Origin of the sequence: Rickettsiella endosymbiont of Dermanyssus gallinae (assembly GCF_019285595.1) — a bacterium.
In the GTDB taxonomy this organism is placed as follows: domain Bacteria; phylum Pseudomonadota; class Gammaproteobacteria; order Diplorickettsiales; family Diplorickettsiaceae; genus Rickettsiella_B.
Genome location: NZ_CP079094.1, coordinates 1,841,862 through 1,888,715, shown reverse-complemented (window position 1 = coordinate 1,888,715; position 46,854 = coordinate 1,841,862). Strand labels below are relative to the sequence as shown.

At 39.5% G+C, this 46,854-nt stretch carries 51 protein-coding genes and 2 pseudogenes (1 of these 53 cut by a window edge); 37 read left to right on the top strand and 16 right to left on the bottom strand.

Going from position 1 to position 46,854, the window contains the following annotated elements:
• Positions 1-864 precede the first annotated feature (864 nt).
• Genes rpmH through mnmE form a run of 5 tightly spaced genes read left to right on the top strand, consistent with a single transcriptional unit; the run spans position 865 to position 4,621 of the window.
• Positions 865-999 carry a 50S ribosomal protein L34 gene (rpmH, locus tag KX723_RS09630; protein ID WP_126323453.1) on the top strand — a complete coding sequence of 45 codons (135 nt, stop codon included), beginning with the start codon at positions 865-867 and terminating at the stop codon, positions 997-999.
• Positions 1,000-1,020: 21 nt separating this feature from the next.
• Positions 1,021-1,380, top strand: a complete 360-nt coding sequence (rnpA, locus tag KX723_RS09915; RefSeq protein ID WP_218814109.1) for a ribonuclease P protein component — start codon at positions 1,021-1,023, stop codon at positions 1,378-1,380.
• Positions 1,344-1,604, top strand: a complete 261-nt coding sequence (yidD, locus tag KX723_RS09620) for a membrane protein insertion efficiency factor YidD (RefSeq protein ID WP_218814108.1) — start codon at positions 1,344-1,346, stop codon at positions 1,602-1,604. The genes rnpA and yidD overlap by 37 nt, the downstream gene beginning before the upstream one ends.
• Positions 1,605-1,607: 3 nt before the next feature.
• The gene (yidC, locus tag KX723_RS09615) at positions 1,608-3,230 is read left to right on the top strand and encodes a membrane protein insertase YidC (protein WP_218814107.1); all 1,623 of its coding nucleotides are present in this window, start codon (positions 1,608-1,610) and stop codon (positions 3,228-3,230) included.
• A gap of 2 nt (positions 3,231-3,232) precedes the next feature.
• On the top strand, positions 3,233-4,621 hold the full coding sequence (mnmE, locus tag KX723_RS09610) for a tRNA uridine-5-carboxymethylaminomethyl(34) synthesis GTPase MnmE (RefSeq protein WP_218814106.1): 1,389 nt from the start codon (positions 3,233-3,235) through the stop codon (positions 4,619-4,621).
• A gap of 4 nt (positions 4,622-4,625) precedes the next feature.
• Here mnmE and KX723_RS09605 read toward each other — a convergent pair whose 3' ends face one another.
• From KX723_RS09605 to KX723_RS09595, 3 genes are read right to left on the bottom strand one after another with little or no spacing between them, the layout of a single operon-like run.
• On the bottom strand, positions 4,626-4,940 hold the full coding sequence (locus KX723_RS09605) for a hypothetical protein (protein ID WP_218814105.1): 315 nt from the start codon (positions 4,938-4,940) through the stop codon (positions 4,626-4,628).
• A gap of 4 nt (positions 4,941-4,944) precedes the next feature.
• Complete coding sequence (gene waaF, locus KX723_RS09600) at positions 4,945-6,048, bottom strand: lipopolysaccharide heptosyltransferase II (protein ID WP_246562459.1); 1,104 nt, start codon at positions 6,046-6,048, stop codon at positions 4,945-4,947.
• Between the two features lie 27 nt (positions 6,049-6,075).
• Positions 6,076-6,273, bottom strand: a complete 198-nt coding sequence (locus KX723_RS09595; RefSeq protein ID WP_218814104.1) for a zinc-finger domain-containing protein — start codon at positions 6,271-6,273, stop codon at positions 6,076-6,078.
• Positions 6,274-6,514: 241 nt separating this feature from the next.
• Between KX723_RS09595 and KX723_RS09590 the strand changes: the two genes are divergently transcribed.
• Both KX723_RS09590 and KX723_RS09585 read left to right on the top strand, forming a co-directional pair.
• On the top strand, positions 6,515-7,768 hold the full coding sequence (locus KX723_RS09590; protein ID WP_218814103.1) for a TraI domain-containing protein: 1,254 nt from the start codon (positions 6,515-6,517) through the stop codon (positions 7,766-7,768).
• Between the two features lie 8 nt (positions 7,769-7,776).
• Positions 7,777-8,574 (top strand): symmetrical bis(5'-nucleosyl)-tetraphosphatase, encoded by a 798-nt coding sequence (locus KX723_RS09585; RefSeq protein WP_218814102.1) that lies wholly within the window; start codon positions 7,777-7,779, stop codon positions 8,572-8,574.
• Positions 8,575-8,650: 76 nt separating this feature from the next.
• On the opposite strand, the gene KX723_RS09580 is transcribed toward KX723_RS09585, so the two are convergent.
• From KX723_RS09580 to lipB, 4 genes are all read right to left on the bottom strand, one after another.
• Positions 8,651-9,418 (bottom strand): hypothetical protein, encoded by a 768-nt coding sequence (locus tag KX723_RS09580; RefSeq protein ID WP_218814101.1) that lies wholly within the window; start codon positions 9,416-9,418, stop codon positions 8,651-8,653.
• A gap of 223 nt (positions 9,419-9,641) precedes the next feature.
• Positions 9,642-11,660, bottom strand: a complete 2,019-nt coding sequence (locus KX723_RS09575) for a bifunctional DedA family/phosphatase PAP2 family protein (protein ID WP_218814100.1) — start codon at positions 11,658-11,660, stop codon at positions 9,642-9,644.
• A complete protein-coding gene (gene lipA, locus KX723_RS09570) occupies positions 11,660-12,604 on the bottom strand; it encodes a lipoyl synthase (RefSeq protein WP_218814099.1) in 945 nt (314 codons plus the stop codon). Before lipA ends, KX723_RS09575 begins: the two co-directional genes overlap by 1 nt.
• A gap of 139 nt (positions 12,605-12,743) precedes the next feature.
• Positions 12,744-13,382 (bottom strand): lipoyl(octanoyl) transferase LipB, encoded by a 639-nt coding sequence (lipB, locus tag KX723_RS09565; RefSeq protein WP_218814098.1) that lies wholly within the window; start codon positions 13,380-13,382, stop codon positions 12,744-12,746.
• 102 nt (positions 13,383-13,484) lie between these two features.
• Between lipB and KX723_RS09560 the strand changes: the two genes are divergently transcribed.
• The 8 genes from KX723_RS09560 to KX723_RS09525 all read left to right on the top strand — a co-directional run bounded on the left by KX723_RS09560 (position 13,485) and on the right by KX723_RS09525 (position 18,425).
• Positions 13,485-13,727: a putative hemolysin gene (locus KX723_RS09560; protein ID WP_218814097.1), complete on the top strand. Its 243-nt coding sequence runs from the start codon at positions 13,485-13,487 to the stop codon at positions 13,725-13,727.
• A 21-nt stretch (positions 13,728-13,748) separates the two neighbouring features.
• Positions 13,749-14,450 (top strand): uracil-DNA glycosylase, encoded by a 702-nt coding sequence (locus KX723_RS09555; protein ID WP_218814096.1) that lies wholly within the window; start codon positions 13,749-13,751, stop codon positions 14,448-14,450.
• Complete coding sequence (locus KX723_RS09550) at positions 14,417-14,977, top strand: GspH/FimT family protein (RefSeq protein ID WP_218814095.1); 561 nt, start codon at positions 14,417-14,419, stop codon at positions 14,975-14,977. Before KX723_RS09555 ends, KX723_RS09550 begins: the two co-directional genes overlap by 34 nt.
• Before the next feature lie 75 nt (positions 14,978-15,052).
• A complete protein-coding gene (locus KX723_RS09545) occupies positions 15,053-15,364 on the top strand; it encodes a hypothetical protein (RefSeq protein ID WP_218814094.1) in 312 nt (103 codons plus the stop codon).
• On the top strand, positions 15,365-16,120 hold the full coding sequence (gene surE, locus KX723_RS09540) for a 5'/3'-nucleotidase SurE (RefSeq protein WP_218814093.1): 756 nt from the start codon (positions 15,365-15,367) through the stop codon (positions 16,118-16,120).
• A 42-nt stretch (positions 16,121-16,162) separates the two neighbouring features.
• The gene (locus tag KX723_RS09535; protein ID WP_218814092.1) at positions 16,163-16,747 is read left to right on the top strand and encodes a YqaA family protein; all 585 of its coding nucleotides are present in this window, start codon (positions 16,163-16,165) and stop codon (positions 16,745-16,747) included.
• Positions 16,748-16,857: 110 nt separating this feature from the next.
• The gene (rpoS, locus tag KX723_RS09530; RefSeq protein WP_218814091.1) at positions 16,858-17,868 is read left to right on the top strand and encodes an RNA polymerase sigma factor RpoS; all 1,011 of its coding nucleotides are present in this window, start codon (positions 16,858-16,860) and stop codon (positions 17,866-17,868) included.
• 20 nt (positions 17,869-17,888) lie between these two features.
• Positions 17,889-18,425, top strand: a complete 537-nt coding sequence (locus KX723_RS09525) for a hypothetical protein (protein WP_246562458.1) — start codon at positions 17,889-17,891, stop codon at positions 18,423-18,425.
• Here KX723_RS09525 and bioA read toward each other — a convergent pair.
• The gene (bioA, locus tag KX723_RS09520) at positions 18,411-19,736 is read right to left on the bottom strand and encodes an adenosylmethionine--8-amino-7-oxononanoate transaminase (protein ID WP_218814090.1); all 1,326 of its coding nucleotides are present in this window, start codon (positions 19,734-19,736) and stop codon (positions 18,411-18,413) included. The genes KX723_RS09525 and bioA overlap by 15 nt on opposite strands.
• A gap of 98 nt (positions 19,737-19,834) precedes the next feature.
• On the opposite strand from bioA, the gene KX723_RS09515 reads away from it, so the two are divergent.
• Positions 19,835-20,746 (top strand): UbiA family prenyltransferase, encoded by a 912-nt coding sequence (locus tag KX723_RS09515; protein ID WP_218814089.1) that lies wholly within the window; start codon positions 19,835-19,837, stop codon positions 20,744-20,746.
• Positions 20,747-20,955: 209 nt separating this feature from the next.
• Here KX723_RS09515 and KX723_RS09510 read toward each other — a convergent pair whose 3' ends face one another.
• Complete coding sequence (locus KX723_RS09510; RefSeq protein WP_218813323.1) at positions 20,956-21,126, bottom strand: hypothetical protein; 171 nt, start codon at positions 21,124-21,126, stop codon at positions 20,956-20,958.
• A gap of 2 nt (positions 21,127-21,128) precedes the next feature.
• On the opposite strand from KX723_RS09510, the gene KX723_RS09910 reads away from it, so the two are divergent.
• Positions 21,129-21,356 (top strand): transposase, encoded by a 228-nt coding sequence (locus tag KX723_RS09910; RefSeq protein ID WP_425516581.1) that lies wholly within the window; start codon positions 21,129-21,131, stop codon positions 21,354-21,356.
• A 116-nt stretch (positions 21,357-21,472) separates the two neighbouring features.
• On the opposite strand, the gene KX723_RS09500 is transcribed toward KX723_RS09910, so the two are convergent.
• On the bottom strand, positions 21,473-21,754 hold the full coding sequence (locus tag KX723_RS09500) for a hypothetical protein (protein ID WP_218814088.1): 282 nt from the start codon (positions 21,752-21,754) through the stop codon (positions 21,473-21,475).
• Positions 21,755-21,983: 229 nt separating this feature from the next.
• Between KX723_RS09500 and bioB the strand changes: the two genes are divergently transcribed.
• The 12 genes and pseudogenes from bioB (at position 21,984) to KX723_RS09435 (ending at position 32,797) form a co-directional block, all read left to right on the top strand.
• Positions 21,984-22,973 carry a biotin synthase BioB gene (bioB, locus tag KX723_RS09495; RefSeq protein WP_218814087.1) on the top strand — a complete coding sequence of 330 codons (990 nt, stop codon included), beginning with the start codon at positions 21,984-21,986 and terminating at the stop codon, positions 22,971-22,973.
• Positions 22,974-23,078: 105 nt separating this feature from the next.
• The gene (bioF, locus tag KX723_RS09490; protein ID WP_218814086.1) at positions 23,079-24,230 is read left to right on the top strand and encodes an 8-amino-7-oxononanoate synthase; all 1,152 of its coding nucleotides are present in this window, start codon (positions 23,079-23,081) and stop codon (positions 24,228-24,230) included.
• 12 nt (positions 24,231-24,242) lie between these two features.
• A complete protein-coding gene (gene bioC / locus KX723_RS09485) occupies positions 24,243-25,142 on the top strand; it encodes a malonyl-ACP O-methyltransferase BioC (RefSeq protein ID WP_218814085.1) in 900 nt (299 codons plus the stop codon).
• Positions 25,143-25,160: 18 nt separating this feature from the next.
• Positions 25,161-25,868 (top strand): dethiobiotin synthase, encoded by a 708-nt coding sequence (gene bioD / locus KX723_RS09480; RefSeq protein WP_218814084.1) that lies wholly within the window; start codon positions 25,161-25,163, stop codon positions 25,866-25,868.
• 75 nt (positions 25,869-25,943) lie between these two features.
• On the top strand, positions 25,944-26,570 hold the full coding sequence (gene lolA / locus KX723_RS09475; protein WP_218814083.1) for an outer membrane lipoprotein periplasmic chaperone LolA: 627 nt from the start codon (positions 25,944-25,946) through the stop codon (positions 26,568-26,570).
• 4 nt (positions 26,571-26,574) lie between these two features.
• Positions 26,575-27,480 carry a cation diffusion facilitator family transporter gene (locus KX723_RS09470; RefSeq protein ID WP_218814082.1) on the top strand — a complete coding sequence of 302 codons (906 nt, stop codon included), beginning with the start codon at positions 26,575-26,577 and terminating at the stop codon, positions 27,478-27,480.
• 54 nt (positions 27,481-27,534) lie between these two features.
• A pseudogene (locus tag KX723_RS09465) lies at positions 27,535-28,271 on the top strand (sulfite exporter TauE/SafE family protein).
• A gap of 11 nt (positions 28,272-28,282) precedes the next feature.
• On the top strand, positions 28,283-29,095 hold the full coding sequence (gene murI / locus KX723_RS09455) for a glutamate racemase (protein WP_218814079.1): 813 nt from the start codon (positions 28,283-28,285) through the stop codon (positions 29,093-29,095).
• Positions 29,096-29,182: 87 nt separating this feature from the next.
• Positions 29,183-29,857 carry a Bax inhibitor-1/YccA family protein gene (locus tag KX723_RS09450; protein WP_218814078.1) on the top strand — a complete coding sequence of 225 codons (675 nt, stop codon included), beginning with the start codon at positions 29,183-29,185 and terminating at the stop codon, positions 29,855-29,857.
• A gap of 257 nt (positions 29,858-30,114) precedes the next feature.
• Positions 30,115-30,447 (top strand): TusE/DsrC/DsvC family sulfur relay protein, encoded by a 333-nt coding sequence (locus KX723_RS09445; protein WP_218814077.1) that lies wholly within the window; start codon positions 30,115-30,117, stop codon positions 30,445-30,447.
• 99 nt (positions 30,448-30,546) lie between these two features.
• Positions 30,547-32,679 carry a hypothetical protein gene (locus KX723_RS09440; protein WP_218814076.1) on the top strand — a complete coding sequence of 711 codons (2,133 nt, stop codon included), beginning with the start codon at positions 30,547-30,549 and terminating at the stop codon, positions 32,677-32,679.
• Positions 32,627-32,797, top strand: coding sequence for a hypothetical protein (locus KX723_RS09435; protein WP_218813323.1), 171 nt, complete (start codon positions 32,627-32,629; stop codon positions 32,795-32,797). Before KX723_RS09440 ends, KX723_RS09435 begins: the two co-directional genes overlap by 53 nt.
• A gap of 101 nt (positions 32,798-32,898) precedes the next feature.
• On the opposite strand, the gene KX723_RS09430 is transcribed toward KX723_RS09435, so the two are convergent.
• Positions 32,899-33,456: a thioredoxin family protein gene (locus tag KX723_RS09430; protein WP_218814075.1), complete on the bottom strand. Its 558-nt coding sequence runs from the start codon at positions 33,454-33,456 to the stop codon at positions 32,899-32,901.
• Positions 33,457-33,539: 83 nt separating this feature from the next.
• Between KX723_RS09430 and KX723_RS09425 the strand changes: the two genes are divergently transcribed.
• From KX723_RS09425 to ahcY, 6 genes are all read left to right on the top strand, one after another.
• Entirely contained in the window at positions 33,540-34,145 is a 606-nt protein-coding gene (locus KX723_RS09425; protein ID WP_218814074.1) for a thymidine kinase, read from the top strand.
• A gap of 146 nt (positions 34,146-34,291) precedes the next feature.
• A complete protein-coding gene (locus KX723_RS09420) occupies positions 34,292-35,593 on the top strand; it encodes an MFS transporter (protein WP_218814073.1) in 1,302 nt (433 codons plus the stop codon).
• Positions 35,590-36,882 carry an MFS transporter gene (locus KX723_RS09415; RefSeq protein WP_218814072.1) on the top strand — a complete coding sequence of 431 codons (1,293 nt, stop codon included), beginning with the start codon at positions 35,590-35,592 and terminating at the stop codon, positions 36,880-36,882. Before KX723_RS09420 ends, KX723_RS09415 begins: the two co-directional genes overlap by 4 nt.
• Before the next feature lie 47 nt (positions 36,883-36,929).
• A complete protein-coding gene (locus KX723_RS09410) occupies positions 36,930-37,100 on the top strand; it encodes a hypothetical protein (protein ID WP_218813323.1) in 171 nt (56 codons plus the stop codon).
• 248 nt (positions 37,101-37,348) lie between these two features.
• Complete coding sequence (metK, locus tag KX723_RS09405) at positions 37,349-38,512, top strand: methionine adenosyltransferase (RefSeq protein ID WP_218814071.1); 1,164 nt, start codon at positions 37,349-37,351, stop codon at positions 38,510-38,512.
• Positions 38,509-39,828, top strand: a complete 1,320-nt coding sequence (ahcY, locus tag KX723_RS09400; protein WP_425516585.1) for an adenosylhomocysteinase — start codon at positions 38,509-38,511, stop codon at positions 39,826-39,828. Before metK ends, ahcY begins: the two co-directional genes overlap by 4 nt.
• Positions 39,829-39,954: 126 nt before the next feature.
• Here ahcY and KX723_RS09695 read toward each other — a convergent pair.
• The 5 genes and pseudogenes from KX723_RS09695 to typA form a co-directional block, all read right to left on the bottom strand.
• Positions 39,955-40,658: pseudogene (locus tag KX723_RS09695) on the bottom strand (IS256 family transposase).
• Positions 40,659-40,855: 197 nt separating this feature from the next.
• Entirely contained in the window at positions 40,856-41,410 is a 555-nt protein-coding gene (locus KX723_RS09375; RefSeq protein ID WP_218814069.1) for a hypothetical protein, read from the bottom strand.
• A gap of 318 nt (positions 41,411-41,728) precedes the next feature.
• A complete protein-coding gene (locus KX723_RS09370; protein WP_218814068.1) occupies positions 41,729-43,105 on the bottom strand; it encodes an amidase in 1,377 nt (458 codons plus the stop codon).
• 18 nt (positions 43,106-43,123) lie between these two features.
• Positions 43,124-43,624: a superoxide dismutase family protein gene (locus tag KX723_RS09365; protein ID WP_218814067.1), complete on the bottom strand. Its 501-nt coding sequence runs from the start codon at positions 43,622-43,624 to the stop codon at positions 43,124-43,126.
• 113 nt (positions 43,625-43,737) lie between these two features.
• Positions 43,738-45,552, bottom strand: coding sequence for a translational GTPase TypA (gene typA / locus KX723_RS09360; RefSeq protein ID WP_218814066.1), 1,815 nt, complete (start codon positions 45,550-45,552; stop codon positions 43,738-43,740).
• A 146-nt stretch (positions 45,553-45,698) separates the two neighbouring features.
• On the opposite strand from typA, the gene KX723_RS09355 reads away from it, so the two are divergent.
• Together KX723_RS09355 and KX723_RS09350 are read left to right on the top strand one after the other, a co-directional pair.
• Positions 45,699-46,283: a hypothetical protein gene (locus KX723_RS09355; protein WP_246562456.1), complete on the top strand. Its 585-nt coding sequence runs from the start codon at positions 45,699-45,701 to the stop codon at positions 46,281-46,283.
• Between the two features lie 48 nt (positions 46,284-46,331).
• A protein-coding gene (locus tag KX723_RS09350) for a hypothetical protein (RefSeq protein WP_218814065.1) crosses the window boundary here: on the top strand, positions 46,332-46,854 show its 5' portion. Its footprint extends 245 nt past the window's final position; the window shows 523 of its 768 coding nt (coding positions 1-523); the start codon lies at positions 46,332-46,334; its stop codon lies off the right edge, out of view.

Genomic DNA, 46,854 nt, shown 5'->3' with positions numbered 1-46,854 from the left:
AATACGATCTTTAGAAGCTAGTATGAAGCATAGGAATTAAATTACTTGTATCACATCCGGTGTTTATTTGAATTTCAAACAGAGCTATCGCCTCAAAGAGGCCAACGTTACAAGCTGAATAAGCAATCACCCAGAATATTAACTGCCGACTTAAAGATAAGCGTGGGGTAAATCAATTAAAAAGAAAAGCTACTAACCCAATGTTTATTTTCGAGACTAATAATATCCTTCTTGAGTATTTTATACAAAGGGCTGTGCTACACCTAATTAAAAATATCAATTGTAAAAAGAATACACATTTATCATCAGCAACGCGTAATAAATATCTCCTTAGTACAGGTAGTGAACTACTTATCCCTTATCCACTCGGATCTCACGCCCAATAAATACTTCATTCTTGTAAGGCTGCCAAGCTTGTGAATATCACGTATCAAATCTGTGCATAGAATGACTGAAAATACACGAGTATAAAAAATAAACGACATTGCCACTTAACCATCAACTGCTACGCGCAGCTTATGCAGGGCTATTTTTTCTCTTAACTCCATGAAAAAAATAGCAAATAGTGGGTTATCCACAGAATTTGTCCTTGCTTACTATCACTACTATCTTTCTAAATAAATATATTAATAATAAATAATGTGATCAACACTCATAGGGAGATTTGTTGTTTATTTGGATTCAGTAGGAATTTGTCTGATTTTCGCTTACCTGGCCCTATTATTGCTTTTCATGCATGGAAGCCCCCCCTTAGCCTACTTTTAACCCTAAATAGCTATCAGATGAATTGACAATCTAAAGTGGGTCACCTAAGATACTGCCTCTTAAACGGTAACAGTTTCCAAAGACGGTACGGTCAGAATTATGAAAAGAACATATCAACCCAGTAACCTAAAGCGAAAAAGAACGCACGGATTTAGAGCTAGAATGGCTACCAAAAACGGTCGTCTAATACTTAAGCGACGACGCGCTAAAGGCCGTTTGCGCTTAACAGCCTAGATTTTAGGTATTTTTTTAAATTTGATAACAAATAACCGGCTTTTCAAGGCTAGAAGGCTAGGTAATTCAGAAGATTTTAAGCAGGCTTTCCAATTGGGTAAAAAGCTTCGGCAAGGTTGTTTAACGACCTATACGAAGCCTAATGACCATGGATATGCGCGCTTAGGGTTGGCTATTGCGAAAAAAGTAGTTTCTACTGCAAGCGCTAGGAATTGGGTTAAACGAACCATTCGCGAGAGCTTTAGACTGAACCAGGGGTCCTTACCTCATTTAGATATCGTTATAACCGTCACAAGCCAGTGCCTCACTAATAAACAGATTTTGCAGTGTGATTTAGATAAACAATGGTCAAGGTTAATGATTTATTACAAAAAAGCCTGATCTTTTTATTGCAGGTTTATCGTTATTTAATCAGCCCATTATTAGGGCATTCCTGTCGTTTTTATCCAAGCTGTTCTAACTATGCACAATTAGCAATCCAGCAGTACGGTAGTTATGTAGGTCTAAGGATGACAATAAAACGATTACTATGTTGTCATCCATGGCATCCGGGCGGTTATGATCCTGTCCCACAATCCTTAAAATCACCCACAATAAAGAGTTAACTTATGGAACTGGCTCGTGTTTTCTTATTAGGCGCCTTATTTCTAATCGCATTTATGCTGTGGAATGCCTGGCAAAATGAATACCCTAATACTCAGGCACTAAAAGCGCCAACGCCAGTGGTAGAAAAGCACGTTGCGGCGGAGATGAGGAAACTACCTGACGCTCAAGTAGATGAAGGGCAAACGACGGGCCAGGGGCAACGTTTTATACACGTTAAAACCGATGCTTTAGATGTTGTCATCGATACTCAGGGAGGAAACATCGTTCAAGCGAACCTTTTAAACTACCCAGAGCATGCCAACGAGGCAAATTCTCAGCCTTTTCAATTACTCAGTAATAATCCAGATAGCTACTATGTTGCACAAAGTGGGATAGCAGGCTCTGATAAACCGACGCTTCAGTATAAAAGCGCGCAAATAAATTACAATTTAAGCGCTGATCAATCTGAACTAGATGTTAATTTACTCTGTACTAGCTGCGGGAATGTCGCTATTCAGAAACAGTTTGTTTTCAAGCGAGGTGATTATCTCGTTCCTATTAATTACCAGATAAATAATCATAGCAATACCCTGTGGAAAGGGCAGCTCTATACACAGTTTCAGCAAAAAAAACGTGTTCCTGCCCATAGCCTGTTTAATATTAGTTCTTATATAGGCGGAGCAATTTCTACCCAGGAAAAACCCTATCAAAAAGTTAGCTTTGATAAAATGGGTGATGGGATTTCTATGGCGACAGAAAACGGCTGGGTCGCTATGTTGCAGCATTATTTCATTAGTGCTTGGGTTCCACCGGCGGGGCTATACCATTTTTATAGTTATGGAAAGGATAATAATTATACCTTGGGTATGTTAGGCAATCCTTTTCAGGTTGAGCCGGGGGCGCAATATACCGCTCAAGCTAAACTTTATTTGGGTCCAGAAAGCATGGACCGCCTAAAAGCAGTTGCCCCTCATCTCGATTTAACCGTTGATTATGGCATTTTATGGTTTATTTCAATGGCTCTCTTTTGGCTATTGAAGCATATCCACCGGGTGGTGGGTAATTGGGGTTGGTCCATTGTTATTGTGACGGTGCTTATAAAATTAGCGTTTTATCATTTGTCGGCTAAGAGCTATCGTTCTATGGCGGCAATGCGCAACCTACAGCCTCGTTTAAATGCACTTAAGGAACGCTATGCAGACGATAGACAGAAGCTAACCCAAGCGACAATGGAGCTCTATAAGGCTGAGAAAGTGAACCCTCTAGGAGGCTGTTTGCCTATCTTAGTGCAGATCCCTGTCTTTATTGCGCTCTATTGGATGCTTTTAGAAAGCGTTGAATTACGCCAAGCACCGTTTATTTTATGGATACATGATCTATCAACCAAAGACCCCTATTATATTTTACCTATTTTGATGGGTATCACGATGTTTGTGCAGCAGCGTTTAAATCCGCCACCACCGGACCCTACGCAAGCAAAAGTAATGCAGTTTTTACCTATTCTCTTTACAGCCTTGTTTTTAAATTTCCCAGCCGGGCTGGTGTTGTATTGGGTCGTCAATAATACGCTTTCAATATTGCAGCAATGGTACATTACGCGCAGAATGGAACTACAATTTAATCAAAAAAATCTAAAAAAGCGTTAACATTGAGTCAATTATCCAATTTTGAAGAAAAAGGTCTAGATACCATCGCTGCCATTGCTACCCCTTCAGGACGAGGGGGAATTGGGGTTGTTCGTCTTTCTGGACCCGATACACCCACGATTGCAGCCGCTTTACTGGGTCACTTACCTAAACCTCGGTATGCCGAATATCTGAGCTTTCTGGAAGCCGATGGAACGGCTATAGATGAAGGTCTTGCGCTTCATTTTCCAGCCCCTCATTCCTTTACGGGAGAGCATGTTTTAGAACTACAAGGGCATGGAGGTCCCATTATCCTGGATTGCTTACTGAAGCGAGTTTTAAAATTAGGAGCACGGTTAGCACGGCCCGGCGAATTTTCAGAACGTGCATTTTTAAATAATAAATTAGATCTGATTCAAGCAGAAGCGATTGCTGATTTAATTGATGCAGAGTCAGAGCAATCAGCGCGGGCTGCCGTACGTTCTCTACAAGGGGAATTTTCCAAACTTATTAATGGGATGGTAGAGACCCTCATTGCTTTGCGCATGTATTTAGAAGCAGCTATTGATTTTTCGGATGAAACCATTGATTTTTTAAATGACTCGGATGTACATAAAAAATTAAATACAATTTTATTAGAGATTAGAAAAATAAAGCAGGCGGCTAAACAGGGGGCGTTGTTACAAGAAGGCATGCAACTTGCTATTGTCGGCCCACCTAATGCCGGTAAATCGAGTTTATTGAATAAACTAAGCGGTCAAGGTTCCGCTATTGTTACTTCGGTTGCGGGAACAACACGGGATGTTATTCGAGAAAAAATAGTTATTGATGGTCTCTCAATACAACTTGTAGATACAGCAGGGTTAAGGAAAACAGAGGATGAAATTGAACAGGAAGGTATAAAAAGAAGTTTATCTGAAATAAAAAAAGCGGATCGTGTTTTATATGTTGTTGATAGCACGTTGATGTCGCTCGACGATCTGGAATCATTATATCAAATAGATTTTTTAAAAAATTTATCACTTAAGAAGCGTTTGACGGTGATACGGAATAAAATAGACCTCTGTGGCGAAAAGGCGAATTTACGGCAAGAAGCCGATTTTGACGTGATCAGTTTATCGATAAAAACGGGTGAAGGTTTGTCACTGCTGAAGGATTATCTTAAAGTAAGTGTAGGCTATCATGGTGCATTACAAGGTAACTTTAGTGCAAGACGTCGACATTTACAGGCACTCGATAATGCTGAAAAGGCACTTTCTGATGGGCTGCAGAAATTAGTGACGTATCAATATCCAGAGTTATTGGCCGAAGATCTTGTTATTGCACAAAATCACTTAAATGAAATTACAGGAAAATTTACGGCAGAAGATCTATTAGGAAAAATTTTTTCTAGTTTTTGTATTGGAAAATAACAATTTATTTATCGAAATAATAGATTAATTTATAATAAATAAAATTTATTAATGAGTTATAGTTGTTAATTAAAATAAAAAAGTTTAAATTATTATCTGAATAATTAATAACAGAGTTATTTATGAAAACAGCTAAATTTTTTAAGAAGACAGGTAAAATTGTAGGTGAGACAGCGGTTGGTGCTGTTGCTGTTGGTGCCGTGACTGCTGCTTTTCCTCCTGCTGTAATTCCAGGTATTGCTGTCGGTGCTGTTCTTGGAGGGGTAGTGGGATTTTCTGGAGCGACTTGTTGCCTTAGTCTTACTAGAAACGCCTGCAATACCTCATTTACATGTTAACTCCTTGATAGCCGCTAATACTTGTTTAGGTTTTAATTGTTTTAAACAATTAAAATGGACTAGTGGGCATTCTCGCTGAAAACAAGGACTACAGGAAAGATTGAGCAATAATATACGTTTGCAGTTTGTTAACGGTGGCGTGAACTCCGGACTGCTAGAACCGTATAAAGCAATCAATGGTCTGTTTAATGCCGCTGCACAGTGCATTAAGCCAGAATCATTGCTGATGACTACATTAGCCAGTGACAAAATATCAATGGCTTGTGTTAATGAAGTTTTACCAATGAGATCAATACATCTATTTTCAGTTAATTTTTGTATAGATTGAGCAGCCGATTGATCACTCTTCGAACCTAATAGACAAACTTGCCAACCTTCTTTGTGTTTTGTATTAGCTACTTCAGCAAAATGTTCAGTAGGCCAGCGCTTGGCAGGCCCATAAGCGGCACCAGGACAGAGTACAAGAAGTGGTTTTTCTGAAAGCGATAGAGATAGATTGGTTAAGGTATTTTTTACTTGTGTTGTATTCGTTTGTAAATGAGGCTTATAAGGTTCCCAGGGAATTATTTCATTAGTAAAGGGAGATATTCCCCCTAATGCCAGAAAGCGTTGCACCATTAACGGGAATTTTTTTTTATTTAATACTTGCCAATCATTTAATAAGCCAAAACGCATTTCTCCTCGCCAGCCTGTTCGTAAGGGGATACGTGCAGCAAAAGGAATAATGGCTGATTTCCAAGAATTAGGTAGAACAATCGCCTGATCGTAGGATTCATTTCTGAGTGATTTTCCAATTTGCCAACGTCGTTTCAGTTGAAATTGGGAATGGCCTAGCGGCATATCCATTATTTTATTGATTTCTGGCATTGCCGAAAGTAAGCCATGGCTCCAGTGCGGGGCTATAATATCGAGTGTTTTTTCAGGGTCTTGTTGTTTTAGGTATTTAAATAAAGCTTGTGCAATGATAATATCGCCAATCCATGCGGGACTGATAATAAGGATCTTTTTAGAATTAACCGTGCTTGAAAAGTTGATCATATTCCCTGAATCTTGGTCTTTGTCATGACGACAAAAACCCAGTTTTTGCATAAATTCAGCAAGAAATCGCATGAATTATTAATTTACTTTGTCCTGTAAAAAGTACTCCGTACCACAATAGGGGCAAGTCACATGACCCGTTTTTGTGATGGGTAGATATACCCTGGGGTGTGCATCCCACAATCGATTGCTTGGTAAGGGGCAAGAAAGGGGTAGTGTTTTTGGGGTAATTTCATAGTAGTGTTTGGTGCTACTACGTGATAATGGCTTAGACATGATAAAACCTTAAAAATACTTCATTATTATTCTGCCAGTTTCATGCTAGACTGTATAGGTATTTACGTTTATTTTATAGTATAAATAGACCCATTTTAATAATGGCCTAATGGCGTTTCCACTTATCATAAGTCTTAAAATTGAGGATTAAAGCTTTCCTAAAGGCGTAGGAATTTTAAAAAATTTTTCCTTAGCTATAACTTATTTTTCTGCAAAAGAAAAATTTATTGAGAAGTTAGTAATGGTAGTATTCCAAGACCTAAAGCGTCATATAAAAAATATCAATAATAAAAGCGAACCTTCAGGTATTTATCCTATAAAGTCAGCTGCTGAGTTGTTAGATACAAAAGACAATCAGGTATTTCTTCGAACTATCAAATTATTAATTAAACCCTCACGACGATTCGATGATTTTTATTTACCCGTTATCGAAAAATTTGCTGAGTTTGTGCAAACAATTCCTGAAAACGAACGTAGCTTTTTTGGTCAACAAACCGATTTTTTATCTCATGGTTTGGAGCGAGTTTCAAGAGTACTGTCTTTATGTTTAGCACATTTTTTTCCTAAACAGGCAGATTTTTCTGCGATTTCTAAATACGATGCATTGTGGATTTATGCGACTTTTACGGCGGCATTATTCTTGGATATAGGAAAAATCGCTGTAAAATATACCGTTATGCTTTACCACGAAAAGGCCTACCCACTTAAAAAATGGGATCCTTACACAAGCGCTATGTTAGGCCAAGGAAGTTATTATAAATTTGATTATATTAAAGAAAATTTTAATAACCTACGCCATTTTATAACACCTATTCTCGCACGTCAGATATTGGATAGTGTGGGATCGTCTTCAGAGAAAGGATTTAATTGGATAGCGAGTGATCCCGAAGTACTAGAAGTTTGGTTTGCTTTATTGGCGGGAGAAGAAGAGCGTATCCCAATGACCTCTTTTATGTCTGTGATTCCTCAGGCTGAGATAGGAATAATAGAAAACTATAGAAAAAAAGCGAATATGTCGCTGACAGACCCAGCAGGCGAAGCATTTTTGGAGTGGCTACGTAAAGAAATTAAGGAAGGACGAATTGATATTAATTCAATGGATGATAAGTTACGTGTAAAAGAAAAAGAAATTATTTTATCGAGTGTTCTTTTTCAACAATTTGCGAATGCTAATGCTACCCATAAGCATCCAGAAATTATAGAAAGACAATTTATTGATATTGCTAAACTTTATCAAATACCTATTAGTGAATTAGATCAGCGTAGCAGAGCACATGGGGGAATATCTGGAATCAGTGATTTTTCTAAAAGATATAGAACGATGGGTGGTATAGCGGCTATTCAGGATAATGTAAAAACATCGCATCGTTTTTTAAAAGGAGGGATTGGATTGCTTGCACTGATTACTTCATCGCCATTACATAAAGTAACGCCCTCAGGATTAACTGAAAAAAATATAATAAAACCGCCCATCTCCCCTAACCCAACCACTTAATTTTCTAAATGGCAACCTACGTTATTGGTGATATTCAGGGTTGTTTTGATCCGTTTATTCGTTTGTTAGAAAAAATTAACTTTAATTCCAATCAAGATTGTTTGTGGTTAACAGGCGATTTGGTTAATCGGGGTCCTGCTTCTTTAGAAGTACTTCGTTTTGTTAAATCGTTAAAACATAGCCAAGTTGTTTTAGGTAATCATGATTTACATTTTTTATCAGTGCTTTACCGTAAAGCAAGTTTGGACCGACAAGATACCTTAGCACCTATTTTGACTGCATTGGATAAAGAAGACTTAGGTACTTGGTTGCGCCATAGACCCTTGTTGCACCATGATGCAAGCTTAGGGGTTATCTTGGTACATGCGGGGTTACCGCCGCAATGGGATCTTAATAAAGCACTACAATGTGCACATGAACTTGAGGAGGTGCTGAGAAATGAGCATTATCTTGAGTTTTTTGCCAATATGTATGGCGATGTACCCAGCCGATGGAGTGATGTGCTGGAAGGTTGGGATAGACTGCGTGTGATCACGAATTGTTTTACGCGGTTACGCTTTTGTGATGTAGAAGGAAATTTAGATCTAGCTAATAAAGGGAACATAGCAAAAGAAAATTATTTTCCTTGGTTTAAAGTACCGCATCGGCGTAGTAAAAATTTAAAAATAATATTTGGGCATTGGGCGGCATTAGCTGGAAAAACGGATGATCCAAATATCATTGCATTAGATACGGGCTGCGTATGGGGAAATTGTCTAACGGCAATGTGCTTAGAGGATGGCAGGAAATTTTCTGTCAGTTGTTAAACTAATAAAAATAACTCTATTTTCTAAAAATAACGTCAATTCAAAAAATAGAGTTACGGTAGTCTAGTAAATGAAATTAGCTATTAGAACTACGGGGCGTATCATAATCATTTCCTTTTTCATAAAAATTAGAATTACTAGGCGATAAAGGCTTATAAAATGGATGGTGATTTCCATTTGTTTTTTTGCTTATATCATCCTTTGAGCTTTTAAATAACATAAAATTAGCGAGTTGTTTTTGTTCGGGTGTTTTCAAGGTGGAACTTGCAATTGGTAATAAACCTTTTTCTGTTTCATCTAGGTTGTCTACTGATTCCGCGTGGTTATAACTATTTGCGCTTTCTTTGTTGTTTGTTTTTCGGAAGCAACAGTTCCCTATTGTGAGTATTAGAGCGATAGCCAGTGTACCCATTAGTCCAGCAGCCGCGTATAAGAAGGAAGTTGGTATTGCGCTTGCGGTAGAAACCGAGTTGTCAAATTGTTCACTCGGTAACGCTGGAAGCGTTGTATTGTACATACTGCCCATATCACTTGTTAACAATTTTCCGCTTTCGTTGATTGATTGGCTGATTAGTGACGTTACTGTTGATGTAATAGCAGTTAAACCCGCAGCGATCTGGGTAGCATTTAGTGAAGCATTTGAGCTCGGGGTAGAGAATGGCTGCTTAGACATTTCAGTGGATTGTGTTGAAACTGTAGGCAGGTTACGAGGCAAGTTACGTTTTATTGGCTCAGAATTATATATGGGAATAGGTAGTCCAGGCATCCAACGTTTGACTCGATTTCCTAAATTTCTAGTTACTTTTGTAGAATTTTTTTTTGGATATTTATTTGAATTAGGCATAATTTCCTTTTTTTTATTTTTTTTAATATAGCTAACTTAATATTTTATAATATCAAGAGCGGATGGATTATAGGTTTTTAATCTTAAGAAGGCACGAAAAAAATCTTTTGTTTTATAAATTAAATAATTAATTAACGTATTAATTTGTTATTTAAATGTAGATGATTTATAAGATTTTAAATAAAAAATTAGCCAGTTAATTATTAATTAAAGCAATGTCGTTTTAATCAGAACAATGTTTAGAGGAAGTTATAAAAAGAGTTCCTGAGCTGGAATTAGGATAAAAAACATTTTTTACGTGGTAGTTTTCTAAGTCTCTCTGTAATAAGTTATTAGCAGGGATTGCGTAATTAGAATGTGATTTTTTTAGTGGTTCAAACTGTAAATGCCATGTTTTTTGATATTGAACGAGACCTAACCATAGCGTAAGGCCATTGTTAAAGCGATGTGTTTTCCATAGCTTTAAAACTAACAAATGATGTGTTGCCGGAAAATATTTACTCATTATTAAATCGGGTTTTTTTCCTGCATTGGATGAAATAAATAAGGGAACTTCCGGATCATGCTGACGCAGACTTAAGTGGTAAATAGTTGTCAGCAGTCTTTTTTCAGGTAGTGTGCGCCAACCATGTTTTTCTAAGCTATGTTGAATGCTAGCGTGTTTATCTGCCCATTGAATGTTTAAAATTTCTATTGATCTGCCAAAACGATTCATTAAATAAGTAGGTTTTTCTTGTTTAGCTTGTTTCCACCAGGTTTTTACATCCAATAGATTAGTAGGTGGCGAATAAAGTTGATAATTCTTTAATTGCTTGTGGTATTCATGAAAGAGATTAGCGGGCCATAAAATAAATAGAGTTACTAAGCCAATGATGCCTAGTTTAACAATAGAAATGGCATTCTCTTGTTTTTTTCGCCGGTAAGACAATGTTAATGCGGTAATAATACTAAGGCCTAGTAAAACTCCGCCTAAAACATCGCTTAACCAATGAGCGGTTAAATAAACACGTGAAAATATGATTAAAGAAATAACTAAGGTAGCTACCCCATAAATTAAGAGTCGAAGCCATTTTTTTGGATGTTCTAATGCCGTTAAGATCGCAAAAAAACCTAATAGTGAAACGCTACTTAAAGTGTGCCCACTTGGAAATGACGCGCCGGAAGGGGTGTGCATTAATCCAGTAGGACGCGGTATATGCAGCGCATATTTAAACAAATCGCCTAATCCATAACTTAAAAGTCCAACAAGGCCCCAGTGTAACGCGGTCCAAAAATTACGTTTTATTAGAAGTACCGCTAAAATAATTGCCCAGAAGCCTAATAATATACGAGGACTAAGCTCTGTCATGGCAACCAGAAACTTATCAAGCGTAGGTTGGCGAAGGCTATGCATGAAATAGTAAATGGGCTCATTAAAGTAAGTTGCTATGCCGTGATGAGCAACGCTAAAGGCTAGTAATAGAAAGCCGACAAAAGACAAAATGCAAATCAAAGCAAGCGTTAATTGTGTATGTGCTTGTGGTGTTCGTGGATCCATTAAGAATGAAGCGAGCGACCTAAGCCGCGCATGATGGCGCGTGAAATGCCACAAATGGGCCAATTGTTTATCGAGTAAACGGCTAAACCAGGCATAAGAGGATTTAATAAAAGAATATAACAACCAGAAAAATAACAGCAGTAAAACGACAAATAAGATGAGTTTAGTGGCCACTTCGGGTGGTAATTGTTGTGATGCTTGTCCTAGCAGGATACCAGGCAGCATATAGACCGGCGCCCAGGCAATCGCTGAGATAATATCCGCTGTGAGGAATTGGCGGTAAGTCATGTGGACCATTCCCGCAATAAATGGTAGGACAGCACGAATAGGGCCTATAAAGCGTCCAATAAAAATGCTTTTCCCGCCGTGTCTATCAAAAAAAGCTTCGCCTTTTTGTAGAAGTTTTGGATAACGCCGAAATAACCAGAATGTGGCGGTATGTTCATGATAATGACGCCCTGCCCAAAAGCTTAAAACATCACCTGTAATAGCGCCTGCAATGGCCCATAAAGTGATGCTTGTAAATGGCAAAACGCCAATACCAATTAAAGTCCCAATGGCTGTCATAAAGACGGTTCCAGGGATTAAAAGACCTAGAAACATCAGACATTCAAAAAGTGTAATAAAATAGGTAATGAAGCCAGCTAAAACCGGGTGAAGTTGTAGCCCGTCAAAAAAAGGTTTGATGCTCTCTAGGAGGGTCATTAGGCTACGTTTTCTCCTGCCGCTTGTTTATCGGCGTGATAGGAGGATCGCACTAAGGGTCCGCTTGCAACGCGTGTAAAGCCCATTTCTTTTGCTAGCTCACCCAGCGCTTTGAATTCTTGTGGCGTGACGTAACGTGCTACGGGGAAATGATGCCGACTGGGAGCAAGATATTGGCCTAAAGTAATCATATCAACGTCGTGTTTACGTAAGTCTGCCATGACTTCTTGAACTTCCTCAAGCGTTTCTCCCAACCCTAGCATGAGCCCCGATTTTGTTGGTATGCCTGGAAAACGTTTTTTAAATTCCTGTAATAAAGTTAATGACCAGGCATAGTCTGAGCCAGGACGTGCTTGTTTATATAAGCGAGGGATAGTTTCAATGTTATGGTTGAATACGTCAGGCAGTGCTGGCGCAATGGCATCTAAAGCGACTTCCATACGTCCTCTAAAATCTGGAACTAGCACTTCTATGGTGAGAGAGGGGCAGGCACGACGCAGCGCTTGTAGACAGGCGGTAAAGTGGCCGGCACCACCATCTCGTAAATCGTCCCTATCAACTGAGGTGATGACAACATAACGCAGTCCCATTTGTTTGACTGTTTTAGCTAAATTTTCTGGTTCATGTGGATCAAGGGGGTCAGGTCGTCCATGGCCCACATCACAGAATGTACATCGTCGGGTACACTTATCACCCATAATCATGAAGGTTGCTGTGCCATGACTGAAACATTCGCTTAGATTAGGGCAAGAAGCTTCTTCACACACGGTGTAAAGTCGATTTTCTCGTAACATACTTTTGAGTTGATCGACAGCAGGCGTGGTGGCCAGTTTGATGCGTATCCAATCTGGTTTACGCAGGGGTTCTGATGGCGCAATTTTAATGGGAATACGGGCCATTTTTGCAGCGCCGCGTTGTTTTTGACGTGGATCGAAGGTTTCCATATTTATTAAGTTGTATAATAAAAGGGTGATTCTAGCATAAGTGAACGATGCTTAATAATTAGCTTATAAGCTGACTAGCGTTAATCAATGCGTTTGGGAATAACTATCAATTTTAATACGTGTTTGTGCTTTTTTCGATTTAAAACTCTGCTTTTTTTTGCTGTGAAATAAGCTTAGTTTTTAGCTGCTGGCTAAACAGATCTGCTACCATTTCTAGGTTGCTTGGCCCACCTAATTCCGAAAGCTGAGTGACCGCTAGTTGGCTAAATCCACAAGGGTTTATTCCTAAAAATGGTTTTAGATCCATTGCGATGTTAAAGGCGATGCCATGATAGCAAAAACCACGTCGAATACGCAGGCCAATAGAAGCTATTTTGGCGCCATTAACATAAACACCAGGGGCATCTTTTCTTGTTTGCGCATGAATAGCATAGCCCGCAAGGAAGTCCATAACCGTTTCTTCGAGTAATGTAACAAGTGCCCGTACATTTAAGTTTAAGCGTCGAAGATTAAGTAGTGGGTAGACAACCAGTTGGCCCGGACCATGATAGGTTACTTGCCCTCCTCTATCCGTTTTTTCAACAGGAATAGCGCCAGGGTTGAGGATGTGTTCCAGTTTTGCGGCTTGTCCTAGCGTATAGACAGGCTTATGTTCAATCAGCCAAATTTCATCCGGTGTTTCAGTGGATCGTGTGTCAGTAAATAAGCGCATAGCTTGGCTTACACTGTTATATTCAGCTAACCGTAAAGGCCTTATGATAGGTTGTTCTATTTGCATATAAGCTAGGTTTTACTCAGAATCGCATTTTTTTCGTCAGATTTTAACTTTTATTTCTGCTAAAATTCTACTTTATGTTTTCAACAAGGGAAAAGGTTTATCATGAAATGGTTATTTGTTCTAGTTTTTTTCATGTTAGTTAGCCCTGCTTTTGCCATCGCCAATCCAGCGTCTGTTTATTGTGTGCAGCATGGAGGCAAATTGACAATAGTAAATAACAAAAATGGCCAAGTAGGTATATGCCTTTTTCCTGATCGTAGCTATTGCGAAGAATGGAGCTATATACGAGGAACCTGTAAACCAGGGGAGCGTTTTCTAGCTAAAAAAACAGCAAAATATAACTAAACTGCATGGAATAAATGAAAGATGGTAGATACAAAAAAGTTAAATTATTTGGAAAAAATGGGTATTGATGTATGGGTTCCAAGAGAGAAAAAGTCAGTGAAACAAACGAAGGCAAAGGATAGTCCTAAAAAGTTAGCTATAACGAGGGAAGAAAAAATTGCCACATTGGGTTGGGAGGCATTACAATTAGAGGTGGCGCGTTGCCAAGCGTGTGATCTTTATAAAACACGTACTAATCCTGTATTTGGCATAGGTAATCCGAATGCCGATTTATTAGTTATTGGTGAAGCGCCGGGTGCTAATGAGGATAAACAAGGAGAGCCCTTTGTAGGGCGAGGCGGGCAATTATTAACGAATATGTTGTTATCGATGGGTTTTAAGCGAGAAGACATTTACATCGCAAATATTTTAAAATCACGGCCTCCGAATAATCGAGATCCTTCTCCTGAAGAAGTGAAAGCGTGTACACCCTTCCTTTTAAGACAAATTAGCCTCATCCAGCCCAAATTAATTTTGGCGGTAGGGCGAATCGCCGCACATTTTTTATTAGCGACTAATGATAGTATGGGAAATTTACGTGGAAAACTATTTCATTATGGCGATCATAAAATTCCTTTACGTGTAACCTATCATCCCGCCTATTTACTTCGTGCGCCGCGTGAAAAAAGAAAAGCATGGCAGGATATGCAATGTATAAAAAAACAGCTGCAAGGAAGTCAGTAACTAAAAAAGAATCCGGATTTAGTTTGCTTGATTTATTATTTACGTTGGTTTTATTGAGTATTTTACTGAGCTTATCTTTCCCTGCTTACAAATATCTAATGGTTGAAATTCGCTTATTAACACTCACTGAGCGTATAACGTCGGCACTTAATTATGCTCGAAGTGAGGCTATAAGGCATCGAAGCATTGTTATACTTTGTCCTAGTAAGAATGGAAAAACGTGTAATGGGCAATGGCGTAATGGGTGGAACATTGTTTTAGGTAGGCATACAGAAAATTTTCCAGAAAATAGCTTATTACGTGTTTACCCCGCTTTAAATAAACATGAGTTTTTAATATGGCATGGTGCTGGTAGACGGGATTACGTACAATTAAACCCAGATGGATCGGCCTATGGGCATAACGGTAGTTTTGTTGTTTGTGTTAAGGTGTTGGCTACAAGTACAGTATGGTTAATTAAGGTGAGTGCAACAGGGAGAATAAGAATTGATAAGGGTTTAGGGTTACAAGGCAATTGTCACTATTAGCTTTGAGAATAAAAAATAGATAATGTATAAAGCCGATGGATGGTTCCTTATTTTGAATTATAAAATGGTTTATTTATGAGAAAAATAGTTGCGTTTAGTTTTTTTACGTCTATGAATGTTTATGCGGCTAATTCACTGGGCGAGTTATCCGATAAAATGATGTTGCCGCTCTCCGTATTAACCTCCGCGCTGTATAATATAAGTTTAGCAATAGGCATTGCTTTATTATTTGCTGCGTTGATTCAGTATAAAAACCGTAAAGATAATCCGGGACAAGTACCGATTAGTCGGCCCATTGCCTTATTAATATTTGGGGTAATTTTGATCGTATTACCCATTCTCGCAAAGTTCTCAGAGAGTGCGCATTTAGTTTCCAGAGTATCTTAAATGAAGATTTTAATTAGTAACGATGATGGTGTTCACGCACCCGGTATAAATATTTTAGCTAAGGCGTTAGGAAATATTGCAGAAATCACCGTAGTAGCACCAGACCGTGATCACAGCGGCGCCAGTAATTCATTGACCTTACAAAACCCGTTAAGAGTGAGAGAAATAGAGAAAGGGGTGTTTAGTGTTCAAGGAACCCCTACGGATTGTGTGCATTTGGCGTTAACGGGATTATTTAAAAAAGATGAGATGCCAGACTTAGTCGTATCAGGTATCAATGCGGGTTCTAATTTGGGAGATGATGTTTTTTATTCGGGGACCGTAGCTGCGGCAATGGAAGGTCGATTTATGGGTATCCCGGCTATTGCTTTTTCAATAGCCGGAGGCGAGCCTGCTTTCTATTCTACGGCAGCCGAAGTGGCCAAGCGCTTGGTACAACTTCTCTATAATAAACCTATTCCGGCTAAAACTATTTTAAACGTCAATGTTCCAGATGTCGCTTTTGAAGATTTAAAAGGGTTTACAGCAACACGTTTAGGTACGCGTCACATGGCTGATAGGATGGTGCCCAGCCAGGATCCACGTGGCCGTACGATTTATTGGATAGGGACATCAGGTAAAGAAAATGAGGCGGGGATGGGGACAGATTTTTATGCGATGAGTCATCAGGAAGTCAGTATTACACCCTTACAATTAGACTTAACCCACCACTCTGTGCGTGATAGTCTTGAAGATTGGGTTTCAGCGATAGATTAAATAAAAATGGAAAAGAAGCAGTTTTATCACTTATGATGTGAAATGAAGATTTTTTCTAAGCTATACGACAAAGTTCTGGTGTGGGCTAAACATAAACATGCGCCCACTTCCTTGTTCCTATTGAGCTTTTCTGAGTCATCTTTTTTCCCTATTCCCCCAGATGTTATGTTGGCGCCCATGGTATTGGCACGGCCAAACTGTGCTTTGCGTTATGCTTCATTGACCACGGTGGCTTCTGTATTAGGTGGTCTTTTTGGTTATTGGATAGGGACGGTAGCGTTTGACTGGATTTATCCCTACATTGTTCAATTTGGATATGAACATGCCTATCAGCAGATTGAGCATGGATTCAAAGCATGGGATTTTTGGATCCTTTTTTTAGCGGGATTTACGCCACTTCCTTATAAGCTATTTACTATCGCAGCTGGAACCTTGCATGTTGCGTTATTACCCTTTATCTTGGGATCTTTAGTGGGGCGCGGTGGGCGATTTTTTCTGGTGGCATTGCTTATTCGATGGAGTGGCGTGCATATTGATAAGCTATTACGCCATTATGTCGATCGAATATCTTGGTTTATCTTATTATTTGTAATTGCGGTATTCGTCTATCTTAAGTTTATGTCTTAGGTTTTTATAACTAAATAATAGACTCACAAAAATTCAAGTACGAAGTATAAGCTGATTTTTTTATGATAAGAGATTTGTCTCTTAGTCTTAGTTTAATGCGGAGATTAACTATGCGTAATGCGAGAAGGAGCAAAACGACTAAAGAGGTAAAAAAAAATAAAGAAAAACCTGCAAGTATGGAGGTTTTTGAAAATAAACCGGACGAGTTTTTAGTCAATAGAGAGGCGATAGCAGAAACAGAAGTGGAGGCGCCGCCTAGAGCACATAAGTATGCAAGGCGTGATGAAACCTTAGGCGCAACACAATTGTATTTGAATGAAATAGGATTTTCACCGTTATTAACGGCAGAAGAGGAAGTCTATTATTCTAGGCTCATTGCCAAAGGTGACCAAGACGCACGTAAACGTATGATAGAAAGTAATTTGCGTTTAGTTGTAAAAGTGGCACGTCACTATAATAATCGTGGATTGCAATTTTTAGATTTAATAGAAGAGGGTAATTTAGGTTTAATGCACGCGGTAGAAAAATTCGATCCGGAAAGAGGATTTCGTTTTTCTACCTATGCTGTATGGTGGGTTCGTCAAGCCATTGAACGAGCTATCATGAATCAGGCACGTACTGTCCGATTACCTATACATGTTGTAAAAGAGCTCAATGTTTATTTACAAGCAGCGCGAGAGCTCACGCAAAAGCTGGATCACAAGCCTACTGCCGATGAAATTGCGAAATGGTTAGATAGGCCTTTCGAAGAAGTTGAAAGGATGTTAGGTTTAAATGAACATATTACCTCTGTCGATGCACCAGCGAGTAGCGAAGCAGATAAGCCTCTTTTAGAGACTTTATCGGATAATCGTGAAAATGATCCAGAGCATATCTTAGAAGATGAAAACTTACGTAAAAGACTAGAAAATTGGTTAAAAGAGTTGACGACTAACCAACGTGAAGTGATTGCAAGGCGTTATGGTTTATTAGGCTGTGACCGTATGACCTTAGAAGAAGTTGGAGAAGTCATTGGTTTAACCAGAGAGCGGGTTCGCCAAATTCAGGTAGAGGGATTAAAGGCATTGCGAAAAATTATGGAAGAACAAGGATTTTCTGCAAGCTTATTATACGATAATTAAAATCAGTTGTTAGAATAATAATGTCGAAAAAAATAATTAAATTATTAATAAATTATAAATATAGTTTAACGTATATTGTTTTAATCGTTTTCATTAATACGTTATTTTCTTACATTCCTCTGACCAATGTATTTGGTTCAGAAGTGTCTCCTATGGATTGGACCGTGGGCGTTGTGTATGTGTTGCGTGATTTTGCTCAACGAGAGCTGCAACACAAAGTGATATTTGCCATGTTTATCGGTAGTATTTTGAGTTATGGATTAGCAAATAAGGCAATGGCGATTGCCAGTATGAGTGCATTTCTTATTGCGGAATTTATTGATTGGGCAGTTTATACCTTTACACGCCGCCCCCTTTCACAACGTATACTTTTATCGGCAAGTCTTAGCTCGCCTATCGATAGTGCGGTGTTTTTAGCTATTGTAAATCAATTTAATTGGCTGGGAGTTACTATCTTATCTTTAGCGAAAATAGCGGGTGTGTTCATTGTGTGGTACTGGTGGCGTGCTCGAGAGCGACGTATTGAGCCCTCGCCTATTTCATTAAAAGGTATTTAAGGTTTTTTTAATCGCCGCTATAGTAATGTTTTGTAAACTTTCTAATACGGCTATATCTATGTTTAAAGGTGGGAGCCAATAAAGCGTATTACCTAATGGACGTAACCATGCGCCTAACTTAACGGCTTCCTGGAATATTTGGTAACCGATACGCTGATTTTTTTGCGCTTCAGTTAAAACCAAATCAGCTGCTACGATGGCACCAATGACGCGAATATTGGTTAGCTTCCCTGTTATATCTGCTACTTCTTGCATGAGCGTTTTTAAAATGCTTTCTTTTTTTTGAACTTCCAAATAGATATTTTCTTCTTCTAGAACAGTTAAACATTCCAATGCCACGGCAGCGGCTAAAGCATTACCACTAAAGGTATGTGAATGTAGAAAGTTTTTTTCTATTGAATAATCATCGTAAAAAAGATTATAAATTTCAGTGCGCGTTAATACAGCGCTCATAGCTAGCCAACCCGATGTTAGGCCTTTGCTTAAACAAACAAAATCAGCCTGTATTTGCGCGTGCTCACAGGCTAAAGCAAATCCTGTTCTTCCCAGCCCGGTCATAATTTCATCGGCAATTAAATAAATACCCTGTGCCTGGGTCCATTTGCGAAGTCTACGCAAGAAGTCTTGGCTATAAAGCAACATACCTCCGGCACCCTGGATAATCGGCTCTACAATAATGGCTGCGAGCGTATCTGCTTGTTGTTCTAGCTGTTTTTCAATAGCAGGCCAGTAATCCGAGCAATCTTGCCATAAGGGGTCCTCACGTGAAGTGACATAAGGAAGGTTACAGATAAATTGAGGCTTTATCAGTTGAGATTCATACGGTTGGCGATAAAGACCTAGGTCACTTAGGCCGAGTGCCATAAAGGTTTCACCGTGATAGCCATTTTGTAAGGCCGTAAATTGCGTACGTTGCGAAAAACCTTTAATTTTCTGGGCATGTAGCGCCATTTTTAATGAAATTTCAACGGCAGAAGAGCCTTCGCTGGCGTAAAATACCTTATTTAGGCCTGGAGAAAGTCGGGCTAATTTCTCTGAGAGTTGGACAATAACCTCATGGGTACTATTTGCAAAAATGACGTGTTCAAAGCGATCGAGCTGTGTATGAAGCGCCTTTTTTAAGCGTGGATGGTTATGACCCAGTGATTTACACCACCAACTCGAGATGGCATCAATCAAGCGCCGTCCATCATCTAATTCAATAAAAGGGCCGTAGGCTTTGCTGACGACTAATGGGGGGAAGCTGAGATAATCCTTCATTTGAGAGCAAGGGTGCCAAATATGTTGGAGGTCTCGATTGATAAGATTCATAAAATAGGATAAAAGTAGGGTTTTTAAGGTAGCCCTCTAAAAGCTGGGAGGGAAGCTAGCATATTTTAAGAAAAATAAGAATTTTCAGAGAAACCCTTGTGAATAAAAAAAATAAAAAAGCGAGTCGCGTAAAAGCGTGTTTTAGAGCACTGCGCCCTTACCATGTCGCCAAAAATTTTTTATTATTTATTCCGCTCCTGGTCGGTCATCACTATTTTGATCAAACTTCTTTAAAAAATAGTTTTATTGGATTTTTAGTTTTTTGTTTATTAGCTTCCAGCGCCTATCTGATTAACGATCTCGTTGATTTAGAAAAAGACAAACAACATAGCAAAAAACAAAAACGTCCTTTTGCAGCTGGAGAGCTACCTCTGGTTGTTGGTTTTATTCTTGCGCCCTGCCTGCTAGGACTCGCATTAGGTATTTCGTTTTATTTACCGTTAAATTTTTTCCTGGGAGCGATTGCTTATTATTCATTAACGTTGCTGTACTCATTTTTCATTAAGAGGCAAAAATGGTTAGATGTCGTATTGTTAGCTGTTTTGTATTCTATACGGGTTTTTGCCGGGATGACTTTGGTTGAGAATGGCTATTCCTTATGGCTAATTGTTTTCGTGTTATTTTTCTTTTTTAACTTAGCTTTACTTAAACGTTACGCAGAACTTTACAGTGCAAAATTAGTAAATAAAGCGACTCTCATAGGTCGTGCTTATGGACTGACAGATAGTGCGAGACTGGTTTTCTGGGGGCATACGAGTGCGTACTTAGCTATTTTAACGTTTATTTTTTATATCCATTCAAATAAAGTTTTACTTCTCTATAAAACGCCTTTGTTATTGTGGTTGATTTGTCCTGGCTTGTTTGTTTGGCTTAGACGACTATGGTATTTCGCACAGCATGGGAGAATCCACGATGATCCGGTAGTGTTTACTGTGTTGGATAGATTTAGTTGGTTTATTATCGCTTTAATAGTGGTGATTAGTCTATGTGCATTACGGACTGCCGCATAGTTATACTTTGTACAATTGATATGAATGTGACGATTGTGCTGTTATAAATACGCCCCTATACCTTGGCCCACTTGTATATCATTAATAATCATTTGATTTTCAGGCGTTAAAAAGCCATCTAGTGCAGAAACTAAACAAGTGAGTCGCTATGCTCCCGAAGAATTTCGGCCATGGTGTCCCCGAAATTCGTTCGCATGACGCGACTGAAATTAGGCCGCGATACGTCCTGCGTCCGGCACGCACTCACTCCTTCGGAGTTCATGCCCGTGCCTCCCACAAATGACTTTACGGCGTGATGCGTTTCCTGCTTCGCCCGTCAACGCACGCCTATCGCGGGCTCTTCGACTTCGCATTGCTTTCACAATGCTTTCCTGTCTCATCGATGGAAATATTCGTTATAAATACATTAAAGAGAACCATTGAAATTTCTTGCCGGATAACAAAAAAATGGTCTCTTTTGCCTAAGCGGTGGGTGATAGAAAGGACTTTCTCATGGCTTAATCATTTTCGTAGGTTATCAAAAGATTACGAAATCACCACTTCTTCTGCTGAAAATTACGTCATGATCTCTCATTCGATTGGGCTGCTTCGACGCTTATTCAAACCATGAAGACGTTTTCTATTCCTTTTTCAAGCTCTAGTAAATTAACGGATGGGAAACTAATCTGTATACTCTGAACATAGCTAAAATGTGGATGAGTCTTTTTAATTTCTAAAAGATCATTATTAAGAAAAGTAGAAAAAAAATTCTTCACTATGGAAAAAGATGAATGCCACAAAGGCAAAGTAATAATGGTTTTGTCTGGATATACAGAAATACGGATGTGCCCAACATTGAGAAGAACTCTTGAGCGCTTCCCCAAGTCTAGCTTCAGTAGCAGTATCTCGGGAGGCTTCCTTTGCTCTATTTGAGTTCTGAATTGCTTCTCGTAATTCTTCTTTCTTTTTTGTTAAAGTGTTTTCAAGTTGTGTGATTTCCGCTTTTAATCCTTCAACAGTATTAGGCATGCCTATTAATTCTCCTTTTATTTAATTCGTCACCATTCTAAAATACTTAAAATAGCCTTGCAATGAGATATCCTAAACTTGGACGGAATTCTGGTAAATATTTTATTTAGTTCGCGTGTTTTTCATACTGCTCGAATTAAAATCGATTGTAATAAACTGTGTTTATAGAAAGTTGACAAGGATAGTTATTCATTTTATGTTGCTATTTTCCTCAGTATAAAAATCTATTATGTTAAATGTAGAGGTTCGCCATGATTGGATCCGTAATGAAATTCAATCGCTGTTTGAAAAGCCATTTAATGATTTAGTTTTTCATGCGCACTCAATTCATCGTCACTCTTTTCGTTCCAATGCCGTTCAAATAAGTACTTTACTGAATGTAAAAACCGGCCTCTGTCCTGAGAATTGCTCATATTGCCCACAAAGTGGTCATTATAATACGGGCTTAAAGAAAGAACCCTTAATGTCATTAGAGCAGGTAAAGATTGCTGCAAAAAAAGCGAAACAACAAGGGGCAGGCCGGTTTTGTATTGCGGCTGCTTGGCGCAGCCCACCTAAAAAAGAATTTGCGGATGTGTTAGCAATGGTAACGGCTATAAAAGCATTGGATTTAGAGGCGTGTGCTACCTTAGGCATGTTAACAGAGGAACAGGCTCGTCAATTAGCACAGGCCGGATTAGATTATTACAACCATAACTTAGATACATCGCCCGAATACTATAAAACAATTATATCGACACGAACCTATGAAGAGCGATTGCAAACCTTGGCACAAGTGCGTGCCGCAGGCATCAATGTGTGTTGTGGTGGTATTATTGGTATGGGTGAAGCTCGAGAAGATCGAATAGGTTTATTGCAACAATTAGCTAATCTTCCCGAGCATCCAAAGAGTGTCACCTTAAATAAATTAATTCCAATTCCAGGAACGCCATTAGCGGATAAAGCGCCCGTTGATTCGTTTGAATTTATCCGTATGGTGGCTGTAGCACGAATTATATTGCCTTTTAGTATGCTGCGTTTATCGGCAGGGCGCGACAGCTTGAATGAAGAAGCACAAGCGTTGTGTTTTTTTGCCGGCGCTAATTCGATTCATTATGGTGAAAAATTACTAACTACCGCGAATGTTGCACCTGTTCAAGATCGTGCTTTGCTAGAAAAGCTGGGTTTAGTCCCCGTCCTCGCTGATACCGAATTGAATGCACATACTCTTTGCACTTGAATTTTCGGCTGTGTTGCCACTTAATTCGCAATCCTCGTGTATGTTGTATACACTCCGGTTGCTTCATTTTTGCGGTGCCTTGCCGAAAATCCCATTGCTGTGAGTATGTCATTTCTTCTGGAAAATTCACTAACACAACACAGACAGGCCGGGCTTTATAGAACGCGTACTGTCTTGCAAGGTGTATCGGGAATGCAACGGCTTTATGAAGGGAAAAAGCTAATTTCGTTTTGTTCTAATGATTATTTAGGATTAACCCAACATCCCGATGTTATTAAGGTATTTAAACAAACGGCTGATGAATATGGCCTTGGTAGCGGTTCTTCTCATTTTCTGGGTGCCTATAGCCGTATTCATTGTGAGTTAGAAGAAGCTTTAGCCGAGTTTAGTAATTACCCAAAGGCGTTGGTTTTTTCTACCGGTTATATGGCCAATTTAAGTATTTTAACGGCCTTAGCCAATAGGCACGATAGTATATTTGGCGATAGATTGAATCATGCTTCCTTAGTCGATGCGGCAAGGCTTTCTGGTGCTTCCTTTAAACGCTATAAACATAAGCATATTTCGAGTTTAGCGAAGCAATTAACAGATTCTCCCGGGCGAAAGTCATTTGTTGTCAGTGATGGCGTATTTAGTATGGATGGTGATTTAGCGCCATTGCCGGATTTGATTGAAATAGCAAAAAATCATTCAGCCTTGTTATTAGTAGACGATGCGCATGGCTTAGGTGTATTAGGTGAAAAAGGTGCGGGTATTTGCGAACATTTTGGATTAAAACCTGATATTTTATCGGCTGGCTTTGGTAAATCCTTGGGGAGTTTTGGTGGGTTTGCGGCAGGAAGTGAAACCATCATAGAGCATTTAATTCAATTTTCACGGCCCTATATGTATACCACCGCCTTGCCACCGGCTATTGCTAAAGCAACACATACCAGCTTATTGTTGCTACAGAAGGAAAATTGGCGTAGAAAAAAGCTATGCTATTTGATTGAGCATTTTAAACGTTCGGCTAAACAGTTAGAATTACCGGTCTTGGTATCCCAGACCCCTATTCAACCTATTTTACTTGGCGAACCTGAGCGGGCTATGAAATTAGCGGCACACTTGTTTCAAAATGGCTTTTTGGTGAATGCGGTTCGGCCACCCACCGTACCGAAAAATACCTCGCGCCTGCGCATAAGTTTAAGTGCCTTGCATTCAGAAAATGATATCGATAGCTTATTAGAACAGGTCGCGATAGGGTTGCACTGCGCGTAGATAAAAAAGCTTATGTTAAATCAATTAGACGAAAAAAAAATCGCTTCACGCTTCAACAAAGCAGCGCTTAGCTATGATAAAGCCGCTCTTCTACAGCGCACGGTGGCAAATGACTTATTAGAGCGCTTACAAGGCATTCGTCTGCAACCGCAAATGATTTTAGATTTGGGTTGTGGTACAGGCCATGCTACCGCTTGTCTAAAAAAAACCTATCCATTAGCTGAAGTGATTGGTTTTGATCAATCATTTGGGATGCTTAAACAAGCACAAGCTCAAAAAACAAACGATGAGTTTTCTAAGTTCCATTGTTTGGGCGGTCAGGCAGAATCTTTACCCTTTAGCACGCATTCTTTTGAATTAGTCTATTCCAACTTGATGTTACATTGGAGTACCGATTTCTCAGCAACGCTTAATGAGATCCGTCGTGTCTTAAAACCAGGCGGCTTATTATTATTTTCAATCGTAGGCGCGGATACATTAAAAGAGCTACGTTATTCTTGGGCGCAAGTAGACGATAAACCGCATGTACATGTGTTTCCTGATATGCATGATCTGGGTGATTGTTTACTTCAGGCAGCGTTTGCTGATCCGGTAATGGACGTGGATTATTTTACTTTATTACATTCTGATATTTTTTCTTTGATGAAGGACCTCAAAGAACTTGGCGTGCAGAATCTTTCTATCGATAGACACCGCGGCTTAACACCGAAGCGATCCTTACAAACATTGATTCAAGCTTACGATGTTTTTCGTACGGCTGCAGGAAAATTACCCGCTACTTGGGAAATTATCTATGGTCATGCATGGACAGCTACGCAGGAAGCTGTTGAAGCTAAGCAGGGTTCGAACGAAATACAAATATCCGTACAAGAAATTGGCGGACGTAGAAAAATTGAAAATTCCCTACGCTAGATGTAATGATTAAAAACGATGGCTAATAAAAGTTTTTTTATTTTGGGCACCGATACGGGCGTTGGAAAAACAATGGTTGCTAGCGCTTTATTAATAGGGTTAAAAGCGCGGGGACTATCGACCATTGGATTAAAACCAATTGCCAGCGGTGCTCAATTAACACCGATGGGTTTACGCAATGACGATGCACTCAGTTTACAAAAGGCCGCGAGCATTTTTTTACCGTACCATCAGGTCAATCCTTTTTGTTTTGCGGATCCAATAGCGCCGCACATTGCGGCAGAGCGAGAGAAAAAAATTTTAAGTGTTTCGGCTATCACACAATCTTGTCAGTTAGCATTGAGCTATCAAGCAGATTATGGCGTTATTGAGGGTGTGGGTGGTGTTTGCGTTCCTTTAAATAAAAAAGAGACCTTTACCGACTTGGTTCAGATAATGGGGGCTCCTATCATTCTTGTGGTGGGTATGCGCTTAGGTTGTTTAAATCAGGCACTATTAACGTGGAAATACCTACAGCAACGACAGCTCCCGGTCATTGGCTGGATAGCGAATCAGGTTGATCCCATGATGGAGTATATTGAAGAAAATATTAACTTTCTTAAGTCTTCGTTGGCTGTGCCTTATTTAGGATTTATTCCGTATCTGCAAGAGATTGATTTAAGCGTTTTTCCTGCCTTAATCAACTATGAACCGTTGTTAGGTGTTTTAGAAACGATCAGTATATAGTATTAGAATAGTACTCACTCTGGGCAGGTAGCCTATTCTATAGTGGGTCAAGCTATTTAGAGGCGCTTTCTGGTTATGAAGTTTATTTATCGATTAAATATTTTTATATTTTTTTTATTGATACCAGTCCAGCTTGTTTACGCGGCTTCAGCACCACAAGAATTAGCCAACCTATTAAATCGCTTACAAAGTTTACAGGCTAACTTTACCCAAACAGTGATGGATGGTAGGGGGCAAATCCTGCAGAAAACTAGTGGACAAATGATTTTGCAACGACCCGGGCGGTTTCGATGGGAAGTGATGCAGCCTAGTAAACAATTGTTAATTGCCGATGGGCAACGTATTTGGTTTTATGACATCGGGTTGCAACAAGTGATGATACAAAAACAGCAAACGATGGCAGCAAATTCTCCTGCTGCGTTATTGAGCGATTCGCCTAACAACTTAACAAAACAGTTTGATGTCAATTTTTTGATGGATGTTCAGGGCTTTTATTTGATACCTAAAGACAAAAATGCGTTATTTCGTTCAATAACTTTAATTTTTCAGCAAAATCAACTGCGAGAAATGCGCCTGGCAGATAAATTGGGGCAACAGACAGTGATCGATTTTTCACAAGTTAAGCTTAACCCATCGATTAACGCACAGACTTTCCATTTTGTTTTGCCTAAAGATAAAAATATTGAAGTTGTGAAGAGCTAAAGCGATGTCACACCACCACCATCATCACACCGCTTTTGCAGTGGGCTTAAATGTTAGTTTTGCTTTAGCTGTATTGCTGAATTCAGGGTTTGTGTTGGCTGAAGTTATCTATGCTTTTATTGCACATTCTATGAGTTTGCTGTCGGATGCGGTGCATAATTTTGGTGATGTTTTAGGTTTATTGATGTCTTGGGGCGCAAGTTTTTTAGCGAAAAAACGTTCTACACAACGCTATAGTTATGGCTACAAAAAATTGACTATTTTAGCGGCCTTAGCCAATGCATTGTTGCTGGTATTTACATCAGCACTGATTGTGTATGAATCGATTAATAAACTGCGTAATCCGGTGCCTATCAATGAAATGATAGTGATGGTGGTTGCTTTTATTGGGATGCTAATCAATGGAAGTACGGCGTTATTATTCATGCGCCAACAACAATCTGATCTTAATATTAAAAGTGCATTCTTACATTTAGCCTATGATGCGTTGATTGCCTTAGGTGTTGTGCTGGCGGGTGCGATAGTCTATTTCACTGCTTGGCAATGGGTAGATCCTATCGTAGGTTTAGTCATTGTCGGGATTATTGCTTTAGGAAGCTGGAACTTATTACGCCGTTCAGTTGAATTAATTTTAGGTGCCGTTCCTTACGGTGTCGATCAAAAGGCGGTGGTTACTTATTTAGAAAAATTACCTGGTGTTACCGCCGTACATGATTTACATATTTGGGGTTTAAGTACACAAGAAACGGCGTTAACAGCGCATTTAGTTATGCCAGGTGATGGTTTATCGGATCAACTGCAGCAACAAATTAATCAAACATTAGCCGAAAGGTTTCAGATTCAGCATGTTACCTTGCAAGTAGAGCAAGGCCAGGAAAAATACCCGTGTAGTCAGGGATCGGTTTGCTAAGATGTTATTTTTATCTTACATTTTAATGGTATATTAGCCGGATTTCTATCAGGATTGTTAGGAATAGGCGGCGGTACGGTATTGGTTCCCGGATTGTTGGCGGTTTTCGCGCACGCAGGCATACCTAGCCAATTACAAATGCACTTAGCAACCAGCACTGCGTTAGCTTCTATTATTTTTAGTTCTTTGGTTGCTGTGTACCAGCAACAACGTAGTTTTTCTATAAACTGGTGCTTATTTGGCCAGTTAGCACCTGGAATGATTGTGGGCATTGTCTCGGGTGCTTTAATTGCATTAGTACTTTCTACGCAAACATTAAAATTATTATTTAGTTTGTTTCTTTTTTCTGTGGCATTTAAAATTTTCTTTAATAAAACACAAGCAGAAAGAAAAGAAGCGATCTATTTAACACCACTTAAAAAATGGGTTATAGGTATTTCTATTGGTGCTATTTCTGGTTTGTTGGGTATAGGCGGGGGCGCTATTGCCGTGCCGATTTTTTACGTTTGGGCTTATCAACCCACCATGCTATTGCAACCTCCTCTGCTTGTGTTTTATTGTTGACGATTATTGGTGCACTTACCTTTACCGTGACAGGCCTTCATGTGCAAAATCTTCCTGTGGGTAGCGGCGGGTTTGTTTATTGGCCTGCGGTTGTTGGTGTATCGATTGGAAGTATGGTGGTTGTTCCCTTAGGTACGCGATTAGGTAACCGGCTTCTAGGCCGTCATTTAAGAAAAATATTTGCTTTATTCCTTTTAGTGGTAGGTATTACCATGCTAATACCTTAAAATATAAAATCATGTCACAACATTCTTTAAAACCCATTGGTATTTTCGATAGTGGTGTCGGTGGTTTAACCGTTGCTAAGGCAGTGACCAATCATCTGCCCAAGGAATCTATCGTTTATTTTGGCGATACGGCGCATACCCCTTGGGGAGATAAATCGGCGGCAGCTATCCAAGCGTATTCGATAAAAATCTGCGATATGTTGCTGCAGCAAGATTGTAAACTCATTTTAATTGCTTGTAATTCCGCATCAGCAGTTGCCCATGAATTAGTAAAAGAATATGTAGGCCGTAAGTCCATTGTTGTTGATGTCATTGATCCCATGATTGACTACTTGGCAGAAAATTATGTTAATAAAACCATTGGATTAATTGGAACCAAACAAACCATCTGTTCAAGTATTTACAGAAAAAAACTAGATCAACGGGATATTCATATACAACTCAATTCATTAGCGACGCCTTTATTAGTTCCTTTAATTGAGGAAGCGGCCGATCAAGCTATTATGCAGGATGTCATTAAATCTTATCTTTCAAATCCCGTTTTATCTGGTCTTGATGCGCTTGTTTTAGGTTGTACCCACTATCCTTTAATTAAACAGTTTATACAGCAGTTTTACCCAACTAAGGCGGCCATTTTAGATTCAACGGATATCGTGGCCAAGCTTGTAAAAAACTTACTTGAAAGCCATGGCCTTTTATCCAACAGTGTTTTCGAACCACAAAAAAAGTTTTATGTTTCGGATTATACAACGGCATTTTCTGCCCATGCGCGGCTTTTCTTTAAAGGTCCGGTTTCTTTAGAAAGGTATCCCTTATGGGAGTAACCCTCATGATACTTGCGGGTGGTGTGGTTAATATTCAATTTGTGTTAAAATAAACCAGTTTATACCCATAATGAGAGGAGGGGTCATATGGCTTCTAGTAAAATTCTATCAGGCCAAAGGTTAGAGTCCGTTTTAGCCACTAATACCGTATTGCGTAATACGTATATTCTGCTGGGCTTAACCATGCTGTTTAGTGCGCTTACCGCCGGAATGGCCATGCTGAGCGATTCGCCTCCTTTAAACCCGTTGATTACCTTAGTGGGTTATTTTGGTTTATTATTTCTAACGAGCCGGACACGTAATAGTGGCTGGGGTTTGTTATCCGTTTTCGCATTGACAGGATTTATGGGGTACACACTAGGCCCTATTTTGAACCACTATATCCATGGATTCACAAATGGACAGGCATTAGTCATGATGTCCTCGGGCGCGACAGGGCTTATCTTTTTTGCGTTATCGGCGCATGCACTGATTACCCAAAAAGACTTTAGCTTTATGTCCGGATTTTTGATGGTAGGGATGATCGTTGCTTTTCTTGCCAGCATTGCTACCTTGTTTTTCCACATACCCGCACTAATGTTGACCGTATCAGCCGTATTTGTTCTTTTATCGTCCGGGGTTATTTTATTGCAAACTAGCCAGATTATTCATGGCGGCGAGACTAATTACATTATGGCCACAGTGACATTATACGTATCACTGTATAATATTTTCTTAAGTTTATTAAATTTACTAGGCGCTTTTAGCGGCAATAGAGAGTAAATTTTTTATTAAAAGCGCCTAAAATTAACCCACTTTCAATCAGTAGGTTAATGAAATGTGGTTAAAGCTATACTCGCAGCAATGGGGTTTTTGGCAAGGAGCCGCGAAAACGAAGCCACCGGAGTGTATAGATGATACATGAGGATGGCGAGTTGAGCGGGAACGCGGCCAAAAATTCAAGTGCGAAGAGTAATTATACTTTTAAGCTAGACCCAACTAAAATAAAACCATGACATTATCCTAGATAGGGGATAAAGATGGGTTTATTAATCAATGGCGAAGAAGTTTTGACCGACGAATATGGTTATCTCATTCATTCCTCAGATTGGCATGAAAATATAGCGACGATTCTTGCAGAAGAAGAAGCATTAACGCTTGTCAAAGACCATTGGCATGTCATTTATCTTTTACGTAATTTCTATCAGCAATACCACAAAACACCCCCCATACGAATCTTAGTCAACCAGTTAGCCGTGCAAATTGGATCTGAAAAAGCAAATAGCCTCTATCTTAATAATCTTTTCCCTAAAGGTGTATTAAAGCAAGCGAGCAAACTGGCAGGATTGCCGCGACCCGCACGCTGTATGTAATGCCATTATCTTTTTCTCGTTGCAAATAACTTTTTATTTTATATTTAAGATTGTACTATTTAAAATAGCTTATAACTTTATTATAAAAAGAGAAGTCAGATGGCTAGCGAACTTGCCGAAATAAAAGCCAGAATCATAGAAATAAGGGACGGTTTAAGCGAGCCTTTTAAAGGTTTCCTTAATAAAGAAATAAATAAGACAGAAGCTTATTTTGAAGAGGATGAATCTTGTATAGAGATAAAGGAAGTTTTTTTCAAGGGGTGCTTAAAATATGCTGAACAATGTAGAAAAGTAGAAAAGGATTTCCCTTCTCGATGGTCTCGTGATTTAGCGACAGATAATGTGCTGTTTAATACTTTTCGTTATAAATTAATTAGCGTTTGTGTTGTAGATAATCCACCTAGCGATATAGATAAGATTAAAGATAAGATATATACAGAAGCGAGAGAGATATTAGAAAAGCTTCTAAGCAGTGCCTTTCATAAATCTTATAGATATCCAACTCTAGATTCAATTAAAAAAAGTATTCTAGAATTATTAATACTTTTATTATCTAAAAAGGAATATGTAGATTTTAGCGAAGAATATAGAGTTTTTTTTACAGATATTATCTCGTTAACCGATAAAAGTACTATAAATTTAAATGGTTTTTTAGATAAAATAGATAAGATAGAAAAATCAAAATACTTTTTCCCTAAGAATCTAGATAATATTCGCGTCAAATATTTTGCCGTTATTTTTTCAATTGATCGTTCGATTGTTTACAGAAATTTATTGGCTAAACTTAAAGGGATTGCTAAGAGTGAATTTAGTGATCATCCAGCGGTATTAAGTTTTGTTAATTGTTTTATTTCGAAGCTTAGTAAAGAGTTTCTTAGTAATCCTTACCTTGGTCTAGAGCCAGAAATAAATCTTGATTTAGCAATGGTCTTGATTTATCGGGCATTAAATAGAAAGTGTGAACAAGAAATAACGCTTCCTCCCCAAACAAATTTCCTTAATCGCCTTAATTTCCGTAAGCGCCTTGTAAAAGTACCACCAAAGCCAGCTTTTGGTAGACAATTATCAAAATTTAAGCAGGATTATCAGGATAAAACAGCAAAAGATTTTCCAGAGGAAGCGTTGAAGAGTCGACAATTTGGCTTTAACCAAATACATGACTTGCCTGGCGAAATAGGTGTTTATTTTTCTATGGATGGGATTAATCGTAGCTCCGAGGCCATCAGAGAGGTATTAAATGTTGCATTACAGAATTATGATAAGTTAGCGTTACCTGAAGCCCCTCGGGTACCAATTAACCCTATGGGAGCGCTAGATAAACTTAAAGAGAGGGGAGGTGCCGTTTTAAAAGGCGCGGAAAAATTAGCGGGAAAAATAATTGAAAAATCTCAGGTAGCGCTTGATGATGCATCTAATAAAGCGCAGATTTTTATTGAGGATGCCTCTAATAAAGTGCAGGATATAACGGATGGAGCAATAGATTTAATGAAAGATACAGTGAGTGATTTAAAATTGCCAGTGTCTATTCCTAAAGTAACGATTAATAATCCTTTCTTAAAAAATAATAATTCGGATAGATCAAGTAGCATTATGATCAATAACGAGACGGAAATAGCTTGTCAAAATGCTGAGGAACGCGCTAATCGAGAAACTCAATCGGAAGTTATAAAAAACAATATAGACAATGCTTACAACGATGAAATAAATAAAAATAAATTAGAAGTTGAAAAGACAATACAAGTAAATAGTTGGTTTAAAGATAAAAGATTTTCATTAATAGAGTGGGTGCAAGCTTTTTTCAGACAAGGTTGTTTTTATGTAAATCTAGATAAGCTTAAGAATAGATTAAAGGGTCAAATAGATTTTGCCAGTGAAAAAGATTTTTTCCTCAAGGCGAGTTTTTTTTCTTTATTGCTTTATGGCATTATTCGTTGGCCATGGTGGAATAAAGAAGATTTTGCAATAAACTGGGCAGAGCAAATAATTTTATTAAAGACAAAGGACTGTATAGAAACAACAACGTATGAAGCGCTTAGTAATAAGCTGAGTTTTCTATTTGTAGGTAAAGCGGATTCACGCGTAGTGCCGGAAATGAATTCGGATAATAAGACAGCTTTTTTTAATACTAGAAATAATGTTAGCAATAAAGAGCCAGGGTCTTCATGCCAATCTTCCGTCGATGAGACAGGAAAGCATTGTGAAAGCAATGCGAAGTCGAAGAGCCCGCGATAGGCGTGCGTTGACGGGCGAAGCAGGAAACGCATCACGCCGTAAAGTCATTTGTGGGAGGCACGGGCATGAACTCCGAAGGAGTGAGTGCGTGCCGGACGCAGGACGTATCGCGGCCTAATTTCAGTCGCGTCATGCGAACGAATTTCGGGGACACGATGGCCGAAATTCTTCGGGAGCATAGCGACTCACTTGTAAATTTAGCGTTACACAGAATACCTTTTAGTTCTTCCATTTAATATTACAGCCGATGCTAGGCTTTTGCTCGGTGGCCACTGGTGCGTCTATTAAAATATTATCTAAAGCCGAACGTAGAGTTTTACCCGTGACTGGAATTTTATTGCCTGGCGTGGAATCGTCTAGCTGACCACGATAAACACAGCGTAACGCGTTGTCAAAAACAAAAAAATCGGGTGTGCAAGCCGCTTGATAACTTTTTGCAGTGCTTTGTATCTCATCATAGAGATAAGGAAAAGGATAGCCTAACTGTTTTGCTAATTTAGCCATTTCTTTGGGAGCATCTTCCGGATAACTTTCTGCATCATTGGAGCTAATCGCAATAAAAGAAATTCCTTTTGTTTGATAATCCTTTGCTAATTGAATCAGCTCCGTTTGTATGTGTTTAACATAAGGGCAATGATTGCAAATAAACATAATCACAGTTGCTTTTTCTGATTTGAGTTCTGTTAAACGACAGACTTTGCCGCTTTTTGTATCCAATAGTTCAAAATCAGGCGCTTTTGTTCCAAGCGCTAGCATGTTAGAAGGCGTTAATGCCATAGCTGTACTTCCTATTTTTACAAAGTTATGATTATTATAACGCAACCTAGAATATTCAATATTTTCAACTATAAGCGCTAACGATGGCTAAACTTTATTTCTATTATTCGGCTATGAATGCGGGCAAGAGTACCATTTTATTGCAAGCAAGTTACAACTACCAAGAACGTGGTATGGAAACCTTATTATTTTCTCCCAGTGTTGACACGCGATATAAAGCAGGCACTATTTTTTCACGTATAGGTTTAGAGGCCGCCAGTCATTCGTTTGCTAAAAACGATAATTTATATGAGTTTACAGAAGAAACGTTAAAAAAAACTAAGAATTTAAAATGTGTTTTTGTCGATGAAGCACAATTTTTAACAAAGGCGCAGGTATTCCAGTTAAGTGATATCGTGGATAAATTGAATATACCTGTTTTAACGTATGGATTACGCAGTGATTTTTGCGGTGAACCTTTTGAAGGAAGTTTATATTTACTGATCTTGGCCGATAAAATGGGTGAAATAAAAACAGTTTGCCACTGCGGCGCTAAAGCGATTATGAATATGCGTATGGATGCCGAACATCGTAAAGTGACCCAGGGAGAACAACTGGAGATTGGGGGTAATGAACGTTATATCGCCGTCTGTAGAAAACACTTTAAATTAGGTGAAACGGCGAAGCTTGAGGTTACACTATCCAGTTAACCCTATTTAAACCCGCGGCGGGGTAGTGTTTGCTATAAGCGGACTATTAAATCGAAATTTTGGTTTAGACATTAGGCTTTTCTTCCTATAGACTACCCCCCCCAAATAGCCTATAAAAAACACCTATTTGAGGATTAATGACTGTTATGCCCAGTCCAAAACAAGGTTTTCCTACTGCTTTTTCTAAATATCAGCCTTGGCTGGTTTGTCTTTCTGCCGCGCTCTTTTTCTTTTACGAATTTATCCAAATGGGTATGTTTAACTCCATTAGCCAGGAGCTTATGCAGGACTTCTCCATTAATGCGGGTCAACTAGGCTTTTTGTCGGCTACTTATTTTTATGCGGATGTTATTTTTCTGCTATTTGCCGGTATTTTAGTCGACCGTATATCCATACGGACCATTATATTAAGTGCGATGGTCATGGTGGTTTTTGCCACAATTCTATTTGCCTGCAGCCATTCTTTTCAATTAGCCGCATTTAGCCATTTTATTTCAGGCATTGGTAATGCTTTTTGTTTTTTAAGCTGCATTAAGCTGGCCACACGTTGGTTTTCGTCCCACCGTTTGGCGTTTGTGATCGGCGTTATCATTACTATTGCGATGTTGGGAGGCGTGGTGGCACAAACCCCTTTTGCTCTTTTAGTACAATGGCTAGGTTGGCGTGATGCTGTCCTGGTTAATGCGGGTGTAGGGGCGGTCATTACATTAATTGTTTATCTATTTGTTCGTGACTATCCTAAACATCAGACACCTGAGGTCATGAGCGAGAAAAACGTTGCCCCATCTTCTATAAAGAAGAGTCTTTTGACGGTACTCCTCAATAAACAGAATGGATTAGGGGGACTCTATACCTGTCTGTTAAATCTGCCGATTATTTTACTGGGAGAGCTTTGGGGTGTGATGTATTTAACCCAAGTTCACCATCTTTTAAAAACGCAGGCCTCACTCGTTGCCACCATGATTTTTGTGGGGACTATTATAGGCTCACCTTTTATAGGGTGGTTTTCGGACTTTATCGGTAAACGACGGCTACCGATGATAGTCGGCGCGCTGCTTTCTTTGTTGGTATTACTTTGTATTATGTTTTTACCAAATTTAAATTTTTATACTTTACTGGTTTTGTTTTTATTGCTCGGTATTTTTACTAGTACACAGATTATTAGTTACCCATTGATTGCTGAAAGTAATCCTAGGCATTTAACGGGGACTTCCACAGGTTTAGCGTCGGTTCTAATTATGGGAGGGGGTGCCGTATTTCAACCCTTATTTGGTTGGCTAATGGATTTGCATTGGGATCAGACGTTAAATCATGGCGTAGCAATGTATTCGCCTAGCAATTATCTTAATGGCTTGGCTATTATGCCGATTGCTTTTGTAGTGAGTATTATTGCCGCTTGTCTTTTACGTGAAACACATTGTCAACCTTACTCTAGAGAAAACCTATGAAAACTCAGAATGGTGCTTCTATAACGAATAAAAAATTGCTGCCTTGGATTGTCTGTTTTTCTGCGGCGCTTTTCTTTTTTTATGAATTTATTCAGATGAATATGTTCAACGCCATCAGTGCTGATTTGATGCGCGCTTTTTCACTGCATGCAACGGAATTGGGAAAATTATCAGCCTATTATTTTTATGCTAATTTGCTTTTTTTACCTATTGCCGGCGCGTTATTAGATCGATTTTCTACACGATTAATTATTCTTTCAGCTTTATTGCTGTGTGTGATAGGGATTGCAGGTTTTGCAACCACACATTCCTTTCTTTTAGCTTGTGTCTTCCGATTTATGAGCGGGATTGGTAGTGCATTTTGCTTTTTAAGTAGTATTCGTTTAGCGTCGCGTTGGTTCCCATCAAAGCAAATGGCATTAGTCAGTGGCTTAATTGTAACCATGGCTATGATGGGAGGGATGGTGGCACAAACGCCATTGACCTTATTAGCACAATCGTTAGGATGGCGTCATACTTTGTTGCTGGATGCTTGCTTAGGGTTACTTATTTTTACTATTATTTTTTCCTTTGTGCAGGATTGCCCTCCGGAATTAAAACAAGAGCAAAAAGCTTCACAGACTGAATTATCCCATTTAGGTCTTGTGAAGAGTTGGCGCTTAGCCTATTTAAACCCACAAAATCTTCTTTGTGGACTTTATACCTCATTAACAAATTTACCTATTGCATTGCTAGGCGCTATTTGGGGTAGTTTATTTTTACAACAAACCGCTCATTTTTCACCAACGGAAGCATCATTAGCACCAAGCTTACTTTTTCTAGGTACGATCATTGGTGGCCCTGTTGTGGGTTGGCTTTCCGATAGAATTAGAAAACGAGTAAGACTCATGGCAATGGGTACTATTATCTCGTTGTTATTGACGCTGATAATTATATGTCTTCCAGCCTTGCTCTCTTTAACCACGGTCTTATGCTTATTTTTTGCATTAGGTTTTTTTACCAGCAGTCAGGTACTAAGTTATCCTTTAGTTTCTGAAAGTAATACCAAGAGTTTGACGGCAACATCCGTTAGCGTCGTATCATTTTTCGCTATTGGTGGCTATGCAGTTTTCCAACCCTTATTTGGTTGGTTAATGGATTATGATTGGCACGGTTCTTTAGCCAATCAGATAAGAGTGTATAGCGCTAGTGACTATCACCGTGCTTTACTCATTTTACCGGTTGGTTTTTGTATTGCTTTACTGGCTACTTTTTTAATGAAAGAGCCTACGCAGGCAAAATTAGACTAGATATGGCCTTAAGGAGTGAGCCCTGGTGGGAAGCTAGGGTTCATACGATGAGACAGGAAAGCATTGTGAAAGCAATGCGAAGTCGAAGAGCCCGCGATAGGCGTGCGTTGACGGGCGAAGCAGGAAACGCATCACGCCGTAAAGTCATTTGTGGGAGGCACGGGCATGAACTCCGAAGGAGTGAGTGCGTGCCGGACGCAGGACGTATCGCGGCCTAATTTCAGTCGCGTCATGCGAACGAATTTCGGGGGCACGATGGCCGAAATTCTTCGGGAGCATAGCGACTCACTTGAATTAGGTTAATTCTATATTCACAGCAATTGGGTTTTTGGCAAGGCGCCGCGAAGATGAGCAACACTGCCGAAAGCTCAAGTGCGAAGAGTATAAGTAAAATTCGCAATCTTAGGTAATACTCGCTACTATAGGGGCCCTTTATTTTCACTCTATCTTTTTATTGAGAATAAAAATGGATAATTACACGACGTTTACTTCCGAATCCGTATCTGAAGGACATCCTGATAAGATCGCGGATCAAATCTCTGATGCAATTCTCGATGCAATTTTAGCGCAAGATAAAAATGCGCGTGTTGCCTGTGAAACCCTCGTTAAAACGGGAATGGGTTTAGTCGCTGGCGAAATCACCACGACGGCATGGGTGGATGTTGAGCACATTGTTAGAGAAACAGTTAAAGAAATTGGCTATAACAGTTCTTCTATGGGCTTCGATTGGGAGTCTTGTGCAGTGATGTCGGCGATTGGCAAGCAATCGCCGGATATTGCGCAAGGCGTTGATAAGGCTGATCAGGGTGCAGGTGATCAGGGAATGATGTTTGGCTATGCCAGTAATGAAACCGATGTGCTCATGCCAGCACCGATTACCTATGCTCATAGGCTTATGGAACGGCAAGCCGCATTGCGGAAAAATAAAATCTTAGATTGGTTACGGCCTGATGCCAAAAGTCAGGTTACACTAAAATATCAAGGCGGGAAGCCGATTGCTGCAGAGACGATAGTGCTTTCTACACAGCATGCGCCTGATATTTCCTATGAAAAATTACGCGAAGCAATTATTGAAGAAATTATTAAGCCCGTGATTCCAGCCGAATGGTTAAAAAACACTGTCTACCATATCAATCCCACCGGACGTTTTGTTATTGGAGGACCTTTAGGCGATACAGGGTTAACAGGCCGTAAAATTATTGTAGATACCTACGGTGGTATGGCGCGTCATGGCGGCGGATGTTTTTCAGGTAAGGATCCCAGTAAAGTCGATCGATCGGCAGCTTATGCAGCGCGTTATGTTGCAAAAAATATTGTTGCTGCCGGTTTAGCGGATCGTTGTGAGTTACAGGTTTCTTATGCGATTGGTGTTGCAGAACCAACGTCTATTAATATTAATACTTTTGGCACAGGTAAGCTGTCTGATAAAGACATCGCTGAACTTATTCGGCAACATTTTGATCTCAGACCGCAAGGTATTATTAAAATGCTTGATTTGTTAAGGCCTATTTATAAACGAACAGCAGCGTATGGCCATTTTGGTCGAGAAAATACGGAATATTTTCCTTGGGAAAAAACAGATAAAGCAAGGTTATTGTGCTCAGCACTTAAGAAGGTAGTTCACACATGATATCAGAAGCATTAAAGACTAAGATTATTGATTATAAAGTAGCTAATTTAAATTTGGCCGAATGGGGTCGAAAAGAAATTACGATTGCTGAAACAGAAATGCCGGGTTTGATGGCGCTACGTAAAAAATATGGCCATGAAAAGCCTTTAAAAGGTGCGCGCATTGCAGGTTGTCTGCATATGACGATTCAAACGGCGGTTTTAATTGAAACCTTGCTCGATTTGGGTGCTGAAGTACGATGGTCTTCATGCAATATTTTTTCCACGCAGGATCATGCCGCCGCTGCTATGGCAGAACAGAGTGTCCCTGTTTTTGCTTGGAAAGGAGAAACGGAAGAAGAGTTTTGGTGGTGTATTGAACAAACCTTGAAAGGACCTAATGGTTGGAAGCCTAATTTGTTGTTAGATGATGGTGGCGATCTTACTTTATTAATGCATGAAGACAGATACTCAAATCTTTTGGCAGATGTTAAAGGCGTATCGGAAGAAACAACAACGGGTGTACATAGACTTTATCAAATGCAGGAAAAAAAATCGCTTTTGATCCCAGCGATTAACATTAATGATTCAGTGACAAAATCTAAATTTGATAATCTTTATGGATGTAGAGAGTCTTTAATTGATGCGTTGAAGCGAGCAACCGACGTCATGATTGCGGGTAAAATTGCCGTTGTTGGTGGCTACGGGGATGTAGGAAAAGGTTGTGCGCAAAGTTTGCGTTCGTATGGCGCAACGGTATGGATTACTGAAGTAGATCCTATTTGTGCATTACAAGCCGCAATGGAAGGCTATCGCGTTGTGAAGATGGATGAAGTCGCAAGCCAAGGTGATATTTTCGTTACGGCAACCGGTAATAAATCCGTTATTACCTTAGCACATATGAAACAGATGAAGGATTTTGCTATTGTTTGTAACATTGGGCACTTTGATTCTGAAATTGAAGTAGCAAGCTTACGACAATTTAAATGGGAGAATATTAAGCCACAAGTTGATCAAATTATTTTCCCCGATAAAAAGCGTCTATTACTGTTAGCCGAAGGTCGATTAGTTAATTTAGGGTGTGCAACAGGACACCCTAGTTTTGTTATGTCAAATTCATTTGCTAATCAGGTTTTAGCGCAAATAGAATTATGGCAGCACAATGATCGCTATGAAAAAGGCAAGGTTTACATGTTGCCAAAAGAATTAGATGAACAAGTAGCGCGGTTACATTTAGATCGCGTCGGAGCGAAATTGACCGAATTAACCTCTGAACAAGCGGAATATATCGGTGTAAAAAAAGAAGGCCCGTATAAGCCTAGTTTTTACCGTTATTAAAATCGTTAGCCCGTCATTACTGTATCAGTTAGGTAAAGCGGTGACAGAAGAACATGAACCAGAAAAACGTCAAGCCAACTTTCTAGTTGGTAGGGTAATTGTATAGGTTGCAAAGCCGGGATGTATTTAATTAAAATTACTGATCGTTTTTGAAGTTAAAAAAAAAGACAGCGTTAAGTGCGATTCATGTAAAGCCATAGTCCACGTTTGCGATGCCTTCTGTACAGCCAAATATACTACCTTTAATGCCGATTGGTCATTAGGAAAAATTTTACGATTATTAATCGATTTTCTAATCACACTATTGAGTGATTCAATGGCATTGGTGGTATAAATAATTTTCCGTATGTCGTCAGGATAATCAAATAAGGTCACAATATTACTCCAGTTTTTATGCCAGGTACGGCTAATGAGGGGTATTTTTTATCCACTTTTCACTGAACATCAGCAGCGCTTCTTCCGCTGGTTCTATAGAAATAGCACGGTAAATAAGCTTAAGGTCCGCTACCACGGCTTTCATGTCCTTATGCGGTACATAGCTAAGAAATAACGAATCAGATGCACTATGCATAGCTGAATCTTAGTTTTTGGGAATACCGCATTTATCGCCTCTGGAAATCCGCTTAATCCATCAACCCAAGCAATAAAAATATCCTTAACGCCACGATGATTTAATTCGGTTAATACCGAGCTAAATTTTTGGTTTCGGCTATCCACAAACCGAGTAATTCCTTTTTTCCATCCGTATTAATGGCTAATGCCAAATAAATGGATTTATTGATGACGCGTTTATCTTGATGGCATTTAATAACGATACAATCTAAGTACAGGATGGGATAGACCGTTTCTAAGGGACGATTCTGCCAAATATTAACCTCATCAATAACGGCTTAAGTTAGCTTTTCCCGTATTCTTGCCTTCTAACGCATGTTTTTCATAGCCAAGATACTCCTCTTGCTCTGCATCCATGGCTCGTTCTACTTTATTTACAGGCTTGATTCTATCTAAATTCACCCTTTGTGGAAGTTCAATGTTGTTTTAGAAAAATCTCGCCCACACCTTGCTTAGTATAAAGACAGACTTTTTGGCGGCCTTCACCCTTGGCATATATAAAGTTTATTGGGCTATTTTTATACATATCAGGAGTAAATCTCCGCTCACCGTTTTTCCAATTTCCCCTACCAGCATATTGATCTGCATTTTCACGGTAAAAGCAAGGATACCCCCACGCGTCACTAAGCACCCTAGGATCACCAAGATCATAACGACCTTCTTTATAATATCCCTCACTACATTCCGTTGGAATGATGCTACTAGGTATAGGGCATGCTTGTGTATAGCACGCTTTTCGACAGTTAACGAAATTTGCTATAAGATCTGCTGACTTTATGCCCGCATCTTGTTCCTGCCTTTCCTGTTCTGCACATACGTTTTCACACTCCCAGTAATTTTCTTGCTCTTCTTGATTAACAAAGTCTTCTGCTTTCGCACTTGCCATAAGAACAGTCGCAAGCACGATCGTTAGACACAAGTATGATCCCTTCCTGGTCTTCCAGCTTTTCTCATTTTTGGTATGTTTCATAATAGTTCTCCCTATTGTTTTTTTCTTCCATGCAGCTTTTACTAAAGCGTTCCCTGTCTGTATAGCTAGACTTTTTAGCTCCTCTAATTTTTTCGAGGCCTAACAGTATGCTCTCTGATTGTATAATTTTTGATTACAATTTTCAGCTGCAAGATAGGGTATTAAACTAAAAAGAAGTAGCTAGTACTGGTGTGTTGACCGCCCCATATCTATTTTTTAAAATAGTGCGCTTTGTCATTAATCTCCGTGAACGGTTATCTTCATTCTAGCTTTACCATGAGGGCTAGGAGTTATCCTGGAACGACTAATTCTATCTTTTTAGGGAAACAAAGGCGGTGCTTGCCAACCGCCTAATAAAGTTTCTAATTTTTTTGCTAGACCTAAGGCGGTCATATCTTGCCAAGGTTTAGCACTGATTTGTATACCTATCGGCAATCCTTCCAAAGAAGTACCGCAACGTACGGTAGCAGTAGGCCAACCGGTAAAGTTATAAATACTTAAATAACTAAAGTCACGACCTTCAATAAAAGAGCGCCCATGTTGTTTTGCAGGCGTAGCAGCGACAGGACAAATGATAAGGTCATAGTCTGTAAAAAACTTTTCTAATACCAATCGTAGTTGTTCAAGGCGGCGTAAACGTTGATTTAATTCTGTAGTCGAAAATTCACAGCGACGTGCGATAGCAAGAAATTCCTTCACTAAGGAAGAGGGGTTTTTTACGCTAAGCTGATTGAGTAGCATTTTTATCCCCAGCCCTTTATCACCTTTTAAAAAGAAAGTTTCACTAATCAGGGAGTAAAGCTCCGGTAAATGAGGGGGACAATGCTCCTCGAGCTGCGCTACTTCAGTCTGCAAACTATTTACTACCGCTTTAATAGTTCGCAGCGTATCTTCATCGGGTTTGACGATGGCATTATCCATATAAAAGGCAATGCGCAGTGATTTAAAATTAATACGAGTCGTATTTTTATAACGGTCAGATCCTGCTAAAACAGGTAGGGTTAAGATAAGATCATCAACAAAACGTGCCATTGGACCATATGTTGTTAATGAGTTTAATAGACCTCCATCATAAGGAAGCTTTCCGGTATTGGGTAGTAATCCGTGAGTTGGTTTTAGACTGGCAATCCCTGTGTTGTGCGCAGGTTGGCGAACACTTCCTCCCGCATCAGTTCCTAAACCAAACGTTGATCCACCCGCCGCTATAATCGCGGCTTCTCCGCCACTACTTCCACCGGGTGTGCGTGTAAGATCATAAGGATTGAATGTTTTACCGTAGCGATCATTATCAGTTTCGTAGGCAATATTAAATTCAGGGACATTGCTAATGCCGATCACAATAGCACCGGCGGTTTTTAATCTATCCACGACAGTTGCATCTTCAGTCGGCAGAAAATGGAATCCCATACTGCCTTTTGTGATAATAAAGTCTTTAACTTTACAGCAATCTTTAATGCTAATAGGTAAGCCGTGTAATGGGCCTATGGCTTGATTTTTCGCCAATTTTTCATCGGCATAACGCGCTTGTTGTAGTGCTTTTTCAGGCGATAACGTTTGAACAAGCGCATTGAGCTTAGGGTTTATATCCGTTAAACGATCTAAATAAACTTGTATGAGCTCTGTACAGGAAATTTGTTTTTGTTTAATTCTAGTGACTAATTGCTTTGCAGAAGCAAAATATATTTCAGCGCTCATACAACCGCATAATTTTTGTTAATTTATAACGCCACAGGCAATTCGTCCGTCGCCACCGCCTAAGGGTTGGGGACTATCAGAATAATTATCGCCACCTTTGTGAATGACTAAAGAGTGATTTTTTAAATCCTCTAAGCGTAAACGTGGAGCAAGGATAGGCGCAGTGACATTGCCGTTTTTATCGGCTTGTAAAAAAGGTCGATCACTCAAATGGCCTTTTTCATAAGGTCCTAAATGATGATTAGTATGCTGCGGATCTAAATGATCTCCCGCCGCCATGCCGTTAGCTAGACAAGAGGGGTTTTGGTGTATAAGAAAGCCGTGCGCGCCTGGAGATAAACTATGTAAATGGGGTGTTAGTAATACGCCTTTCGGGGTTTGTTGGGCGATAATATTACCAATAGATTTCCCTAGTCCTTGTTCTGCAGTGAGATTCATGGGAATAGTGACGTCGGCGAGAGCGGATGTCGTTAGCAAAAAACTAATAGCACACACACTATATTTTATAGTCTTAAACATAGTTAGTCCTCCATTAAAGTACGAAGTATAGCATTACTTTAGGACTCTATTTTTAGTCTAAATTTTAGTTGTGGCGCCCTCGTTTCTGCAACACGAGGGACTAAACTTGTTAATTAACCTTCACGTCCAGAGCGCTTACGTTCATGTTCTTTTAAAAACTTTTTACGCAGACGTAAATGATGTGGTGTAACTTCTAGTAATTCATCATCATCTAGAAATTCCAAGGCTTGTTCTAAAGAAAACGCGATATGAGGGGTTAAAGTAAGGGCTTCATCTGATCCAGACGCACGAACATTGGTTAATTGCTTCCCTTTAACTACGTTAACTACTAAATCATTATCGCGCGCATGAATACCGACAATCATGCCTTCATAGACATCGGTTTGTGGCCCTATTAATAATTTGCCACGCTCTTGTAAATGAAATAAGGAAAACCCTGTTGCTTTACCAAGCAGATTAGAAATCATAACGCCATTGGCACGTTTTCCTAGGGCACCTTTTTTAGCGGGGCCATAATGATCAAAAACATGGTGCATTAAACCAAGGCCCGATGTTGCCGTTAAAAATTCGGTACGAAAACCGATTAAGGCGCGAGTTGGTATTCTATAATCAAGACGCACACGTCCTTTTCCGTCTGGAATCATATCGAGTAAATCACCACGACGGCTTCCCAATTTTTCCATGATAGTGCCTTGATGTTGCTCTTCCACATCAACCGTCAAATTTTCATAGGGTTCTTTTAATTCGCCATCGATTTCTTTTAGAATTACTTCAGGACGCGAAACACCTAATTCATAGCCTTCTCGTCGCATCGTTTCGATTAAAATGGATAAATGCAATTCACCACGGCCAGATACACGGAAGCGATTGGGATCGTCTGTATTATCAACGCGTAGCGCCACATTATGCAGTAATTCTTTGTCTAGTCGTTCGCGTATCTGACGGCTGGTAACAAATTTTCCGTCTTGACCGGCAAAAGGCGAGTTATTAACTTGGAACGTCATGCTCATGGTAGGCTCGTCTACCGTTAATGCGGGTAGCGCTTCTACCTGATTCGGATCGCATAAGGTATCCGAAATGTTTAGCTTATCTATCCCTGTGGCAGCAACAATATCACCCGCCTCAGCTTGATCGACTTCAACACGTTCTAAACCACGATAACCTAATACTTGCAAGATACGAGCAGGGCGTGTTTTTCCTTCGCTGTCGATTAATGTGACAGGCATATTCGCTTTTGCGGTGCCTCTTTGAATACGGCCAATGCCAATGGTGCCCACATAGCGTGAATAATCTAAGGTGATGATTTGCATTTGGAAGGCGCCCTGCGGGTCTACATTCGGCGGCGCTACTTTCTCAACAATCGTTTCAAATAGGGGGGTGAGGTCGCTACTAGGCTTATTGAGGTCTAGTGTTGCATAGCCTTGCAAAGCAGAGGCATAGACAATAGGGAAGTCTAATTGTTCTTCGGTAGCGCCTAGACGGTCGAAAAGATCAAAAACTTGATTAATGACCCAATCAGGGCGGGCGCTGGGTCTATCGACCTTATTGACCACTACAATTGGCTTAAGGCCTTTGGCAAACGCTTTTTGTGTGACAAAGCGAGTTTGTGGCATGGGGCCATCAACCGCATCAACCAATAAAAGGACCGAATCCACCATCGATAAAATACGTTCTACTTCACCACCAAAGTCAGCATGGCCAGGGGTATCGACAATATTGATACGATAGCCATGCCATTCTATAGAGGTATTTTTAGCAAGAATGGTAATACCTCGCTCACGCTCTAGGTCATTACTATCCATGACCCGTTCAACGACGGCGGCACGGCTTGAGAAGGTACCCGACTGTTGTAACAGTTTATCGACGAGGGTGGTTTTCCCGTGGTCAACGTGGGCGATGATGGCGATATTACGTATTTTTTCGATCATGATAATTTTAAAGATAGGTTATAGCTGGGCTGCAAAAATTGGGTTTCCGCTCAAGTCCAGAAAGTGTGTTCAAAAAGGGTGCATCATAACGCAAAGTCGCCCATTTCCGCTAGGGTGTTCTACACTGAAAATAAGGGTACTTATCTGTGGGGGAATTAGCTATGGGCTCGCTTTTATTGCATTCGAGCACAATGGCACAATGGCAAGCCTTGGTCAAGGATGCTGAACTGATGAGTCACTTGACCTTAGACAAAGAGCTTGAGAGTTATTTGGTTTTTTTGTTAGGTCGTTTTAATCAACGGCCAGATATCGCCAATTGTATTTTAGCCACCGAGTTTTTATCGGGTTTAGAAAAAAGTCCCGTCTATCAACGTGATTGTTTGCGTGAAGTGGGTGATAAATGTTTATTGTTTGCTGGATTTTTTCCTGAACAGGCCGAAAAAAGACATGTAAAAATTAAATATTTTATTGAATTAGGTCGAACGGCTTATGTACAAGTAGCTAGCTTATCTAAGAAGCGATCTGCTACACTTTATCATTCATTAAGTTGTGGTTTTATTAGTCTCATGGAAGTTTTGCACGCGATTCGTGGGCTAAGTGATCCTATGAACGAGTTATCACCTTTGCAGGCTTTTGAATTGTGGACCGATGTTAAAAGCCAACATGCTTTGGCTGTGCTGAAGCGACGCACCTCGGGTTTAATTATTCGTGGGATTTCTAATAAGAATTAAAGAGATGTAATTATCTCTTCAGTATCGATTATAAGGATATAAATGATCATGGCTATAAAAAATCATAGAGCACTAAAGACGTTGTTGGTAGAAAAATTACCATCATCTGCTGACAGAGAGCGCTCTATTATGGATATAAAAAGAGCGTCTATTCTCTTTAATGGTAAAGATATTAACACTATAACAGCAGGGATGGGTGAGCTAGGAAATGAATTAATATTTAAAACAGCTTGCGATGAAGTTTTAAAAGGTACTTCAAATATAGTGCGACAACGACACTACCAAGAATTTTTAAGACTTTATTTGCATACTAATGGTATTTTCGGTGTTGGCGCATTTTCTATAATGCATCCGCTGGATAACGCAGGTTATGTGTTAGATAATCAAGGCGTAGAGAGCAAATTAAAGATTTATTTAAGAGATAAGGACTTATATATCGAAGACGAGTTTTTTTTAAGAAAGCTTACTAATAGCGAAGCTGTCCCAATTATTAAGCCGGGGACACATGACTATTTTGTTCATGGAAAAACACAATTTAAGCTGGAAGTGATTGAAAAGAATCGAGTATGGA

Bases quoted from the DNA above. Each gene is read 5' to 3' on its own strand.
- lolA (WP_218814083.1), top strand. From the start codon at position 25,944: ATGAAGTTTATTTATCGATTAAATATTTTTATATTTTTTTTATTGATA.
- KX723_RS09440 (WP_218814076.1), top strand. From the start codon at position 30,547: ATGGCTAGCGAACTTGCCGAAATAAAAGCCAGAATCATAGAAATAAGG.
- yidC (WP_218814107.1), top strand. From the start codon at position 1,608: ATGGAACTGGCTCGTGTTTTCTTATTAGGCGCCTTATTTCTAATCGCA.
- lipB (WP_218814098.1), bottom strand. From the start codon at position 13,382: ATGCAAATAGAACAACCTATCATAAGGCCTTTACGGTTAGCTGAATAT.
- murI (WP_218814079.1), top strand. From the start codon at position 28,283: ATGTCACAACATTCTTTAAAACCCATTGGTATTTTCGATAGTGGTGTC.
- yidD (WP_218814108.1), top strand. From the start codon at position 1,344: ATGGTCAAGGTTAATGATTTATTACAAAAAAGCCTGATCTTTTTATTG.
- KX723_RS09585 (WP_218814102.1), top strand. From the start codon at position 7,777: ATGGCAACCTACGTTATTGGTGATATTCAGGGTTGTTTTGATCCGTTT.
- KX723_RS09375 (WP_218814069.1), bottom strand. From the start codon at position 41,410: ATGAAACATACCAAAAATGAGAAAAGCTGGAAGACCAGGAAGGGATCA.
- KX723_RS09500 (WP_218814088.1), bottom strand. From the start codon at position 21,754: ATGCCTAATACTGTTGAAGGATTAAAAGCGGAAATCACACAACTTGAA.
- rpmH (WP_126323453.1), top strand. From the start codon at position 865: ATGAAAAGAACATATCAACCCAGTAACCTAAAGCGAAAAAGAACGCAC.
- KX723_RS09560 (WP_218814097.1), top strand. From the start codon at position 13,485: ATGAAATGGTTATTTGTTCTAGTTTTTTTCATGTTAGTTAGCCCTGCT.
- KX723_RS09430 (WP_218814075.1), bottom strand. From the start codon at position 33,456: ATGGCATTAACGCCTTCTAACATGCTAGCGCTTGGAACAAAAGCGCCT.
- KX723_RS09435 (WP_218813323.1), top strand. From the start codon at position 32,627: ATGAGACAGGAAAGCATTGTGAAAGCAATGCGAAGTCGAAGAGCCCGC.
- typA (WP_218814066.1), bottom strand. From the start codon at position 45,552: ATGATCGAAAAAATACGTAATATCGCCATCATCGCCCACGTTGACCAC.
- KX723_RS09370 (WP_218814068.1), bottom strand. From the start codon at position 43,105: ATGAGCGCTGAAATATATTTTGCTTCTGCAAAGCAATTAGTCACTAGA.
- KX723_RS09410 (WP_218813323.1), top strand. From the start codon at position 36,930: ATGAGACAGGAAAGCATTGTGAAAGCAATGCGAAGTCGAAGAGCCCGC.
- KX723_RS09575 (WP_218814100.1), bottom strand. From the start codon at position 11,660: ATGACCCTCCTAGAGAGCATCAAACCTTTTTTTGACGGGCTACAACTT.
- KX723_RS09445 (WP_218814077.1), top strand. From the start codon at position 30,115: ATGGGTTTATTAATCAATGGCGAAGAAGTTTTGACCGACGAATATGGT.
- bioD (WP_218814084.1), top strand. From the start codon at position 25,161: ATGGCTAATAAAAGTTTTTTTATTTTGGGCACCGATACGGGCGTTGGA.
- KX723_RS09910 (WP_425516581.1), top strand. From the start codon at position 21,129: ATGGAAATATTCGTTATAAATACATTAAAGAGAACCATTGAAATTTCT.
- lipA (WP_218814099.1), bottom strand. From the start codon at position 12,604: ATGGAAACCTTCGATCCACGTCAAAAACAACGCGGCGCTGCAAAAATG.
- KX723_RS09450 (WP_218814078.1), top strand. From the start codon at position 29,183: ATGGCTTCTAGTAAAATTCTATCAGGCCAAAGGTTAGAGTCCGTTTTA.
- KX723_RS09595 (WP_218814104.1), bottom strand. From the start codon at position 6,273: ATGTCTAAGCCATTATCACGTAGTAGCACCAAACACTACTATGAAATT.
- KX723_RS09555 (WP_218814096.1), top strand. From the start codon at position 13,749: ATGGTAGATACAAAAAAGTTAAATTATTTGGAAAAAATGGGTATTGAT.
- metK (WP_218814071.1), top strand. From the start codon at position 37,349: ATGGATAATTACACGACGTTTACTTCCGAATCCGTATCTGAAGGACAT.
- surE (WP_218814093.1), top strand. From the start codon at position 15,365: ATGAAGATTTTAATTAGTAACGATGATGGTGTTCACGCACCCGGTATA.
- waaF (WP_246562459.1), bottom strand. From the start codon at position 6,048: ATGCAAAAACTGGGTTTTTGTCGTCATGACAAAGACCAAGATTCAGGG.
- KX723_RS09365 (WP_218814067.1), bottom strand. From the start codon at position 43,624: ATGTTTAAGACTATAAAATATAGTGTGTGTGCTATTAGTTTTTTGCTA.
- KX723_RS09510 (WP_218813323.1), bottom strand. From the start codon at position 21,126: ATGAGACAGGAAAGCATTGTGAAAGCAATGCGAAGTCGAAGAGCCCGC.
- bioB (WP_218814087.1), top strand. From the start codon at position 21,984: ATGTTAAATGTAGAGGTTCGCCATGATTGGATCCGTAATGAAATTCAA.
- KX723_RS09415 (WP_218814072.1), top strand. From the start codon at position 35,590: ATGAAAACTCAGAATGGTGCTTCTATAACGAATAAAAAATTGCTGCCT.
- KX723_RS09550 (WP_218814095.1), top strand. From the start codon at position 14,417: ATGTATAAAAAAACAGCTGCAAGGAAGTCAGTAACTAAAAAAGAATCC.
- ahcY (WP_425516585.1), top strand. From the start codon at position 38,509: ATGATATCAGAAGCATTAAAGACTAAGATTATTGATTATAAAGTAGCT.
- KX723_RS09425 (WP_218814074.1), top strand. From the start codon at position 33,540: ATGGCTAAACTTTATTTCTATTATTCGGCTATGAATGCGGGCAAGAGT.
- KX723_RS09470 (WP_218814082.1), top strand. From the start codon at position 26,575: ATGTCACACCACCACCATCATCACACCGCTTTTGCAGTGGGCTTAAAT.
- KX723_RS09590 (WP_218814103.1), top strand. From the start codon at position 6,515: ATGGTAGTATTCCAAGACCTAAAGCGTCATATAAAAAATATCAATAAT.
- bioA (WP_218814090.1), bottom strand. From the start codon at position 19,736: ATGAATCTTATCAATCGAGACCTCCAACATATTTGGCACCCTTGCTCT.
- KX723_RS09420 (WP_218814073.1), top strand. From the start codon at position 34,292: ATGCCCAGTCCAAAACAAGGTTTTCCTACTGCTTTTTCTAAATATCAG.
- rpoS (WP_218814091.1), top strand. From the start codon at position 16,858: ATGCGTAATGCGAGAAGGAGCAAAACGACTAAAGAGGTAAAAAAAAAT.
- KX723_RS09580 (WP_218814101.1), bottom strand. From the start codon at position 9,418: ATGCCTAATTCAAATAAATATCCAAAAAAAAATTCTACAAAAGTAACT.
- bioF (WP_218814086.1), top strand. From the start codon at position 23,079: ATGTCATTTCTTCTGGAAAATTCACTAACACAACACAGACAGGCCGGG.
- KX723_RS09525 (WP_246562458.1), top strand. From the start codon at position 17,889: ATGTCGAAAAAAATAATTAAATTATTAATAAATTATAAATATAGTTTA.
- KX723_RS09545 (WP_218814094.1), top strand. From the start codon at position 15,053: ATGAGAAAAATAGTTGCGTTTAGTTTTTTTACGTCTATGAATGTTTAT.
- KX723_RS09535 (WP_218814092.1), top strand. From the start codon at position 16,163: ATGAAGATTTTTTCTAAGCTATACGACAAAGTTCTGGTGTGGGCTAAA.
- bioC (WP_218814085.1), top strand. From the start codon at position 24,243: ATGTTAAATCAATTAGACGAAAAAAAAATCGCTTCACGCTTCAACAAA.